The organism is ANME-2 cluster archaeon, from assembly GCA_014237145.1.
Classification (GTDB): domain Archaea; phylum Halobacteriota; class Methanosarcinia; order Methanosarcinales; family Methanocomedenaceae; genus Methanocomedens_A.
The window spans coordinates 1-57,671 of the sequence record JAAXOC010000032.1 but is presented as its reverse complement, the minus strand read 5'-3'; the positions used below and the strand labels follow the sequence as shown (position 1 = coordinate 57,671).

The window sequence follows — 57,671 nt, the reverse complement described above, 5'->3', positions numbered from 1 at the left end:
TGACGTGTACGTTATTACACAGACGTTTCGTGGGATGACCGTTCAGGTATGATTCCGGGATTGAGTCCAGTATCTTCCTGATCATGGTATCCCTCAGGTTTTCCAGGTATTTTGTATCACCCTCCAGCCTCTGTTCTGCCAGTTCGACGGCTTTTGCCATGCCCACAATACCAGGGATGTTCTCAGTACCGGCACGTTTTTTCATTTCGTGGCTGCCGCCTTGTGACAGACCCTGGAGCCGGGTGCCTTTGCGTACATACAATGCGCCTACACCTTTTGGTCCATATATCTTGTGGGCAGATATTGACAGCATATCCACACCCAGGTCATCCACATTGACCGACATCTTGCCAACGGACTGGACTGCATCGGTATGTACCAGTACCCCATGCTCATGGGCAATTGCACTGATCTCCTTAATAGGCTGGATGGTGCCAATTTCGTTGTTGGCATGCATGATCGAAATTAATATTGTATTATCAGTGATAGCATCTTCAACATCGGCAGGGTCTACCAGCCCCTGGTCGTCTACAGGTAAATAGGTTATTCTATAGCCTATATCACCGAGATATTTACAAGTGTTTAGTATAGCAGGATGTTCTATCACCGAGGTTATGATATGTTTTCCCTTATTCTTTTTCAGGTAGGCTATGCCTTTAAGGGCAAGGTTATCTGATTCGGTCCCACCTGATGTGAATATGATCTCTTCAGGTTCGGCCCCGAGAAAATCAGCGACCGTTTTCCTTGAACTGATCAATGCCTGCGCTGCCTCCTGCCCGAAAGTATGAAGACTGGATGCATTCCCAAAGAATTCATTAAAAAAGGGTAGCATTGCATTTACAACTTCAGGATCGGGTCTGGTAGTAGCACCATGATCCATATATATCCATACCACTTTATTGTCACCTCGATTTTAGGGGTACATATTTCCCAATATGCATATAATTTCCTGAATCGGTAAATGTAAAATATAGTAATTAGTACATAAAATATATACTATCCAATACGTCCTATCTATTAATAAAAAGTGAAAATTAAACTTTTATCTGTTCCGGGGAAAAACCCCTTTTTACAAGCACATCTTTCATTCTGTTTTTATGATTTCCCTGCAATTCAATTGCATCGCTCTTCACCGTGCCACCACAGGCGAACTTGGATTTAAGATAAGTTATTAGTTCATGTAGATCAATTTCATATGGATCCAGACCTTCAATAACTGTCACTTCTTTTCCATATCTCCGCCGATTTATCTTCACAATAATTCGCTGTTGTTCCTTTGCGACCTCTTCACAGATACAAAGCTCTCTGGGAAGACCGCAAACGGTACACATCTCTGAACTCATTTCTTGAATTGTTCCTCCATATTAGGATAGATACAGCATTATTATATTTAATGCCTTTGTATTGGTTGATACTGATGGTATTAATATATAATGGTACGCCCATTGCTAGTGAGATTTCATATGCGAAAAATATTTTCAGCCAGATGCTGGGATTAATGCTGCATAAGAGCATACCTGAGGATTTTGCCCTTATTTTTGTCCTTAGAAGAGCTGGTACGGTTTGGGTCCATATGTTGTTCATGGTCTTCCCGATCGATGTAATATTCCTGGATTCTGATAAAAAGATTATCGGGACCGCCACACTAAAACCATGGACCGGTTACAAACGGATGAAAAGGGTCAAATATATTATTGAAATGAACCCGGGAACAGTAGAACGATTCAATTTGATACCAGGTGAACAATTGACTTTTAAGTAGTTGACCTTTTAAACAATTAACCTTCTGGGAATGAGGCAAAAATATCATAACTTTTATGCGATGTACCGGACAATAACTATTTAGGGTAATATTTATGGGCATAACGATACTCTGGCTGAACCGTAAGGATATGGATGGGTTGATAGACATACACAATGTACTTCCGGTTGTGGAAAATGCATTCTGGGAGCATGGTCTGGGCAGGGTCCAGATGCCGCCGAAGATTTACCTGGATTTTAAGGCGCACAACGGCGACCTGCGCACTATGCCAGGTTACCTGGAAGACATGGATATCGCAGGCGTCAAACTGGTGAATGTGCATCCCGACAACCCAAAAATCGGGCTGCCTACGGTCATGGCCTTGATGGTATTGAATTCCACAAAGACAGGCGCACCCCTGGCAGTGATGGATGGAACCAGCCTGACCGACCTGCGTACCGGTGCTGCCGGTGGAGTGGCTGCAAAATATCTTTCAAGGGAAGATTCAAGGGTCGTGGGCATGATAGGACTGGGGAGGCAGGCAAGGACGCAGCTTCGTGCCATTATGGCAGTCAGGGACATTAAGAAGGTAAAGATATTTGACAGGTCTAAAGAGTCTACTGTTGCATTTAAAGTAGAGATGGAGAAGGAAATGAGAGTCGAAATAGAATCAGAACCAGATGTTCATGAAGTATGTGATTGTGATATCCTTGTGACTACAACCCCTGTGAAGAGTCCGGTGGTCAAGGCTGGATGGATCAGGGAGGGTACCCATATCAATGCTATAGGGGCGGATGCAGCAGGTAAAGAAGAACTTGATCCAATGATCCTTAAAAATGCAAAGGTAATAGTAGATGCCATCCAACAGGCATCTCATTCGGGCGAGGTGAATGTGCCCATCTCAACAGGCATATTTTCAGTGAACGAGATATATGCTGAACTGGGCCAGGTGGTCAGTGGTATCAAGCAGGGAAGAGAGGACGAAAGTGATATAACAGTCTTTGACTCCACAGGTCTTGCCATTCAGGATGTGGCAACTGCAGACCTGGCATACCAAAAAGCGCTGGAGAAGAAGGTGGGATTAGAACTGGAGATGTTCTGACTTATTAATCCTCATCCCAGCAAATTAAAATCACATCCTTTTTAAATAAGAAAGTCGAAGGTTTACTTACATGTGACTAGTGACTTTGGTAGAGTCGTCAACTTACACGTGGCTAGTGACTTTGGTAGAGTCGTCAACTTACACGTGACAAGTGACTTTGGTAGAGTCGTTAACTTAGTTTAAATGAGGGAAATAAATGAATTTGAATGCAACTTTCATTTCAGGAAGGACTGTTAACCAGGGTTGTAATCTGGAAAACAAGACTTCACAAGCGTATTTTGATGCTGCAGCGTATTGTGAGATGAACTCAGGAGATGCCAGTTCGTTAGGTGTTGAGCCCGGAAACAATGTCAAGGTAACTACAGATCACGGAAGTGTTGTAGTGCCGATGGCAATTTGTGATGGCAACCCGGATGGTTTGGTGTTCATACCCATGGGACCATGGGCCAATGCGGTTGTAGACCCGGATACAAAAGGATGCGGAATGCCCGGATTCAAGGGTATTTCCGCAGTCGTTGAGCCAACTGATGAAAAAGCACCGACCATGCCTGAACTCATGGCCAGGTTAAAATGAGGGAGGTAGGATATGATAATCAAAGATGTACTCTGTCCATTCTGCGGATGTCTGTGTGATGACCTGACAGTGGAAGTGGAGAACAATAAGGTAGTGGATGTGAAACATGCCTGCAAGATAGGCACAAGCAAGATCATGGGCCATGACAGGATCAAGGCGCCCATGATGCGGGACGACAAGAACGGTGAGTTCAGGGAAGTATCCTATGATGAGGCCATTAATGAGTCTGCAAAGATACTTGCCAATTCCAAGCGCCCACTGTTGTACGGCTGGGCATCAGGCGTATGCGAGATGATGAAGAAAGGTGTCCTGCTCAACGAAGAGGTGGGAGGAATTATAGATAATACAGCCAGTGTGTGTCACGGGCCGTCTGCCCTGGGTGTCCACGAGAAGGGACTACCCACCGGTACCCTGGGCCAGTTCGCCAACAGGACCGATCTGGTAGTATTCTGGGGGTGCAACCCGGTACAGGCCCATCCCAGGCATATGAGCAGGTATTCAGTATTTAACAAAGGATTTTTCACTACCAAGGGACGTAAATCCAGGAAAGTCGTGGTATTTGATGTCAGAAAGACCGATACTGCCGAGATGGCTGACGAGTATGTACAGGTGAATCCGGGAGAGGACTATATGGTTATTTCGGCCCTGCGGGCTGTTGTTGCTGATAAAGCCGACGTGATCCCGGATAGCGTAGGCGGTGTGCCCAAAGAGAAATTAGTTGAACTTGGAGAGGCCATGAAGGGTGCGAAGTACGGCATGGTATACTTTGGTATGGGTCTGACACAGAGCCGTGGTAAGTATAAGAACATCGATAATGCGGTGTCCCTTATCACCGAACTGAATGCCCATGGCAAGCACAGTATCCTACCCATGCGCGGTCATTATAATGTGACCGGATTCGGTCAGGTGTGCGCCTGGGAGACAGGTTTTGCCAATGCAGTGGATATGTCAAGGGGCATTCCATACTATAATCCGGGTGAGACATGTTCCAATGACCTGCTGATGCGGGAAGAGATTGATTCAGCTATGATCATTGCCGGGGATGCAGGAGCACATTTCCCCGCCCAGTCCATTGCCCGGATGAGCAAGGTGCCTGTAATACAGGTTGACCCGTTCCACAACCCGACAACCGAGATGGCAAATATCGTGATACCAACCAAGGTATCTGGCGTGGAACTGGAAGGTACAGCATACAGGATGGATTCTGTGAGTCTGCGGATGCGCAAGCTGGTGGATGTGGACTTCCCATCTGATGAAGAAGTGCTGGATAAGATAATTGCAAAGGTAAGAGAGATAAAGGGGGCTTCATCATGAGTGAAATGCTGATAAAGAACGCAACTGTGTATGACCCTATCAATAATATCAACGGGGATATGATGGATATTGCTGTTAAGGACGGCAAGATAGTGGACAGCGTGGGCGGCAGTGCCCAGACCATAGACGCCGGAGGCCGGCTGGTCTATCCGGGCGGTGTGGATGCACATACTCATATCGCTGGCAGTAAGGTGAATGTGGGACGTATTATGCGTCCTGATGATTCACGCCTGAACAATAAACCCAGGACCAAAGTGACCCGGCCCCGTACCGGATATACTGTGCCAAATGTATATTCTATGGGATACGGGTATGCTGAGATGGGATATACCACGGCTTTCGAGGCTGCTGTTCCTATCCTGAAAGCAAGGCATACCCATGAGGAACTGGAAGAGATACCCATCATTGATAAAGCCGGCCTGACCCTGTTCGGCAGTAACTGGATGGTAATGGACGCAATCCGTGAGGATGATCTGGACAGGCTGGCGGCATATGTGGCATGGGGATTGCTGGCATCACGCGGCTGGGGTATCAAGATCGTGAACCCTGGCGGCGGCGAAGCATGGGGATTCGGTAAAAACGTATCTGGACTGGATGACCCAGTTCCTAACTTTGAGGTTACGCCCAGGCAGATAGTCAAGCAACTGGCAGAAGCGAACGAGAAATTGAACCTTCCCCACAGTATACACCTGCACTGTAATAACCTGGGTAAGCCAGGTAACTACGAGACCACGCTGGCAACTTTTGATGTCTGTAAGGACATTAAATCCAAGCGGGATCGTCAGTCATTGCACGTAACCCATGTGCAGTTCAATGCGTGGGGCGGCAACCACTGGGGAGATTTCGAATCAAAGTCAGAACCAATTGCTGATTACCTGAACAAGAACGACTTTTTAACCATTGATATGGGCCAGCTGGTGTTCGGCAGTGCTACCACAATGACCGCAGACGGTCCGGTGCAGTATGCCAATGCCAGGCTGCTTAAGGCCAGGTGGTCAAACGGTGATGTAGAGCTTGAGGATTCGTCAGGTGTTACACCACTGGAATACCATCCACAGAGCTATATCCACGGCATCATGTGGGCGATCGGACTTGAACTGGCCCTGCTGACCAAGGACCCATGGCAGGTGTTGATGACCACGGACCACCCCAACGGCGGGCCGTATGTAAACTACCCGATGGTCATGACAATGCTAATGAGCCAGAAGAGGCGTGAAAAAGAAATGGCAAAGATAGCTGAGTTGACCTTTGAGCGCACAAGCATTGCCGGCATTGACAGGGAACTGGATTGGTATGATATTGCTATCAAGACCAGGGCCGCACATGCTAAGGTGCAGGGAATAATCGAACTGGGCAAAGGACATCTTGGTGTGGGTGCTGATGCAGACATTGCCATCTATGATATTAAGCCTGATGAGACCGATGCCACTATGGAGTTTGATAAGGTGGAAGCTGCATTCAGGCACGCTGCTTATACTATCAAGGGCGGTGAGATTGTGGTAAAAGACGGTGAGATCACTGCTGTGCCCAAGGGCAGAACCTACTGGGTAAAAGCTACTGCGCCTGCGGATGGACATGAGCGGATGATGGAAGATCTGAAGATGAAGTTCAAGAAATATTATTCCGTGAATATGGCCAACTACATGGTACAGGATGAGTATGTAGAGCATCCGGTCGTGTTTGAGACAGGGTACCAGTAAAGGAGGTGTGAAGGATGCAAACAGTTACTTTAGTACCAAAAGAACAGTTTAAGATATCTGTTGAAGCTGAAACGATAAAACCCGACAATTTTGCAGGCAAGAGCGCTGATGAGATCGGCGCACTTGTGGCATACGAGGGAAATGCGCCCCGACCTTTGTCAGAGTTGTTCGATATCAAGGTTGACGGTAGCGCTGATGCTGCGGATGACGTAAAGATAGAGATAAACGGCAATGTGAACAGGGTGAAGCGTATCGGTGAGGCTATGACTGCCGGGCTCATTATGATAAACGGCGATGTGGATATGAGATGCGGCGCTAAGATGAAGGGCGGCACCATCACCATCAAAGGTAATGCTGATTCCTGGGTCGGCCAGGAGATGACTGGCGGCGAGATCAATGTCCAGGGCGATGCAAACTACTATGTGGGTGCTGGCTATCGCGGCGAGGCCTGCGGCATGCGCGGCGGCAAGATCACGGTGTTCGGAAATGCCAATGATTTTGTTGGCGAGCACATGTGCGGCGGCGAGATCATCATTAAGGGCAATGCCGGTATCATGCCGGGGGTGTCCAACAAGGGCGGTAAGATCGTTATTGAGGGCGATACTGACATGCCTGGCAGTGAGATGACCAAGGGTACCATTATCGTTAAAGGTACGGTCAAGGATCTGATGCCTGTGTACCAGCGTGAGGGCATCGAGGCCATAGACGGCGTGGAGTTCACCAAGTATGTTGGCGACGTAGTCGTTGACGGTGTGGGTGAGCTGTTCGTTAAGTAGGCAAAAATCGATTTTTTTACAGACCCGGGCAGCTCCAGTATTTAGGAGCTGTCTCAGACTTTTTTTAACACATTTTTAATTTCTTAGACTTAAAAACTCTTCAGCTGACAATCCAGTTTGCTTAATAATCGCCTTTAACGTCCCTTTTGGAATGTCTGCCCCAAGATAGTTCGGGACTGCAACTCTTCTGCTGGTAGTTGTATTAAAGAAAATTTAGTTGATTAAACCAATACTACAATCGAGAAACTACAACTCACATTTGAAATAGACATTATGGATGAAATAGTTCCAATAGTGAAAGAAAAAGTGACAAATGAAAAGTATATTATTAAATTATATAGTCGAGGTTTACTTTATGGTGGTATAATTGGTTTTATTGTAGGCCTTCTTGCTGGGATTTTACTTTATTATGCAGGCTTTTCATAAATCTTATGTTCACTTTAGATATCCCAAATAACTCCCTCTACGTAACACTCCAATTTAGACAGTTAAAAGTCCCACCAACGCAACACATCCTTCTACTTTAATTTTCTTACCCGTCCTGCTTTACACCTACCCTATTCAATTCAAGACAATCATTAAATACTGTGAAAACTAAAAATATTGTGTGAATCAATTATGCTTGGTGAAACAAAAGTCTCAAAAGGATACCAGACCGTAGTACCTTCAAAGATACGAAAAGCCCACAATATCATCCCCGGAGACATTCTTGAATGGACTGACACTAACAACGGGATACTGGTACATCCCAGAAAAAAACGGACACTGGAAGACATAACAAGTCTTATAAAATCTGAAGGTGATGCAGTGGAAGCCAAGAAAAAAGTCCAGATGGGGCTTAAATGATATTCGCAGATTCCTCATATTTTATTGCCATCGCAAGAGAGAAAGACAGGTGGCATAAGGATGCACTCAGGGCAGCCAAAATAAATAATGAAGCACTTCTGATATCTGACTTAATAATAAGTGAAAGCGTAACATTGGTGGGTTCGCTAGAAGGGGGGAAGGCAGGTCAAATTCTTTACGAATATTTCGTGGATAACTGTAAAATAGTATTTACTGATATCGATTTACTGGAAAATGCGATGCAGACATTTTTGATGTATGATGGTACATTATCACTTGCTGATGCGACGTCTGTTGAAATAATGCATCAGTCTGGAATTGACAGAATTGTATCTTTTGATGGTGATTTTGATAAAGTTAATGGGATAAAGAGAATCCATTAGTTCTCGAATTTAACAAAATGCTTATACTTCATTAAGTAGTATAATTAAATACAAGTGATAAATTATGAGCAACAAATTACTCCAGATTCGTGTAAATGATTATCTTCTTCAGCTGATCGATGAAAATGTCAACCTCGGGCTGTTTGCCAACCGGACCGATTTCGTGAGAGAGGCAATCCGTGAACTATTGAGGAAATACGAGATGCAAAGAGCAAGTCAAAAGATGGACTCATTCGCTCAACAAACTGCAATAAAATATTCAAGGAACCCATCAGAAGTACTGCAAAAAATCCGTGAGGAAGAGGATGAAAGGTTATAAACCTAAAATTATAGAAATTCTCAATAGATATGGATTACCAAAAGCCATAATACGAATTAAATTACAATATAAGTTATCAAGGTGATACGAATGAAGACATACCTAATTCTCTGGTTCAGTAGCGAAGGTGCCATGCCCTCTGAGGTCAACCGGCGGTTAATGTCCCTGGGATTCAAGCCAATACAGGGAGTCCATGATTATGTTTATGAATGGGACTCAAATACCGATGTTGAAGACATTCTCAGGTTCGGTGACCGAATCCAGGTGACCCTGAAGGGCCTTAATGTAATGTTCAAGATAGAGACCATTGACGGCAAATGAAACTAACTGTACTCACACGGATCAATTATTTTAGCACCGGACAGTGCACCCATTAGCAGTTCTTCCACCTTTATATTGTCTTCTTCACTACACATTTCACCGCATTTTGCAGCAGTGGCAGGTTTTTCAGGCACTGCAGTACAACACGTGGCTGGCCTGATGGATGCATCATAGGTTCCGATCTTCCGGGCGATGTCGATTATCTCGGTCTTATCAAGCCCGATAAGGGGATGGTAGATCGGTACATGTATCCCGCAGGTCTCTGCCATCATATTTTCAGATGTCTGGCTTGCCACCTGGCCAAGTGATGAACCGGTTATAATGCCGAAAGCCCCTTCCTTTTCCATGATACCTGCTGCAATGCGGTACATCATCCTGCGGCAGAATATACAGGCATAACGGCGCTGGCAGTCTGAAAGAAATGCATCCAGGCTTATGCCGTTTGGTACTTCGTAGGCCTTGAAAGGATGGCCTGGTGCCCATGTTTGCAGTACCCTGAGACATTCCAGTGCCCGCTGCCGCATGGTATCATCCGAGAACGGTTCATTGTTGACATATACAGGTATTACCTCACAGCCACGTTTCATCATAAGCCATGCAGCCACAGGAGAATCGATACCACCCGAGACCAGGGCCACCATCTTACCCTGTGTACCCAGGGGCAGGCCGCCTGTACCATTGACAACATCCGTATATACGAATCCTTTGTTCTGCCTGACCTCCACCATGATCTCCCTGTCAGGAGTTGTCAGGTCAACCTTGGAATTGAGCTTTCGCACCCGTTCAAATACAGCATCACCACAGGCCACGCCGATATCACGGCTTGAGAACCCGTGATTGCCAGACCTGCGGGCCCTGATGCCAAAGGATTCATTCTCATTGATAATGGACTCTCCCACATCGGCAGCTACAGACGCTGCAGATTCAAGTGTGGGCTCACACGTAATGGCCGGGCTTACCGAAACTACGCCAAACACTCTTGCTACGGCTCCCACAACTGCAGGGTTAGTGGTATGGATATATATGCGACCCCATTCCCGGGACAGGTCATCATGATCAATACCTGAAGCATCAAGCATGGACCTGATATTAGACATAAGGGTTTTTTCGTACCTGTTCCTTACTTGTCTGCTCTTCAGTGCCAGTTCACCATACCTGACAAGTATAACATCATTAGTAGGTCGGACCATTTATTCCTGTTCTTCCTTCAATACTGCCTTGATTATCCTTGCATAAGCGGGCCTGGCTATCAGCACACCGATCAACACACCTATGATAGTTGTCAGTGCAAAACCCTTTAATGCGCCGAATCCCAACCAGAACAGCCATATCATTGCTATAATGGTTGTGGCTGCCGCCGCAAATATAATGCCGAATGCCCTGGAAATACGTGCAAGGTAAACCTTGGTTGGAGGAAGTTTCCCCTCGTATAATACCTCATCAGTGATTATTACAAGATGATCTATACCTGTTCCAATAACCGCAATAATACCTGCAATGGCAGGCAGGTCAAGCTGCCATTTCACAGCAGATGCAAAGCCCAGTATCATCACAACCTCACTTATGGATGTTATGATCATGGGTAACATGATCTCTTTTTTGCGATACCTGAGATATATCATGAATGAGACCATTATAATGGCAAGCAGTCCTGCTATGGCTGTAAGTTCCTTGAACTGGGCGCCCAGGGATGCGGGCACCTGGCCCGAACCTATTACCTCCACATTAACTGGCAGGGCACCTGCCCTCAAATGAGATTCCAGTTGTTTTGCACTTTCTTTACTCTCAATGTCACTTCCAAAGGAGGCACTCATATCCTGCACAGGCATTATTTTCAAATTGTTGGCTAACCTGTCATTCAAAGGAGCACTGAAAATGACCTCATTATCAAGGTACATTATAACCTCATGATTAAGAGGGGCATTGACCGCATTGGTCTCAATGGCTGCCTCCCTCAGGAGTACAGCACCCTGCTGTGTCAGGGTGAACGGCACACCCCATACCCCGTTATTTGCCTCATGGATCCCGACAGTCTGGATATCCTCCCCGTACACGGCATGTATGGACTCATTGCCTTCTGTCTGGATACGGATCTCGAACTTACCTGGAGTGGCTGCCAGATTCATTGCTGTCTCGATATCGATTCCTGCCAGGTCGATGAGTATGTATTCCCGTCCGACTATGGTTGGCTTGACATCACTGAGCCCGAAGAGGTTTAATTTATCCTCAAGTATCTCCTTGGTTTTGATCAGTGTAGCCTGGGATACGCCATCCCTGTATAAGATCACAGAACCCCCGACATCATCAAGTATATCTTTCAATTCATCAGCAGATGTCTGCTTCCTTATCTCATACCACAATCCATCCCTGTCCTCTGATAGCACAACCTCTGTCTTATAGCTGTTTTCCAGATACCTGGAAATTACATGGTACTTATCCACCTGCAGGTTAACGGCTGAAACTCCGCTTCTTCCACCAGACACTGCAGCCTGGCCGTATCCCAGGGATTCGACCTGCTTTGCAGTGACCAGGGTCCCGACCTCAAAGGAGATAGATGTGTCCGTTGTACCTGTTACTGTTACGGTCGTGTTTAAGAAAGATGAGTATTCGTGTGTTATGATGTCCCCTACATCGGCATCGATTTTGGCCATGGCACCTTCGGGCCTAAGCTGGAGCCATGAACCTCCATCAAGGTCAAGGCCGTACTTGAGTCCGCCAAACCCCAGATCAGGAAAGATGGCAGGTAACAGCAGTAATATCAGTGAAATGATTATGGCCCCACCCATCAGCAATATCCTGGGATTGCTGGCAAGTCCTCTCTCAACTTTTTCGTCCCTCATTTCCTGCCCCCCCTCTTTTTCTTCCCTATAGGGACTTCGCGTCCCATGTACCATTTAAGTATACCTGTGTTCAGCATCCAGGTGTTCATTAGGTCCGTGGCCAGTCCGAGGAGCAGGACCGCGGAGATATCACTGATGATATCGATCCTGGAAAATGATGAGACGTACTGGGCACAAGTGCTGACCAAAAACAGTATAAAAATGGCTGCAAGGGTAGTAGTGGTCATTGTAAGGCCGGTCTTCATCGCCCCCTTTAATTTTTCTTCCAGCTTGCCCCTTCGCTTTAGCAGCCTGGTTGTCAGCAGGATGTCACTGTCAATGGAATAACCTATGAGCATAAGTAGTGCCGCCACAGTTCCCAGTGACAGGGCAATGCTGAACAGGTTCATCAATGTGGCTGCTATGACGATATCGGAAAATGCGGACAGTACGACCGCACCGGAAGGTACCACTGACCTGAATATGATAAAAACCAGCACAGCCATTCCAAGGAATGCATATATGACAGCTTTTATTGCACTAATTTGCAGGTCATGGCCGTATAATGCACTTATCTGCTGCAGTGATATCTCCTTGCCGAAATTGGAGATAAGGTAATCATTTAATTCCATCTGTGCAGTTTCGTCCATGGGAGCGAACTTGAGCATAACCCGTCCGCCGCCTGCATCCCGTGCGCTTATTGGCGGCGTGTCTGGAAATTGTGAAGTGAACTGCTGCTGCACTTCTTCAAAGGATAACGTAGACTCTACAGTAACTGTGGTACCTCCTGTAAATTCGATACCCAGTTCCACCGGACTGCCTGTAGAAATAAATGACCAGCCAAGGATAACAAGGGATAGTAATAAGAGGACAAGCGGGATAATGATCATCTGTGTTGTTGATACTTTCTTAAGATAAGATTCAATATGTTGTTCTATGTTGATATTCTTCATTAACCGCACCTGTGAAATTTAATCGTAATAATCCAATATCCAGCTTAATTAAAGCCCAAGACAGTTCACTATTAATATCTATTTAAATTAAACAAATATTATAATTAATTTTTCTCTCCTTTTTTCATCCAACTTATTTAACATTTAGGTTTGCCAATAAGTGATATACTTCAGATACACATTAATGATATTTAGATATTAAATTGTAGGAAAAATATATGCAAATTTAATTATAGCATCTGTTATGATGAATTACCTTGAAAGCCAGTTATTTTAATAATTTTTCAAACTATTTATTTCTACCTTTTTTTTCCAAAATCAAACATAATTTAAATCAATTCATACAAATATTGTAGAGGGGCAATGACCATTATAAGCGTTACTGTAAATAATCCTTTATAATAAATTTGATCTTAGTCGTTATATCCCGCAGCTCTGCTGCGGTTGGGTGTGCCGGGGCAATGTTTGACTAAAAAAAAGAGTGGGACATGACGAATTTTTAGAGTTAACGAATACTACGAATCCTCCACTCTCCCATCCACCAGCGTGATCACCCGATCTGTCCGCTCCGCCACCCAGGGGTCGTGAGTTACAATGATAACAGTCTACCCACCATCAGACAACCGCCGCAGGATGTCGATAATAAGGTCCCTGGTCTTGGTATCCACCTCACCTGTAGGCTCATCAGCCAGTATGATAGCAGGCCTGTTGACCAGCGCCCTGGCAATAATCACCCGCTGCTGCTCCCCGCCGCTCAGTTTAGAGGGTTGTGGTTCAGGCGGTCGCCCAGCTCCACTCCTTTTCTACCTTACCGTGTGCAAGCGATTGAATAGCGGAACCAGCCCGCACCTATGCGCGCTGTCCACTTATTCCAACCAGCCTAAAAAACAACCAGTAGATACAATCCACAGGAGATGAGTTGAACTTACTAAAATCCCTTATATAGATTTATGTAGATGATATACTGATCATGGTATCGGTTACAGACCAAGGCAGTGGCGAACGACCATTTCAATCCTTTTCAATTTTTCATCAGAAAGTTTACCTGCTGGTTTTTCGGGAAACCGTTTTGGATCCAATGAACGAATTTGAAAGCATAAGAAAACGGTCTCTAATGGTAGACCACTATCTTCTGGAGATACACGAATATTTATTGGGAAATCACGGGAAATGTTTTCACCCTTAGTTCCAACAACAACAGTGACTACAAGAGGTTGTTTATTGATTGCATCTATTGATAAAACTAATACTGGACGCGATCCTGCTTGCTCTCGCCCTTTCACAGGATTAAGATTGACAAAATAAATCTCACCGCGATGGATGGACATTATCAATTCTCCAGTCCATCCGCTTCCGTTACAACAAACTCTTGATCAATCTTTTTTAATTCATTCCGAATCTCAGGATCCGCTGCCATCGCAGCAAGTTCTCTCTCAAAAGTAGCCTGCTCAACGTCATCACTTTTCAATAAATCCTCTCGCAAGTGATGAACAAGTTGCTCGATTAATTGCAACTGCTCATTAGGGGGTAAATGGCTGACTGTTTTTTCAATTTCACTTAAAACTACTGAAGACATTATGTGCCTCTGTTTGTTAAAACGTTGATTGACGCAGATTTAAGTGGCATCTGCGTTTATCTACGATTCTTGCAATTATTGAAATTACTGGATATTTATATCGTACCACTAACTTCATTAAATCACTAAATACCTCTTTTCAGTTTTCTACTATATTAAGTCATCCAACACATTCCATAAAGCAACGTTAATTACTCAATCTGACCTTGTAATACACCTTTAAAAGATATAAGAGCCCCAAATAGCCAAATAGCCAAATAGCCAAAAACCCGCCCAGGCGTTCAACTTACTACCCTCCCATCCACCAGCGTGATCACCCGGTCTGTCCGCTCTGCCACCCAGGGGTCATGGGTCACGATTATCACAGTCTGCCCGCCATCAGACAGCCGCCGCAAGATGCCGATAATAAGGTCCCTGGTCTTAGTATCCACTTCACCTGTGGGCTCATCTGCAAGTATGATAGCAGGCCTGTTGGCCAGCGCCCTGGCAATACTCACCCGTTGCTGCTCCCCGCCGCTCAGTTCAGAGGGTTTGTGGTTCAGGCGGTCACCCAGCCCCATCTCTGTTAGCACCTCACGGGCCCGCTTGATCCGCTCTTTCTTGTGAACCCTGGCAAATCTCATGGCAATCTCCACATTACCCAGTGCAGTAAGGGCTGGCAGCAGGTTGAAATGCTGGAACACAAACCCAATCTTCTCGCGGCGCAGCCTGGGTATCTTATTCGCCTTAACCCCGGTCACCTCGATACCGTCAATGAATACGCTGCCTTCTGTGGGAATTTCCAGCATACCGATGATTGACAGCAGTGTGGATTTTCCCGAACCTGACGGACCCACGATACTTACAAGCTCCCCCCTCCTGACCTCCAGGTCCACACCCTGCAAGGCATGTATGGGTACCTTGCCTTGCATAAAAGTTTCTTTCAGGTTCCGGGTCTGCAAAATAATATCAGGCTCAGCATCATTCATATCTGAGTGCCTCCATGGGACTCATGCCGGTAGCCCGCAGAGCAGGGTAGATACCTGACAAGGTACCCAGCAGTATGGCAAATAACATGGCAATGGCTACCAGCCGGGGCGTGATAAGGAACAACACGATCCCCTTTTCAGCCAGCCATAGGTTTATGCCAAAAACTGCACCCCATCCGCAGGCCAGTCCCAGCAGCCCCCCCAGTAAACCCATGATAGCGGCCTCGCCCACAGTCATCAACAGGATATCCCGCCGCTCTGCCCCCATTGCCTTCAGTATGCCGAACTCCTTTGTGCGCTCCATCACAGACATTAGCATGGTGTTCATAACGCTCAGCCCGCCGATAATAGCTGCCAGGACTGCAGCACTTACAGTTATTACAGAAAATATCATCAGGCCCTGCTTTGCCTCTTCCTCCAGTTCACTGGGAGATAGTGTATCCACTCCGTCCACGCTGAGCTTTATCCGCTTTGCCAGCAGGTCACCATCAACCCCCTCTCCAGGAATAGCAAATATCATAGAGACCATGTTGCCCATATCATAGACATCCTGGGCAATATCAAGGGGGATTGCTGCTGATGCATCAAAAAAACTACCTGTATATTCCAGCTCTCCAACCACTGTGAAGTATTTGTCCTGTATCTCTATGCGGTCCCCTACACCAATATCATACTGGGTTGCAATACTACTACCAATAACGGTTACGTATCTATCCCCCCTCATGAGGTCCCTTCCTTCCTTGACTTGGACTGGTCCCAGTACAGTATGGGATTTCTCTGGTGGTAGCCCTATTACCTGGTTACCGCCAAAACTCATGCCCCCTCCCTCCTCCAGCGGTGCCATCAACAGCCCGTATGCATCATGGACGCCGGGTACTTTCCTGACCTCTGCCGCTTTACTGGTGGTCACGCTCCCGCCGAACACGCCGCTTGAGCCGAATACACGTATCTTATCAGCGGTCAGTGCAAATGAGGTTTCAAATGTCTGGTTGAAATTCTCTGACATGGAACCCATTACGATAACTGCGAATATACCAAGGCCGATGCCAAAAATTGTGAGGGCCGTCCTGATCTTCCGCTGTGAAAGGTTTCGCAGTATAATGTCGAACAATGCCTTCACCCCTATCTCCTGCTACTGATCACAGCTGCATATATAATACACAGGATGGTCAGTAAAATTGTGAATCCCGGTGTCTGGGATTTCGTGGGCTGGCTTACAGGGTAGGCACGTTCTGGGATAAAAAGCATTGTTTCATACCTGTCCAGTATTTCATTTTCAAGTGTTAAAATATGGATGTTGACCTGGTACGTGCCAGGGTCAAGGTCATCATCCCATATGATACCCACGGTATCGTCCCTGTCCAGGGTAAGAGGTTCGGGCTTGCCTGTAAATACAAGTGGATCTGAACCGTCTTTGTGGAGTTTTACTTCTACTATACCGTTAAAAGGTACCTGTGACATGCCGTAAAGTGTTACACTTGCGCCGAAATCGTCTACGTCTACATCCATGTCATCAATCTCTACCTCCTGGTTTGAAGTGAACCCGGTCACGTATGAGGATGTAATAACCGGTGTGTGGGATATGGCCTTTACTCGTACGCTATATTTGGTATTGTCATCCAGGAGGATGGGCCAGTCAATGGAAAGCTGGTTGGACTGCATCACAGGTATGTCCTCTTTGGTCTCGGAATATATTATCTCGCCATCCTGAATCAATTGGAAGGTAAAATCAGCAACGCCGGGACTGGATACGCTTCTGGGCTTTAATACCATGCTTGCGCCGCTGCTGCTGGCGCTGAGATCAACTACCTGAAATCTTGGCAGTACCACAAACCCGTACGAGAATGGATATGATGTTTCATCTACAGATCTGCCATCGACCAGTACGCTGACTGTGGCCACGTAGTTTTTGAATTGGGGTTTTGAATCCCACATGATGACCTTTGTTATTTCCTTGCCTGGTGCTATTGTAAAGTCCAGGCTTGTTTTTTCGATTAATTTATCCCTGTATGTTAATTTGAATATGAGCTGTCCATTATTTACCTGTTCGCTGGATTGTATTGATACGTCCATACTGTTCTCATCTGAGAATGTTGAAGTGATCCATGTAGTCTGGTTTTCACCGACAGAGGCTGGGAAAACAATAAGAGTCAGCAGGATGGCAAGAATATAAATATTTCTGGATTTCATTGCCATATTGTAAGCTGGATTGTGTAAAAAATCTTTCTCTTGACAGTCAAACGTTGCGACGGCACTCTCAACCGCAGAAAAGCTGTGGGGTATAGTAATTAAGATAAATAGCTTGAGGAAGAAGGAATCGAGATTATCCGGTAGTGAACTACTTAACAGTAGATAATATCTGTATCTGGATTTCCAGAGGTGAAATATTTATACTATCTCTATCTATCTGTACTTCCATATGCTTTTGTAAAGAGTCCCGATCTATCCTGTTTTTAGTGAATTTGATCTCAATATTTGGAATGACAGTATCCTGTATTGCAGCTCTGATTGCAATTTTGTCATTAAACATTACATATAGCTCTAAAGGATTTTCGGCATTTAAAACCAATATTTCTTTTGGCGTAATTCTTCATTAAGCTGTTTGAACGTTTGGAAATCCATTTTTTCAATAAATATATCGATATCTTCCGTTCCCCTGGATCGTCCGAAGAGTATAGAAACATAACCACTTACAATAACATAATCTGTATATTTTTCCAGAATTTTGATAAAGTCTATTACAAAAATATCCAGTTTTGAAACCAATTTTTTTCTTAGAATGATATATTAACAGTAAAAATTATGACACAAAAATATTTGTAGCTACATTTCCTCTGACAGTGCAGGCCTATAAATCAATGCGTGGTTCACAGGTCAAAATATGTGGTTTATTGGCGGGTGGAGTTTGAACAAGTTCAATGATTATATTTTGCCTGTATATCTAAATGGTAATCAGGAAAACTAGGTAGATGCCACAGGAAATCTTGTTACTGGCCAGGGTATTTACTTGAGTTAATCATGTTTACTGACTTTCGTGTTATAACTATTTGTCACAAACAGTTTCTGCGCCCATATTCCTTGCCCTGGTAACGAACACCCTGCCCCCTATCGTGGATTCCAGGTATTCGGACACGGCATTTTTCACGTTCACGGGATCCTCTGCCACGGCATATACTGTTGGTCCGAATGAGCTCATACCAGCACCACAGGCACCCTGCTCCTTCATAATCTCCATACACCGCCTTACTTCTTCAGCCTGCAAGCCCACCTCCCGATGCTTGAAACCCACATCCTGGATGCGGTTTACCGCATCCCCGAAAGCATGCATATCCTCTTCCATCAGTGAGGGCAGTATCTCCATCAGTATGATATGTGATACAGCCTGCACCTCCTCCAGCGGCAGGGGGCAGTATTGCTTGAAAATATCCACCTCGCGCTGGGACGAGGCTCCTTTCAGGTCAGGTATGGCAACAACTAGTGGCCATTTAGGGAAATCATGCCGAAACAGCACAGGTCCGGGCGGCACCCGGCTGGCAGCCGAAGGTGAGAATGCACCCTTATCGGCAAACCTGTGACCGCCGTCCACGATAAAGCCGCCGTGCTCAAAGGATTCCACGCCAATGCCTGACGTGCCGCCCCGGCCCACAAGTGCGGCCACCTCACGCACGCTAAGCTCCAGGTCGTACATCACATTGACGGCCCAGCCTGCGGCCAGAGCACCCTGGGTTCCGCTGCCCAGACCCACATGGTCAGGGTATGCTTCCTCAATTGTGATATGTATGCCTTTGTCTTCAGGGATGACAGCCTCGGCTGCGGATCTTATGCGCCCCAGATCACCGCTGCCTGTGACGAACACACCCTCGTTTGTTTCCCTTGCCAAGAGTTTCATTGACGGGTCGTTCAGTGTCAGGCCAACGCCTCCGTCCACCCTACCCAGGGATGCATTCAGGTCTATAAGGGTGATGTGCAGCCGGGAGGGTGTGGTTATCTGTATCATTACAGATAATGACAGTGCTGTTTCATTATAAAACTTAGGAAATGAGTATTACTCAGGACTTTTATATATTAATCCATGAGTGGGTATGAGCACGGCTCAGAACACAGACCTGACATGACAGAAAAGAATCTCAGGTATGCCATCTACGCCACTTCAACCATTTTCATACTTGAGTTGGCAGGATGGATGTATACCAACAGTCTTGCCCTGTTAAGCGATGCGGCTCACATGTTCATGGATGTGTTCGCACTGGTCCTGACCTATGCCGCCATCCAGATAGCAAAGAGGCCGTCCAGCCACAAGGTGACCTATGGTTACCACAGGCTCGAAATATTCTCGGCACTCATCAACGGTATCACTTTAATTATAATCTCGGTATTCATAGCCAGGGAAGCATATTTCCGGCTGATTGAACCGCCCTCGGTCAGGGGTATGGAGATGCTGGTAATAGCAGCAGTGGGTTTGGTAGTTAACCTGTGGGTAACTACACGGTTACACGGCCACCACGACCTGAATGTCAGGGGGGCCTACCTGCATGCGCTGGGCGATACCCTGAGCAGCGTTGCAGTCATTGCAGGCGCCCTGATCATCCTGTTCACTGGCAGCTTACTTGCCGACCCTGTGCTGAGTTTCATGATCGTGGCAGTCATACTACTGGGTTCTGTTAGGCTCATACGCGATTCGCTCCACATCCTGATGGAATCCACACCCAGGCACGTGGACATCAATGAACTGGTTGAGGCAGTGAATTCCATTGAGGGTGTGGAAGGTATTCACGATATCCACCTATGGAGCGTGTGTTCTAATGTACATGCCTTAAGTGCCCATATCCTGGTGGGCGAAATACAGGTATGTGAAACCGTAGCCTTGATCGATGCCATCAACAAGGTAATGGCAGGGAAATTCAATATTACCCAGACCACTTTCCAGTTCGAGAGCGTTGAATGCGGTAGACCCCTTATTCATGGAGTTGAACATTAATATGAGCCCGGAAGTTGGATTATGCCCAAAAAAAAAGACAGACATGTAATGGAAGCCCTTGGTAAGACCAGGGTTGTGGTCGAGAACGGTAAAGTGGTCGAAGTCGGTCAGCCGCAAACTGATTATTGCCCTATTTTTGCCAAGGTAAGGAACATCAGGCAATTCACCCCCGAATCAGTGAAGGGCAACATCGAGTTCAGGATAGAGGATTTCGGGATGTTCACAGATAGGCGGGAGATAGAAATGGAGATTTTCGTGGGTTTTGGTGCCAGTGAGACATTCATGACCGCCCTTTGCAGGGGACTGCTGGATTCCTGTGTCACGGCCTGTGAGGGTGCAGGTACCGTTATTACCAGCAGCCCCACATTGGCGCAGGGGATCGGAAGCAGGATATCCGGTCTGGTCGAAACCACACCCATACCGGAACTCATTCAGCGTATAGAAGAGGCAGGGGGTACGGTACTTGACCCCGGGACGGCAGCACTGGACCAGGTGGCAGGGGTGGAAAAGGCAATTGAGATGGGGTACATGTGCATTGGCGTTTCAGTGGTATGTGCACCAGATGTCAGGAAGATGCGTGAACTTGAAAAGCAGCATGATGTGGAGATTATCACATTTGGAGTACACGTTACCGGTATGGGTGAAGAAGAAGCAAAGGAGTTCATCAGTCTGGTGGATATAACCACAGGATGCACGTCCCACCATATAAGGGAACAAATAAAAGGACATGCACTGGCTCAGTTCGGCACTGCTATTCCTATTTTCGCCATCACTTTACGTGGTAAGGAAATACTGCTTGAGCGGGCAAAAGAGGTCACTGACCCTATACTTATAAACACAATGAAACTGCCGGTATTGCCAGAAGAGAAACAGCCCAGGCCCCTAATATAGGCTAAAAACGTATCTCTTCCAAGTCAAACGTTGAGACGGCACACCCATTCGCAGCAGAGTTGCGGGGTATAGTCATTAAGATTGACCGGAGGTACTTGTGCGGACGTGGTCTAGCGGTATAACAGTGGCTTTCCAAGCCACTGATACGGATTAGATTCTCAGCGGCCGCATATTTTGTTGCTATTTAGTGTTGCAATGAATTACCGGACATTAAAACTGATACAAATATTTTAATGCATGCTTTAATTTGTCTGATTGTCAATATAAGTTTCTTCCAGATGAAAGTTAGATATATTTCTCAGCATATTCGCCAATCACAGGTAGATGGTATTCCTCTCCTGAATATGCTTTATACATCATTAATACCCATGTGATAAATATTACTAACTGTCCAATGACTGGAACATACGAAAGGATAAACCACACAAGACCTAAGATAATCGCCTGCACAGCATGGAACATTACGAACCTGCTTTTGTCAGGTTTATCTTTTTCAATCAAGTAAATAATGATTCCGCTTATAGATCCAAGCAAATAGGCAAGAGCTGCCATTATATTATCATTGTCTTTCGATTCTGTTTTTGCTACAATTTCTGTTTCTACTACAGTTTCGTTTTCATCCATAAAATTATCCTCCATAATGGAATTATAATGATTTATGATATACAATATAGCATTATAATTTAAACTATTAAAAGCCTTTTGCGTTTCAAAAAATTCACAGACTGAGACTGTCGGAAAAGCCTTGTTGTTCAATATTTCAGCTTTACGGTCTAAAGTTGACATGGCGCAGCATAATGATTTAATTAGAATACTAATTTCGAAAGTTTCAATTTAAGCGCTTTTTAGGTACATTTTCGACAATCTCAGACTACTAAGTGTACAATCATACCAGTTATTTCACTTCCATCCAAAATAGAAAAGCAAACCCGAAACTTTTTTAATCCAAATAACCTTTCTATATCGGGATTTAAAATGAACAAGCAACCTGTACTCAATATACTAAAGGATATTTTCCAGGCATATGGATATAATATTGATTCATCATATATTTCGGATCTGGTGGCATCTAAAGGAGTCTCAGACCACATCTACATCAAACTTGATAGTGACGTGGATTATAGCTCAATGCGCAGGTTTGCTGACTCCATAAAGAACACCGAAGGTACCGGATTATATATCCTGAATAACAGAGCACCGGGTGAAGTTGCCGGTTTTGCCTCCCAGCAGGATATTATATTCTGGGATAAGCATGACCTGGAAAGCCAGATTGGTAAGGCTATCCTGGCAAACACGGAAGGTCTTCCAATGAAACTGGATATATCCCCGCACGATAGCCAAAGGATTGTAGAAAGACCTGAACCGACCCCGGTAGTAGGGTCTCGGGACGACAGCATCTTCGGAATGTTCGCCGAATCACCTGCATCAAAACCTGAACCTGAACTTGCTCCAGTTCCAGTTCCAGTTCCTGAACCAGTTCATGAACCTGCTTTTAAATGGCCCGGACTTGATACACCTCCCGGGCAGACCTACCCGGAAAGTATAGGGACCGGGACATTTGGTATGGATCAGGAAGAAGAGATAGTACGAATCCCCCTCCCCTCCATGCCCATAAACATGGCAAAGACCAGTGCCATCAAGATAAGCCAGGCAAAGATAGGGGAGGTCCAGGACTTACTTTTAAAATTCATACCCAATTATATTTATAAATATGAATTTGATACGAAAAGGAAGTTCAGGTCAAAGATAATTGACCTTAATGGCCAGGGTGAGGGCATGGTAAATGCCATTACAGGTGAGCACACCTTCACCCGTTCCCCAGACATACTGGAATATGCTGAGATCATTACAGAGAATTACCAGATAAAAGAACCAACGATAAGTGACGAGGAGGCTAAGGAAAAAGTATTGGATGCAATTATCCGGAAGCATTCTAATAAGATGAAAGTGGACGAGGTCAAAGGTGATACTATAATCTCAGAAAGCAAGACGCTGTCACCTCTGGAAAATGAGATTGATCTTGCAATAAATATAGTCTATGTTCCAGTGTGGGAAATTCAGGGAAAGCAAAATACTATTGACATAAATGCCTATGACGGGCATATTCTTGAGACTCCCGTAGACGATGATGCGGAGTTTGTTTAGGTATTTGACAGGTATATATAAAAACCTGATGATGTCAATATCTCATTATTTGGGGTTATAAGTATACACTCTGTATTGTGTATATTCTCAATCAGTTTTAGACCTTTGTCGGGTCCAAGTACGAAAACGGTGGTGGCCAGTGTGTCCGCTTCCATGGCCGAACCTGCTATTATTGTTGCACTTAAAAGACTTTGTGATGAGTATCCTGTCCTTGGGTCGCTGATGTGGGAGACCCGGGCAGATTCATTAAAATAGCGCTCATAATTTCCGCTGGTGGCCACTGCCTTGTCTGATATCTCCATGACAACAATAGACTCGCTCTTATTCTCAGGATTTCTAAGTCCCACTTTCCAGTCAGAACCGTCCGGCCTGGTACCAAAATACATGCCGTCGCCTCCGGCATTTACAAAACCACTTGCATATCCGTTATTTTTTAACACTCTGACTGCCTGGTCCACAGCATACCCTTTGGCTATGCCATCCACGGTAATGGACATACCTTCTGCATTGAAGTAAATAGTTTTGTTCTCTGCTGAAATATTAGTATAGTTCACAAGGGTCAGGGTTTCATTAATTTCCTGCCCTGTGGGATATTCGCCTGCAATTATTTTTGTTTTCCACAGGTCAAGTATGGGTTTTATTGTGACATCAAAGGCTCCGTCACTTATATTACTGTAGTATATTGACTGTTCGATTACATAAATGAGGTCATAGGATACGTTATCCACCTGCCCCTCAGCGTTCAATATACCTATTTCACTGTTGGAATCAAAAGTGGTCATTAATTTTTCAATTCGGTCAATTTCTTTAAAAGCACTATTTATTGTGGTTTCTGCATTGGTTTTTGTGCTGACTATCTCTATAGTAACAATAGTCCCCATCAATTGCTGGCTTTCTGCAATGACATCATTGTTGCCCACATTACTTTCTGCAATGAGATTATTGCTACCTCCATTATCAGTACCGGCCGGAAAATGGGTATAGATCGTAAACAGGGCTACTGTTATTACTATCAGCGCAAATAAATATATGATTGTCCTATGTTGGTGGTCGTCCATATCTATTCACACATTATTAGATGCTATATCTATGTTTTGCTATTTATGGTGCAGGTAAAAAACAATTCGATAAATTTAAATAAGGCAGTGTAAACCCATATATAGGGTTCGAAATATGGTGAAATTTCAATATATATTAACATTAAATGAACCGGTGTATGCAAAAATAGCAGCAGACAATGCTATAAAGTTAGCTGAGATGTATAATGCTGAAATTTCCATTATAAATGTAGTAGATAACAATTTGTTCAAAGAAGAAGAAATTGGGATCCAAACTGAATTGGGCCAGACACTGGTTGATAAATACAAACAGATCTGTGAAAATAATGGAATAACTATAAAGAATGTTACTGTGGTAACAGGATCGCCACTATTTGAAATTTTTAAGATGCAAGAGGAGATCGATGCCAGTTTAATTATTTTAGGTGCATCTAAAAATAAACTCGGGAAAATAGCTGAGAAGCTCATAAAAGATGTTAAGTGTCATGTGCTGATAGCCCGTGAAAATACTGCTGGTGATGAGCTATTCAGCAACATTCTTGTTCCGGTGGAAAGTACAAAAGATGCCGAGTATGCTGGAAAATTTGCAGTCAGCATTGCACATCGCTCTCATTCGAATCTGACGGCCTGTCACATTTTTCCACATAAGATAAAGGAGGATGAGAGTAATAAAATAACTAAACCGGTATTAGATATTGCAAAATCAAAAGGAATTCAAGTTGAATCTTTAATAGGGGAAGGAAAATCAGCCGATGAGATTCTAAACATAATTTACGATAAATCCTTTAACCTGGTGGTTATGGGATATTCAGGTCGTGGTAAAGTTTCCAGGTTTGTACATGGAAGTATCTCGGAAAAAGTTATTCATTCGGCAACGTGTTCTGTTTTTGTGGTGAAAAGCATAAGGACAGAAAGAGTATATACAGTTCCAAAATAAAAAAGGTGTAAAAAATGACAAGATTCCAATTTCTGGTTCCTGTTGACGGTTCAGAGAATTCAATGAATGCTGGAAAGCATGCTGTAGAATTGGCCGCAAAATACGGTGCGGAAATATCCATAATATTTGTAGTAGATTCTCATAGATATATCCTGCCCGAAATCCTCAAGATCATACATAGTGCAGGTGAAGAATATGTTGGTCAGATACAAAAAATAGCGGGGGATAGTGGAGTAACAGTCAAATCAGCAAAAGTACTTACCGGAATCCCGGTTGAAACGATTGTAAATGAAGCAAAAGCAATAGATGCGAATGTAATAGTACTGGCATCGAAGGGAGGAGTAGAATCAAAAGGACCATCTATCGGTGTTGTTGCAAATCGCGTATTAAGGCAGTCCCATTCTCATGTTTTGATAGTACGCAGTACTGAGAACAAAGAGCATTACAAGAATATATTGATCTCAACAGACGGGTCAAAGGATGCTGAGTATGCTGCTCATTTTGGTATGAGCATTGCAAAAAGATACAATGCGAAAGTATATGCATGTAACATTGTAGATTCCAGGAACAAAATACTTGAAAGGCATATCACGACATTTGGTGAAACCGGAAAAGGAAGGGTATTAGGAGAATCGATAAACTTTTCCGAAGCCATAATCAAGCGGATGCGGGAACACCTGCTTAAAGATGCTGAAAAGATCGCCGATGGTGTAAGAAATATCGCAGATAAGAAGGGTGTAACTGCAAAAACCATTGTAAAAGATGGAAATACCGCATCTGAGATACTAAAAATTGCTAAAACCAAGGATATAGACCTTATCGTATTGGGCAGCCATGGAAAGGGTTCAATCTCAAAGATGCTACTTGGTAGTGTATCAGAAAAGATAGCATCCACAGCCAGGTGCTCAGTACTTGTAGTAAGAGGTTCCAGGATAGAGATAGTGGTGCCTGAATAATTATATTATGATGATACGCATTTTAATTGTACATTGGATATAATTACTTCAGATTATATTATTGTGATATAATTATACAATCAAAATGATGATAAAACCATTTGCAATTGTTCATAATTAATCACAAAATCTCATAGAAAATAGAAAGATATAAGTCACAACAATAACTCATACACACAATTGCAACCGTATCTTTAGTAAAAATATTAATATAAAAAAGGTGGCCGCTGTTATTTTAGAGTGGATAAAATGAAAGATAAAACAAATAATTTCGGAATAATATCACTATTATTAACTTTTATTATAATATCAGGTTTATTACTGTTTTTCAACCTGACATATTATCCTGAAAAACAAATTATAGTTGATTCGCAGGACGTATTATGGATTGATTATTTGATAAAGTTCTATGTTATCTTCAGTGTTGTCGGCCTCACAATCAATCTGATCCTGATGCATATTATATTTACAAGAATGAAAGGTTTTTATAGAGGGTGATTATTTTGGAGATAGAAAGATTTACTTCAAACCAGATTATTGTTCATTTTATTGCAGCTCTTTCTCTGCTGGTATTATATATTACAGGGATTCCACAGCTATATCCTGAACATCTCGGATGGATACTGGATCTTGTCGGACTGTCAAAAGCGATGTTCATTCACAGACTGGCCGGGTTTGGACTGGTGTCGGTAGCTGTGTATTATCTTATATATTCTATTTTTTCAGTAATAATTAATGGTAGAGAATATTATAGCAAGATTCTATTCCCTACGTCTGCTGATATAATTGATTATGTGAATGATAACCTGTCAATACTGGGTATGCAGCAACAAAGAATTGATTACGATAAATATAGCTGGCTTGAAAAAGGCCTGATCTGGAGTGTTATTATAGTAGACTGTATCATCATGGGTATAACAGGCATTATCCTTTTTGCACCATGGTCATTTACATCTATTCTTCCATTGTCGTATTTGATGACCATAAGGTTAGTACATGCCAGTTTCGCTATATTGAGCCTTTGTGTCATTCTGCCACATTTCTATTTAGTCCATTTGAGCCAATTTAAGTTCCCTATGTCAAAAAGTATGTTTACAGGGACAATTTCCGAAGAAGAAGCAAGAGAAGAATATCCGAAATGGTACAGAGAGGTTACAGGTGAGACTCATGATTGAAAAAATTGGTTTTCCACTGGTATTGTTTGCAATGCTGACAATTGTCCTTGTTGAAACAAATATAATGACCTCTGGTACTCTTATTACTGTTGGGCTGAATTTAGCCCTTGCTCTGGTATTGACACAGATCTTAGCACTGTTATATGGTTTTTCCAAATCGCTGAAAATATTGAATAAAACGCGGCGCCATCCGCTTTATTCACCAGCCAGGGAAGCGTCTATACATGCACAAAAGAAATAATGTAAAATTGCTATACGAAAAATAAATGACAATAAATGTGGGATTAAATTGAAAAAAATAATCACAGTACTTCTAATTATCACATTAATAGCTCTTATTACAATCTCTTACGGCAACCTTAATTATAATGGAAACCAGGCTAAAGCTACTCATTATATTAGTACAGGTCCATGGGAAGATAGTAAATGCAAAGGCTGTCATCATGATGCAAATGAAGATTTAGTCAACTCGTATCATGTACAACAAGTCAGCAGGAAGTCTATAGATGAACAATGGGATCTGCTGTTTTTAAATCTTGTTAACAGGGAAGGGACTAATAAATTGGTCAGAGGGTGCGACCAGTGTCATACACAGGGTATTCCCACACACACTTCAAGCATTGCTACTGCTGCCATGCAAGTAGAATGTACTAACTGCCATATAAAAGATGAGTCGGTATATACAATTCATGATGCTGATGGAATTATTGGAAGTAGTATAACAACTGATTGTGCAACATGCCATTTGGATGACACGAACAATGATAGTGAAATACTTTACTGGACCAGTCCTTCTGCTAACACTTGTGCCAATAAGTGCCATTTGTCCGATGTTGCGATCAGTGCCGAGATGTGGGGTAGTGATGATTTTGCATCCTATGACGTTCATGCAAGTGCTGGTGTTGGATGCCTGGATTGTCATGTGACGAATGACCATCAGATCGGCAGGGACAGCATTCCGGTTTTTTCAGAAACGGTTCAGGACAATTTCTATCCCATGAAATCATGTATTGACTGTCATTCAGAAGTCACACATGGAATGGTCGTAGATGCTCATATTAAGACGGTGGGATGTGAAGCATGCCATATACCTGTACTACCAGGTGGAGAGCTACCGGGCGGTATGCCAATATCTTCAATAGATTATTCGAACGGTTATAGAAAGGTCACAAATGAATGGCAGGATTTTAATCCTGTATTGGCCTGGTTCAATGGTTCAGAAGAAGGTATACCTCATTCTTGTGACAAAGATGATCCTGATGCGGTAATTAAACCTTTTAATGTGATAACCATATCCTGGTGGGATGAAGGAAATGATGTGGACATTCGTAACAATCCTAACACAAGTACGCACAGGGGCAGTCCCATTGTCCTGTCACATGTGAGAGCTATCGGTATTTCAACTGATATTGAAGAGAGCACAAATAGAATGCGAACATTTGATTTTAATTATGACAAGATCCCTGATTATCCTAATGCAGTATTGAGGCGAGTGGATGCATATTATCTGGTAAGCCACAACATAGTAGGAGCAAAAAGTGCTATGGAAAAAAGTGCACTATGGTGTGCTGACTGCCATGGCAATACTTCCAGGATAGACTGGACACTATTAGGATATGAAGCAGACCCTGCCCAGACAGATCCGCCAACTGATTTTACCACTTATGAAATCACCGTAGATGTAATTCCGGAAAGACCAAAACCGGTAGAGGTGGTTAAATGACAACAGAAGACGTGAAAAAGGTTAAGGATAAAGAGGTTCGAAAGCAGGTAGTTATTCCATTGTTGCAGCACATCGGTACTGTTTGCGAACCGATAGTGGATAAAAAAACTGACGTGCTCGTCGGCCAAAAGATCGGAGAGGGGAATGATGAGTTCAGTGTCCCGGTCCACTCCAGTACTGCAGGACATGTTGTTGCTATTGAAGAACGGCCCCATCCTGTTTGCGGCAGCGTACCGAGTGTCATTATTGAATCAAACGAAACAAACGATACTATTGAATTTAAAACCAGTAAAAATCCCTCAAAGGAATATATCATCAGTGCACTGAAGGATTCGGGAGTGGTTGAACTTAACGGGTACTCCCTTTATAATATGCTCACATCTGAAAAACTGATCGATACGGTTTTAATAAATCTTTCTTTTTCAGGTGATGTGAGCAGTAATTGTGCACCGGAAAATATAACAAGTATCATCGAAGGGATGAATCTGCTCATCAAAGCTTCTGATGCACAGCAAGGAGCCTTCATTATTCAAAAGGATGATAGACAGCTTATATCAGCTATTGAATCCGGGTTGTTTGAAGAAGCAGATATTGAAATATTCACTGTCGAGCAGAATTATTCACCATCTATGGCAAACCTTCTTACGTATGAAATAACTGGTATGCAAATTCCTAATACCTGCACACCTCTGGATGCAGGTGTGTTACTATCAAGCGCTGGTAGTGCTCTGGCAGTTCGCAAAGCTGTGCTAGAGGGTATACCCCAGATCACGGTCAATGTCACAGTCACAGGAGCAGTACACAACCCTGGAGTAAAAAATGTGAGGATTGGAACCAGTATCAAGGAAGTTATTGATTCCTGTGGTGGTTATTCAGGCGAGCCGGGTAAGATCATAATGAACGGGATATTCAGTGGTACAGCCCTGTCCACAGATGAAGTGCCGGTAATTAAATCTACTTCCCACATCATTGTCCAGTCCAGTGATGAAGTACTACATGAGATACCGGGCCCATGCATTCAATGTGCCAGATGTGTGGATGTATGTCCTGCTAATATCCTGCCAGGCAGGATTGCATCCTTTGCAGATATGGGTATGCATGATGAATGCTTTAAACTACATGTTAACAGCTGTGTTGAATGCGGTCTGTGTGTTTATGTGTGCCCATCCAGCAGACATATATTGCAGTTGATCAAGTATTCCAAGACAGTACTGCAGCAGTTATTGAAATATGAGGATGAACAAAGATCTTCCGGCTGTCTCTCATGCGATGCACCATGTCTTGCAAGTACACCATTCATTTCAAACGGAGGAATATTATGAAACTAACAGTTTCACATCCATCCCACATCAGGGAAGGAGTTACTATCAAGACTATTATGTGGAGCAAGGTAGCAATTCTGGCGTTTATCAGTCTACTGGCTGTAGGTATGTATGCCAGTTCATCAATCACATTAGGTTTATCAGCACTGGCACTGGTACTGGTAAGTGTTCTGGCTGCTGTGCTTACTGAAGCCGGTATTCAGAAATTAACAAACCAGGAGTTAACAATTCGAGACGGAGATGCTGTATTGATCGGATTGATAATGGCACTACTACTACCGCCAGATATTAAATTATGGATACCAGTGTTGGGAGCATTCTTTGCTGTAGCTCTGGTAAAGCACGGGTTCGGCGGTCTTGGGTCCACTCTGTTCAATCCTGCAATAGCTGCATGGGTGTTCATGAACATGTCCTGGGGAGCACTTACAGGGTCAAAATCCATACCACATGTAGGTGAATATACTGATCTTTTAATGGAATTCGGTGCAGGAAGAATGGCGGAAGTGTCCTCTGTGGTGCTGATCATTGGGGGACTGTATCTCATATATAAGAAATATATTGACTGGAGAATCCCTTTACTTTATCTTTCAAGTACGATCATTGTGGCAGTAATACTTGGTGAGGAACTCTCATATGTCCTGACAGGAATGCTATTTTTAGGAGTGTTCATACTGGCTCCGGATCCCACTACTTCCCCGATCACAAAGAACGGCAGGATAATATACGGATTGTTATGTGGTATAATGACAGTGATCTACGGATATCTTACATATAATTATGTCGTAGCTGTACTGTATACAGTATTCTTTGCCAATGCAGTTGCGCCGTTCATTGAAAAAAATACTTACCCCAAACCTGTAAATGAGGTGCCGGCATGAAAAAAGAATATATCATGGTTATGGTGAAAATGGTAGCAATGTCAGTAATTGCTGCTGTAATATTAGGGGGTCTGTATATACCCACACAGGCGCAATTAAAAATATACCAGGAGGAGCAAAGACAGCTTGCCCTGGTAGATGTGCTTCCTGTAGCCGACCATTTTGAAGCTGTTAAATCAGGTGAAGAAACATTATTTTACCAGGCATTCGATGCAAGCAATAATCTTGTCGGATATTGTTTTTTCCATGATCAACCAGGTTCGCAGGGCACGATCACATTAGCGGGTGGAGTTGATACTGAATATACGGTAACCGGAGTAAAGATCATGACACATGCCGAAACTCCGGGTCTGGGTGCAAAGATCACTGAATCGTTCTTTACCGATCAGTTCAAGGGAGTTGCAGTAAGTGACCTGATGCTTTCTAAAAATGACGGTGCAATAGATGCAATCACAGGTGCTACAGTCTCTTCACAGGCAGTGATAGACGGAATACATGTAAAAATTGGTGAGATTAAAGCAAATTAATGATTATTGAGAGGGATATATTATGGCAGATATGACAATTTCAGGTGAGTATTTTAGAGGAATTGTAAAAGATAACCCTATTTTCAGTCTCGTACTTGGACTGTGTCCTGTACTTGCGGTCACCACATCCGTAGAGAATGCTATAGGTATGGCGGGAGCGGCTTTGTTTGTCCTGTTAGGATCAAATGTTATAGTGTCTGCACTGAGAAAACAAATACCACCGATCACCCGTATTCCGATGTTCATTATTATAATTTGTACTTTTGTTACCATGATTGATATGTTAATGGAAGCGTACACACCACCGCTGTATAAGTCTCTGGGAATATTCATCCCGTTGATTGTAGTTAACTGTATTATTATCGGACGGGCCGAAGCCTATGCCAGCAAGAACACTGTTAAATTTTCTATTATTGATGCATTGGGCATTGGTACCGGTTTCCTTCTCGTATTGGTGCTCATCGGAGCTATCAGGGAGCTGTTAGGAACAGGAGCAATTGTACCCTTTGGATTTAAATTGATCAGTATACCCATAACACCTTCTACGTTTATGATACTGCCGGGAGGGGCGTTCATGACTATTGGTGTATTAATGGCAATGGTAAATTATAACCGCATCAGAAAAGCAAGAAAAGGGGGACAGTAAATGGAAGATAGTTTATTTTCAATTGCAATTAACGGGATATTTGTAAAAAACTTCCTGCTTGTCCAGTTCCTAGGGCTGTGTTCATTTGTGGGTGTATCAAAGGAGACTAAGAGTGCTGCAGGCATGTCGGCTGCGGTATTATTTGTCATGATAATGGCATCGGTAGCTTCATTTTTGATATATACTTATCTCCTTTTACCCTTTGGGCTGACCTTCTTAACAACAATCAGTTTTATTATTGTGATAGCTTTTCTTGTGCAGCTTGTTGAGTTCATTATTCGTAAATTCAGTCCTCCTTTGTACCGGTCGCTGGGTATATTCCTACCTTTGATAACCACCAACTGTGCCATTCTTGGTGTTGTGATACTTAATGCAAGGCTTGATTACAACTTTGTCCAGAGTCTTTTCTATGGTATTTCAGCCGGTCTGGGATATTCTATGGTGATGTTGTTTATGTCCGCTATCCGTGAGAAGGCCAATTCGTTGAAGGTTCCGGAAGCTATTGAAGGACTGCCACACGCATTCTTTATTACTACATTGCTTTCAATGGCATTTGTCAGCTACTTCGGAGTGATACCAACATGAATCCGGTAGCTATTATCGCTGGATCTGCAGTTGTAATCGGAGGTATAGGGTTCTTAGTCGGTATTATACTGATATGGGCCTCTGAAAAATTTGCAGTTGAGGTCAATCCTCTTGTGGAAGAAGTCAATGAAGCACTGCCGGGTGCTAACTGTGGAGCATGCGGATATGCAGGGTGTGCTGATTTTGCTGAAAAAGTAGTGGACCAGGTGGCACCGATTGATGGCTGTCCCGTAGGAGGATTTGACGTAGCGAAAGTCATCGGCGGGCTGCTGGGCCAGGAAGTAAAAGAGGCCGAAAGTATCTATCCATTTGTCAGGTGCAATGGAGGTATACACTGCACAGATAAGATCGATTATGATGGTATTGAAGACTGTAAAGCGGTTATGATGCTTTCAGATAGTGAGAAAGGATGCAGTTACGGATGCATAGGCCGGGGAACATGTGTGCGTGCATGTCCGTTTAATGCACTGGAGATGGCGGATGATCGGTTACCGCATGTTATTAAAAATCTGTGTAAGAGTTGCGGGATATGTGTTGAAGCATGTCCGAATGATATACTTGTTATGGCAAACGATACTGAACAAGTGCATGTACTCTGCAGGTCATATGATAAAGGTAAAGTTGTAAAGTCAGTGTGTGAGTTTGGCTGTATAGGATGCAAGATATGCGTAAAGAACTGCCCGGCTGATGCTATTACAGTAACTAATTTCCTGGCTGAGATCGATCAGGAGAAATGTACCAACTGCGGACAGTGTATTGAGAACTGCCCACAAAAGTCGATTCAGATGACGGAATACGTTATAGAAGCGGTAGCAGTATAATAGTCCGGATTGCTACTGGTTTAATACAGATTATTTCACAGTAATATATACATCGCAGTAGTCATCACCATGACCGAGTAGTTTGATTATTTCAACTTCGGCCAGTGTCCCAAATGCATATTCAATTGCTCCTTTGAATATCTCCCTGTGCATATGGCATTTATTGAAATCGTCTGCATAAGAACATTCATGTACTGTGTACTCCATTGAGTTTGTACGTATCTCCCATTGAGACTTTATCTGCGTATCAACCACTTTAAAGGCGTTTGCAAAAGTAGTCAGGTCCCAATGCCTTGATCCGTATTTCTTTTCATGATAGATTATGATCTGTCTTCCTAACCTTCGTCCAAAGACCTGCAGTTGTTCCAGGAAATCAATTTTTTCAAGAGTTTTGACGAAATTCACAAACTCCGATATTATCTTTGGTACTTCATCTATATTTTCGGATAATTTTACGAACAACTCACTGATCTTGTTGTCAATTTCCGGATGATGTGTCAGATATATATATGAACTGGTGATCTCTGAATCATAATTATAACCGCTTTTTTCAAGAATACTGAGGAAAATATCCTTAATATTCCTCACAGCTTTCATATTCCTGAATCCGTGCCTGATTTTAAGATCATTTCCTTCAATATATATCTTATCGACCATTCGTGATGTCTCAGCAACAGTCTTAATTGTATGTAAAAACGCAGCGAATGGCATTTCTTCCAGCGGACGTATATTCTCACTTTCAATTGTCAGTATAGCTTTTGGTATCTTACCGATCAACAGATCTTCATAAAAATTTCGGTGAATAGTAACCAGGTTATAGCTGGAGGCACTGTGCTCATTAATGAGGCAATGCCAGAAATTCGGATGAGCTGTTAGTTCTTTTTCTATATTTACCATGTATCCAAGGTTATCTACAAGATTCTGCAAAGCTTCATCATTAGATTTCTTTTCTTGTAGTTCTATCTCGATCTCATCCAGTTGTGGGTGGACTGAAATAATACCCAGGTTCTTGTATATTGCCAGGTATTTACTCAATATGATCCCTAAAAAATAAATCCTTTCTTTGTAGTTGCTGTTCAATGTAATAGTGGCATATGTAGGATTATCATTATCATCAGAATCGATCATCACATCAACATGCCATCCGAAATCCCTGCACATATTATTTGTATAATCCTGCAGTTCTGGGATAGTAGTAATACTGAAAGGATCGATCATGTAGTCAAGTGTTTGTTTATCAATGATCAAGCCCTTATCTTTTTTCAGCAACCAGTGGAATACAGGGGCCTGGATGATGACCTGATCTTCTCCAATCTCTTTTAAATTGGTTATTAATGATTTTGCATCTTCCATCGTATCATAATATTGAAGTGCAATTGCTGTTAAGTCAACAGCTTCACGAATTGCTGCACTAAGATTGCCATGATGTTTATCGATCAAGGGCTGCAATTTACTTACATGTTCAGGTTCTAATGCAATATGTTTTCTCTGTACCATAACAAACTATTGTGCCTTAACAAACTATAATTAATAATAATATTGTATTTCCATTGTTTCCTTATATATAAATATCTTGTGGGGATTTGTGATTAAAAATATAATGAGTTGAATGAATATTCGATTGAATGAACAATTTCTGCAGATTATGAAGTATTTTATCAAATAATGATGTAACCTTAGATATTTACATATACTATACCAGATTTTAAAATATAATCACAAAAAGCAATCTAGATTGACAATCATATATTTATCTATCCCATTAAATAGGATATATGACATGATAAATAATGTACTTTCAAAGGGGCTATAACAATGGATATAGCAAAACGAATTCAACTGGTGGTTGATAGATCTGCAAACTCTAAAAATGCTGCAGATCAAGCTGTAAAAATGGCAAAAGAACTTAACGCCGAGCTTTCTTCACTATATGTAGTGAATACTCATATGCATAAGACCCCGAATGTTATCAAAGCTATGGTCAGGACAGGTAAGAAACAACTTATAACCATAAAAGAGACAGCTTCAAACATGAAGATCAATTTAATCACATCAACGGTTCTGGTTGGGGGTCCTACAAATGATATCTTAAAAGAAACAAAGTTCAACCAGGCAGACCTTTTAATCATAGGTGCCGGAGAGAACAGTCCTCAAGGTAGTGTGCCTGGGAAATTAATTCGAAAAGCCAAATGCAACCTCTTGCTGGTTAGAAGTGATCCGGCAATTGGAGATTTTACCAAAATACTTGTACTTACCAATGATATAAAACTGGAACGGGCACCATTATTTGCAGCAAACATGGCTAAGCGATATAGCGCAGAACTCACAGCATGCTACGTTGTTGATGTGGAGCAGGCAATGATCAGAGACAGGATTGTATATCTACAGGAGGCTTCGAATTGCAATATTGCCCGCATGCCTCACAGGGCACTTGGTGAAAAAGTTCCAATTTCACCAACGTTGCTTGATAAACTGAACACAGATCAGACAAATGAAGGATATAGAGTTATAGATACTGTGGCAAGGATAGCAAAGGATGCAGGTGTTGATGTAAATTCAGTAATTCTTAAGGGCAAACCTGCTGAAGAGATCATTAAGTATGCAGAAGAAGGGGATTTTGATCTGATAGTCATGGAACACACATCAAGAAGTAAAGTATCGCAACTTTTATTGGGAAGTATCCCTGAAAAAGTTGCCAGAAATGCTTCATGTTCCGTAATGATAGTAAATAGAGCATCATAATTAAGCTCAATTGAGTATGAAAAAGACGATTGATTTATATAGCAAGCAGATAAAACTCAAAGAAGGATGAACTAAAATGGTAAAAAAAATTCAGCTATTGGTTGACAGTTCACCGGATTCAGATGTTACAGCCATGCGAGCTGTTAGTATGGCCAGCCATCTTGATGCGGTGATTGTAGCGACTGAGATAAGAGATACGCGTAGATTTGATTCCTACAGGAAAAGCGAAAAAGCGAAGATGTTATTCGGACGCAAACTTGAAAGGATCAGTGACCTTGCGGCAGACAGGGGCGTCGAAATCTGCGATGAAAAAAGTAGTAAAGCTGTTGTAGATCAGTCAAAGGATATCCTGAAAGTTGCAGGTCACATTCACCCGAACGTGGTTGTATCAAGTGCACTTGATAGTGCAAGAAGAGTAGGGTTAAGTGATCGTGCATCAGAATTGTTCAAATATTCAAAGCACAACCTGCTTTTAGTCAAAGACCCGCAACATGATGCAAACGATTTCCAGAATATCCTTGTTTCTGCAGATAGCCCGTTCGACATCTCTGATTATACTACTGAATTTGCTGAAAGTTATAACGCAAAACTCACAGCTGTTAAGGTAGTAGACCTTGAAGAGGGCTTGGTCAAAGAGCGGCCTGTTTATCTATCTGAAGTGTCTTCTTCACCGACACCGGGAATGCCACGCAGACAACTTGGTGATACTGTAAAGACATCAGAAACACTACTCACTAAAATGAAAGAGAGCGGAATAAGAAGGGGTCAGGCTATGGTAGATGCAGTAGCAGATGTTGCGCATGATAGAGGAGTAGAAGTTGAAACAAAGGTGCTGATTGGTAAAAGGGATGATGAGTTAGCGAAATTTTCCAAACAGCAGCAGATCGACCTTCTGATGTTAGGGTCGAATAGAGAGAACCTGATTAAACGACTTATGCATAAAACCGCACCGGAATCCATCGCCCGGAAGGTTGATAGTTCTGTATTTGCAGTAAGAAAAGTAGCTTGAGTCATAGATATCCAGCCAAGTATACAAAAACAAAATCCTCGCTAGCGCTCGGATTTTCTTGAGTACATCAAGTTATACTTGATATACTATAAAAAAACCACAGAGGTTTACAGAGAATTTAGAACTCTGTTAACCTCGAATTTTTTTTAAAAAGTGCACTTACTTAAAAAAAGCTATTTTTTTACCTGGTTTTGAATATCTACGATAAAAACCTCAAGAAGGTCATCCAGTACCGCACCATTGAGCCCGAGGTTGTCAGCAGCTTCTGCCAGTTCATGATAAGTAACACCTTCGATCTCACAGAACTTGGCTGTATAGATATTTGAGAATGCCAGAGGCATTGCAAGTGTATTCTGGATCCATTTAACCAGAATACGTGACTGTGTACCCTTATCTACTTCACTGAACGAGACATGCGAGTCGAACTCATCAACTATTTCCTGACCGTATTTGCGAAGGAACTTCTGTATCTTTCCATCATAATTTTCCATATTAGCCTGGGCTACCTTGCATATTGCCGATAAGGTCTTATTAATGTCAGCCTCACTAACATCATTTAAATGAAGAATATCAGTGATAGTCATTATGCGCTTATTGTCAGGATCGGCCATACCGTTATCCATTATTTTAACATTTGCCAGGTCCTCGATATCCAGTAGGTTCAATTCTGAAATATTGTCTGACAGAGAACGCGCATCTAAATATGAATGTTGTGTAAGTTCTGCAAATATGCAGTAGACAAGTTCATTCCAGCGGGAGTGCTCATCCTCCCATTTATAATCAGTCGGTAGAAGCTGCCGATACTGCGTATAGATATTTGAGATGCGTACTTCCAAAGCGGCAACCCGCTCAGGTTCTGTCTCTTTTGTTGATGCTTTTTTTAATTTTACCATCATAATACCTTCCTTTGTAATCTTGTATTAATTGCAGTTCCTTTCGTTTATTAGAAGAGGAATATTGCAATATCGTAAGAGTTCAGGGTTATTAAATCTTTGGTTTCAGGGAATTTTTATATTCCTCATGTCTGTTCATATCTGGTCAGTATTTTGAAATCAAATCTGTATAACAGGCTGTCCCAAAACTAAAAGCGTGTGTACAAATCAAATGAAATCTATCTCATCTGGGATAATAACATTGAATTATAATCAATGATTGCCCAATTATGATAAAATATAGCCGAATTGTATAATGTGAATTTGTTTTGGGACAGCTTGATAAGTGTATTTTAATCTTAGAAATGTGTGTAAAAAATCCCATAATGTGAATTGCAACGGTCATATTTTTAGCAAATATAAAAAATAACATAAATATAAGTATAAAAAATAATTGTTAGTATAAATTTTAGTATGAGACTGTCGAAAAAGTACCTAAAAAGCGCTTAAATTGAAACTTTCAAAATTATTATTCCAACTAAATCATCATGCAGCGCCATGTCGAGTTTAGACCGTAAAGCTGAAATATTGAAAAACAAGGCTTTTCCGACAATCTTAGTATAAATTAATTCGACATTGACCTTTTTTTTAATTTTCATCGAAACATATTAACCACATATTTATATAGTCCATATATTTACCAAAATTTATAAATATTATAGGCTGGGAAAGAGGAAGAAAGGTGATTCATCATGAATATTAAAGACATTATTACAACTTTTATTATTTTATTCACTTTCTGGGTCTTACTTTCAGCACATTTTGATCTATTCCACATTGGTTCAGGTATTATTTGTTGTGCCATAATTGCTTTTGCATCACATGACCTCCTTTTTCAGGATACAGGGGATCACCGCTTGACAAAGACCGTACGTTTCACTACTTACCTGCCCTGGCTCATATATCAGATAGTACTTGCAAATATTGATGTAGCAAAACGGGCACTTTCCCCCAGTATGCCGATAGATCCGCAGATCATTTCTTTTAAAACAAAACTTAAAAGCGAGGTCGCTCGTACCGCTCTTGCAAATTCGATAACACTCACACCAGGTACAGTTACCGTTGATATAATTGATGATATTTTCTATGTACATGCCATTGCCAAAGAGCCTGCAGATGATCTTCTAGAGGGGACGATGGAGCGTAAAATTGCTCATATCTTTATGGAGGACTGATCATGACCGGGATAATACAGATGCAGGATATCTTTTTATCAGTGGCTATTATCATAGTTATTGCAAGTTTTGTATCATTATATCGCGGAATAGAAGGTCCGGGTATTTTCAACAGGATCATTGCAGTAAATGTGATCGGTACTAAAACAATCGTATTGTTAGTACTTATAGGGTTTATCTACGAAAGACCGGATTTTTTTGATATTGCACTGGTTTATGCCATCCTTAATTTCATTATGACAATAGCAGCAACGAGGTACTAAAACGAGAGGATGATAAGTATGTTTGACTCGATTATAATCATCATAGTGGTTTTACTTTTATTAATTGGTCTATTCTTTATGCTGGCTGGCACAATTGGATTCGTGCGCTTTCCCGATTTCTATTCCAGGATGCATGCGACAGGCAAGTGTGATACGCTCGGTGAAGGGTTGATGCTGTTCGCATTAATTATTTATGAGACAGGATATGAAGGTTTATTCAAGGGTGATCTTGAACATGCATCATTCGTTAGCATCAAGATCATACTTCTGATACTTTTCATTTTACTGGCAAATCCCACCTCGACCCATGCAATTGCAAAGGCTGCGCATGATGTAGGACTACAACCCTGGAAGAAAACAGATGAGACACAATGGATCTATGATCAGGATTTGGGGACTGATGAAGTTATGAATGGAGGTGAGATAAAATGATATGGGTGCTTGATATTACCCTGCTGCTGTTTCTTGTAGTCTGCGCAATCGCTGCCATATCAATAAAAGACCTGCTTTCAGCAGTGATCATCTTATCAGCATACAGCCTGATCATGGCTATAGTCTGGGTAGAAATGCATTCGGTGGATGTAGGGTTCACTGAAGCCGCAGTAGGAGCCGGTATTACCACAGTGCTTTTTATTGCAACACTTGCCAGAACCGAAGGGAGGAGTGAAGATTGAAATTAGCTGCACTTTTGGTTGTGATATTGGCAGGCGGTATGCTTATTTATGCAGGGCAGGATCTGCCAGCGTTCGGTGATCCGGAGTCGCCAGCGTACAAGCATCCGATTATAGAGCATTACATAACCCATTCCGAGACCGAATCTGGTGTGGGAAATATTGTAACTGCTTTACTGGCAAATTATCGAGGTTATGATACTCTCGGTGAGGTCACTGTGATCTTTACTGCGGGAATGACTGTCATCCTGCTCCTTCGGAGGCGTGAGATATGAGCGGGATACAAGAAAGCGTGATCATACGCACAGTTGTCCGGATCATGGTGCCGTTTATTCAAATATTTGCCCTGTATGTCATCATGCACGGATCAAGCGGACCTGGTGGTGGTTTCCAGGGAGGTGTGATATTTGGTGCCAGCATTATCCTCTATACTATGATCTACGGCCATAAGGAAGGGAAAAAGAGGATGTCTGATAAACTTAGCAGGATACTTTCCAGTTCCGGAGTTGCCATTTTTGCATTTACTGGGATATTATGCCTGGTCTTTGGAGGAATGTTTCTCCAGTATGGCGTGGTCCCGCTGCTACCTGATGACCCGGCCCAGGTTTCCAGACTCCTTATTGATGTGGTAGAGATCGGTATAGGTATAACAGTGCTTGCTGTGATGATATCGCTATTTTTTGATGTCTCACCTCCTGAACCGGAAGAGGAAGAACTTGCAGCTTCAGAGGAGGCAGGACAATGAGCGGAATTATCGAGATAATCAGTGCTGAATTTAATTACTGGATATATGTTACACTGATGATGATCGGGTTCTATGCAATGATCGCAAAAAAGAACCTTGTTAAAAAGGTCATCGGAGCAAATATATTCCAGACAGCAATCTTTTTGTTCTATATATCACTTGCAGAGGTCAAAGGCGGCACAGCCCCTATCCTGCTCCACGGTCACGACGGTGCTGATGTGGCACATGAAGCAGTGAATGAAGTGATATATGTGAACCCACTGCCGCATGTACTGATACTGACTGCAATCGTGGTTGCCGTAAGTACAACAGCAGTAGCGCTAGCTTTGATCATCAAGATCTACCAGGAGTACGGATCTCTCGAGGAAGATGTGATCCTCGCATACAGGCGGCAACTGCAGCCTGAGTTTTCAGAGTATGCAAGGCAAAAACAGGAGGGTGAACAGTGACCGGATTTGATTTGATAACTGACCACCTGCCTGTACTCACTGTTGTAATTCCGCTTATAGCTGGCTTTTTAACACCCATGATCGGGTGGATCGACCGCAAACTTTGCTGGTACTGGGTAATGCTGACCATGTTTGCTGTACTTCTTATGACGTCAAGCAACCTTTATACTGTGATCACCAGCGGTACGATACATTATCACCTCGGCGGCTGGACTCCGCCGATAGGTATAGAATACGTAATCGACCTGCTAAACGGTTTTGTGTGTTTGATCATTGCATTTATCGGATTGATGGTGGGTATATATTCTATCGAAAGTATTAAAAAAGAACTTCCGAATAAGATTATCCCGTTCTATTCCATCTTCCTGTTGCTGATTACCGGACTTATGGGCATGACCATCACAGGTGATATTTTCAACTTTTATGTATTTCTTGAGATCTCATCACTGACAGCTTATGCACTGATAGCAATGGGTGACCGTGGAGACGGAGTAGTAGCAAGTTTCAATTACCTTATCATGGGAACAGTAGCAGCATCGTTTATCCTGCTTGGAATTGGATATCTCTATGCTGTCACTGGTTCGCTAAACATCGCTGACATGCAGGGTCTTCTACCAAGTATCTATGATAATAAGGTGGTACTTGCCGCACTTGCCTTCTTTATGGTAGGGTTCAGCATTAAGGTCGGTCTGTTCCCGCTGCATGCCTGGTTGCCTGATGCTTATACACATGCACCCTCAGCAGCCAGTGCATTGATAGCAGGACTTATGACAAAAGTCGGAGCATATGCAATGATCAGGTTCATGTTCAGTGTCTTCACACCGGAATTTGTGATAGATATAACCAGGATGGCTGAAATCCTCACCTGGGCTGCTGCGCTGGCGATTATTGTAGGATCGGTACTTGCAATAGCTCAAAGCGATATCAAGCGTATGCTTGCATATTCAAGTATCAGCCAGATCGGGTATATCCTGCTGGGTGTAGGGCTTGCGAACGTGATCGGAATGCAGGGTGGACTGCTGCATATATTGAACCATTCACTAATGAAATGCGCTCTCTTTTTAGTAGCAGGTGCCATATTCTACAAGACAGGTATTAGAAACCTGCATCAGTTCCAGGGACTTGGCAAGAAGATGCCGGTAACGACCACAGTGTTCCTGATAGCAGGTCTTTCAATGATTGGCGTACCAGGTACCGTAGGTTTTACGAGTAAATGGTATCTTGCACTCGGGTCGATAAATGCAGGGCAGTGGATCTTTGTGATCGTTATCCTGATCTCAAGCCTGCTCAATATAGTATATTTCTGGCGGGTATTTGATAATATCTGGTTCGGCCACCCGCATGAAGTTGAGCATATCAAACGAGATGAAGCACCGCTTTCTATGCTGATACCGATGGTAATACTTGCCGTACTGTGCATATTCTTCGGACTATTTGCATATTATCCGCTGCACTATGTACTTGAACCGCTGTCAAATGCACTGCTTGGAATAGGAGTACTTCCGTGAGGTGATAAATAATGGCAATAGAAACAGTTCATTCAATAACTCCCGCACTTGCAGTGCTTGTTTCGATGGTAGCATCAGTGCTGATCCTTGCATTTGGCAAATACCCGAATATCAGGGAAGGCTGGACATTTGTGGCAGCTTTTATCAAGTTCTCCTTGGTGATCTCTATGCTGCCTTTAATACTTGATGGTAAAGTAATCACTTATACAGTAATTGAGATGCTACCTAATCTACCTATTGCGTTCAAGGTCGATGCATTTGGAATACTGTTTGCAATAACATCATCATTTTTATGGATTTTCGTGTCATCCTATTCCATAGGATACATGCGCACACTTAAGGAACATGCGCAGACACGATATTACTTCTGTTTTGCGATAGCGCTTTCATCAGCAATAGGGATAGCGTTCTCAGCTAACCTGGTCACGCTCTTTTTATTTTATGAGCTGCTCACGATATCTACATATCCGCTTGTTGCACATACAGAAACTTCTGAGGCTATCAGTTCAGGCAGGAAATACCTGACATACCTGATGATAGGAGGCATATCTCTGCTGTTCTCGATCATAGTGGTTTACCATTATACAGGCACGACAGAATTTTCATTTAGCGGTATTGCCGGGCTGGAAACTCTACCAAGAACAATGCTCTTTATACTGTTTATTACATTCATGGTCGGATGCGCAAAGGCTGCGTTCATGCCGCTGCATGCCTGGCTGCCTGCAGCCATGGTCGCTCCGACTCCTGTAAGTGCTCTACTGCATGCTGTAGCTGTGGTGAAAGCAGGTGTGTTTACTGCTATACGGGTAATACTCTATGTGTTTGGAATTGACCTGATGGAAATAAGTGGTCTGTGGTTGTATATGGCATATTTTGTCTCGATAACTATCATTCTTGCCTCAATATTTGCAATGACGCAGGATAATCTTAAAAAGAGACTTGCGTATTCCACAGTAAGTCAGTTATCATATGTAGTATTGGGAGCAGTGCTGATCACGCAGCACGGCATTACAGGAGGGATGCTCCATATCCCGTACCATGCATTTATGAAGATCACGCTGTTCATGTGTGCCGGGGCCCTGATAGTGACAGCAAAGAAAGAGAATATCAGCGATATGAACGGGATTGCCAGACAGATGCCCATCACCATGCTTGCATTTACTGTTGGAGCGCTCGGAATGATCGGGATGCCGCCTGTCGGCGGGTATATCACTAAATGGTACCTGCTGCTCGGTGCTGCCGAGCTGGATAATATGATCCTGATAGGCGTGCTCCTTATCAGTGCCGTACTGAATGCCGCATACTTCTTCCCTGTCATATATGTTGCATTCTTCAAAAAACCCGATAAAGAGCTGACATATAAAGAAGCACCGCTGACCATGCTTATACCTCTTATATTGACAGCGATCATATCGATAATTATAGGTATCTGGCCTGATGCGCCGGGTATGTTCCTTGATATTGTAAATATTGCAGTTGCGAATGTAACAGGAGCAGTGATCTAACATGTGGTTCTTAGAAAGATGGCTGGAGAATCCAAAAACAGTAAAAAAATTGGTATATTTGCTTTACTTAAGTTTAATTATTGTATGTCTTATGGGAGTTGTTAATCAGTTTGCACCTTCAGCAGAGCATGAAGTAGATGAGGCAAATACAGAACACGAATCTCTTGAAGAACATATGGAACATGAAGCTGTTGAAGAACATACAGAACATGAAGCTGTTGAAGAACATGCAGAACATGAAGCTGTTGAAGAACATGCAGAACATGCTCCGTTCGTATTTGAAACGATACCAATTTTCAATGCGATATTCGGATTAATAATGTGTGTAATACTCGGTCTGGGGGCAAAGGCGTATGGACATAATCTGGTCATGAAGGAGGAGGATTATTATGACAGGTGACTTCATTACTATACCGCCTGCTGCGATATTTATTGTCGGTGCACTCCTTATACCGCTTTTTAAAGGGCGGGTACGTCAGGCATATCTCCTGTTGATACCGATCATTGCTATTATCGATGTCTATTTCATGCAACACGGTACCTACTGGTACCATCCCTTCATGGAATACGAACTGATCTTAGGCAGGGTCGATCTGCTGAGCAAGTGTTTTGGATACGTGTTCGTGATCGTTGCTCTTGCCATGACATTCTATGCACTGCATGTAAAGGAGACTGGTGAACACATTGCTGCGTTTCTGTATATAGGCAGCGCACTGGGTGTGGTATTTGCTGGTGATCTTTTCAGCGTATTTATCTTTTGGGAGGTTATGGCATGGGCATCTGTCTTTTTAGTATGGTACCGGCGCAAAAAGGCGTCGATCGATGCAGGATTCAGGTATCTAATAGTACATGTTGTTGGCGGGGTGTTGCTGCTCGGTGGTATCATTCTATATATGCAGGAAAGCGGCGGATCGATTGCTTTTAATGGTTTCGATTATGTGTCTCCTGCAACAATATTGATCCTTTTGGGTTTTATTATCAATGCTGCAGTCCCGCCACTCCATGCCTGGCTGCCGGATGCATATCCTGAGGCTACGATCACAGGTGCTGTCTTTATGACTGCATTTACCACAAAGACTGCTGTATATGTGCTTGTAAGAAGTTTTTCTGACTTTACTATAGATGGCGTTGCAATCCTTATGTATCTTGGTGCCATCATGGCGCTATATGGTGTTATTTATGCAATACTTGAGAATAATATACGAAGACTTCTTGCCTACCATATAGTAAGTCAGGTAGGTTATATGGTCTGTGGTGTCGGGATTGCCGCAAGTACCATAGGCGTAGTAAGCGAAATGGCTATTGATGGTACGGTTGCGCATGCCTTTTGTCATATCCTTTACAAAGGACTGCTGTTCATGGGTGCCGGTGCTATCATCTATATGACAGGTAAAAGCAAACTTACTGAACTTGGCGGTCTCTATAAGGTCATGCCCCTTACAATGATCTTCTATATGATCGCTGCTTTATCTATCTCTGGTGCGCCGTTATTTAACGGTTTTATAAGTAAATCTATAATTATACATGCAGCTGCGATGGACCATAATATGTTGATCTTCCTTATGCTGGAAGTTGCTGCGGTCGGGACATTTCTATCTGTCGGTCTGAAACTTCCTTACTTTGCATTCTTTGGTAAGGATGCCGGTATAAAGGCAAAGGATCCACCTATGAATATGTTAATTGGTATGGGAATCGCTGCATTTCTGTGTATCTTGCTGGGCGTTTATCCGTCCCTATTATATAATATTTTGCCTTATCCATCGGCTGTTGCTGATTATGCACCATATGCATCAGGACACCTGATTGGAACGCTTCAATTGATGTTGTTTACATATGCAGGTTTTCTGTTGTTGAAAAATAAACTCCATCCGGAAAATACTATCAGTCTTGATACTGATTGGTTCTACCGCAAAGGTAGTGTACTTTTTACATGGTTCATCAACAATCCACTTGCAAGAGGTGCGCAGTGGCCTGCTGATGCAGCGATCGTAGTTAAGAACTTTGCCGCATGGTTCAGCAAGAATCCGGCTGAAGCGCTAAGTATTATCATTGATAGGATATGCCTCTTGATATTGAATATATCACAGGGTACATCTACAGCGGCTCAGACCGCAGAAGATATGATCGATGATCGACGGAAAAATTATCCGGGGGAGCCTGTCCGCAGAGACCCGATAGGAGTTTCGGTACTGCTCGGGACGCTCTTTTTATTCGCATATCTGATATATGTGGTAATTCCTTATCTTTCGGTCTATGCAGTAATCGCTCTTGTGCTGATTGCAGTGTTTATAGGTATTGGTATGAGGATCAGGGAAATTATGCGGACTGCAGGTTTATGAAAAAAAGTAGTTTATGCCATATATTATGCCATATACTATCTTTTTACTGCATGAGAACCAATCAATATGTTGTGTTTATTTATAGGCTGACTACCAATAAAGTAATTCACATTGGTATTTTTAAGGAGATTGCATGGTTAAATGGGTTGTCGTACAGCTAAGTGATAGGGAATATCAGATACTTGAAAAACTAGATGATATTGAAGGAGACCCTTCTCAGAAGTTGAGGACACTTTTAAGAGATTATCTATTTACTATACCCCGACTTCATAAAGATTACCATATAATCCATCTTGAAGAGAAAAAGGATTTACTATTTGAAATATTGGTATCTATATGGAAAGAATATGATTCATCGACCTCACCCTTAGAGAAATGGGATGAGGAAAAGGTGAAGAGTGTACGTGATGAACTCATGGAGATCAATGCTATTCGTCCCGTAGGTCCATTTAGTTTTACTGTTACTGGTCTATTAAAAAAACCATGGTTGGCAGCGTACTATCACGTAAGCAATATATTCGAGGATTTGGATGAATTCAGTCAGGCATGCATAGCCTCAATATATGTACTGGATTTTCTATCAAAAGGTACTTTTAAATTCGAGTTACTGAAAAACAGCACAATACTATTGAATGAATTATTTATGTTTTCATATGCAGTGGCCAGGAAAAAGGCTCACGAAACTCAAGAATCATTTAAACGTAGAAGCAGTTCACCCTGTTCTGACGACCAGCTTACGGCCTGACTGTATGCTTTTAATGTCAGTCCTGCCTGTTACGTTGATATCACCCGTACACTCGGCAGCCCTTGCTGAAACCATGGGTCGTATGATCATATTGCCACCGGCATAAGCTAAACCACCGACCTTTGTCCTGTCCAGGAGGGTAAGATTGCCGACAACCTTGATGTTGCCCTTTATATCGCAATCAGCACCTATTGTTGCCTTCTCAGCAATAACATCACCCTTTACCTTTGAGCCTTTGCCCAGTACAAGGTTACCTTTTACCACAAGGTCTCCCCAGAAGTCGCACCCCATGCCCACCACGGCATTTCCCGGTAGGTTCACTTCATTTTCAAAAAATGAGAATTTTTTAATTATGAATGTTTCAGATTCCGGATGTCTTTTTATGAATTTTGGGTCCATGAAAATCACTATCTAAGAATATTACTTATCACTATCTTTAACTACTTTGAATAAACTTAAACTTTTGGAACTTTCAATCGATTGAAAAATGTAGAGATGGAAAACATGACGCTTCAAATAGGCAGAATCATTCGGGCAAATACTATCAGTGATGCCTGGTACAGAGGGATAAACATGATCTGGAACCAGGGACATGATGTTACGGACGAGCGGGGTAGCAAGATAAAGGAATACCTGAACCTGATGATCGTTGTCAAGGACCCTTATACTGACCGGATACCGGCTGATATATCCTGGAATGAGGAGCGGCTTGAGGAATATGCCAAACAGTTGATTACCGGGGAGAATGTCCAGGATTTCGAGTATACCTATGGGCAGCGCCTGCGTAACTGGAACGGGCAGATTGACCAGATTGCATATGTGATAGACAAACTCAAGCACAATCCGACAACCCGCAGGGCCACCGCAGTTACCTGGGTGCCCACTGTGGATACGGTTGTTGACGAGGTGCCCTGCATGATCATTGACGATTTCAAGATAAGGGGGGGAATGGTCAATTTGACTACACTGTTCAGGAGTCATGATTTTGCCGGGGCTTATCCTGCTAACTTATACGGTTTGTCTAGGCTGCTGGAGTATGTTGCCGACGAGGTGGGTGTTAAGCCTGGCATGATCACTACTATCAGTGCCAGTGCACATATATACGAACATGACTGGGATATGATCGAGGAAATCCTTTGATGCCGGGATTTGAAAAACATTAATAAGGGTTGGATACCCCATGTGTAATTCTACTGAATATAAGTGTAAGTATGATATTAATTCATTTAAGTGATGTTTATGATTAGTGCAAAATCCGGTGAAGTGAAAAAGTACAAAAGAAAGTGCGTTGTACTGAATGTGCTTGAAGCTAAAGCATGGCGGAATGTGAGCGTCCTTGACTCTAAAACAAAAGAGAAATACTTTTTCGGGAAGGTTAAGCAGGCACCGCCAGAGATCAATGTGGGGGATGAACTTTATATCGGGTATGAGGAGTTGCCCTACGACCTACCCGATGGTTCAAGTAAGATAGTGCTTATGAGCCTGGATGGTTTGTTACTGGACTGGGCAATGATCACACCACATTAGGGTTACAGCTCCTGTTACATTAAGGCTACAGCTCCTGTTAAATTAAGGTTACAACGCCTGTTACATTAAGGTTAGGGTACCTGTTATATGAGGTTTTGCTCTTTCAGGCTCAGGTACCTGCCGTTCCCGATTATGATGTGGTCATAGAGCTCGATACCCACGATCTTGCCGGTGTCTATGAGCTTGCGTGTGATATCTATATCGTTCTGGCTGGGTGCAGGGTCGCCGCTGGGGTGGTTATGGGCCACGATGATGGCAGCGGCGCTTTCCTGGATAGCGGTCTTGAACACCTCGCGGGGGTGGACAATATTGGCGTTCAGGCTGCCTATTGATACGGTCTCCTCACAAATGAGCTGGTTTTTAGTATCCAGGTGCAGGGCAATGAATGACTCTTTTTTCTGCTCACGCAGTTTTGGATAGATAAACTGGTAGGCAGCTTCGGGACTGCTTATACGGGGTTTTTCCTCTTCAGTGAAGGTCTCAAGCCTGCGGGCCAGTTCGAACAGTGCGGTTATCTCAGCGGCCTTGGCGGCTCCAACGCCATGTATTTCCTTCAGTATGGTGGGAGATGTGCGGCTGAGTTGCTGAATGTTGTATGTGGCCAGTATGCGGCTGCAAAGGTTCAGGACGTTCTCGCCTTTGGTGCCGGTGCGCAGGATAATGGCTAGCAGTTCTGAGTCTGAGAGTGCGGACGGGCCGTTTTTTAGGAGCCTTTCCCTTGGCCGGTCCTTGGGGTGGATGTCCTGGATCCTGATATGGTATTCAGACATGTGGATTGCTGTAGAAATTTCTGGGTATATAAGGAGTGCGATTTTTACTGCTGACAATGAATTGCACTACCTTGCCGATTCGATAAACGGCTGAGTGACAGAAACCGACCTTCGTCTCAATCTATACGGCCCTACAAAGCAATTTATCTGGGATTCGGACTATGGCGGTGCCACAGTCGGCTGATCGAATGCACCAGAACAAGAACAAATGTGTATTTAATTTAGTAGATACATGCCTATATGTGTATTTAATTTGATAGATACATGCCTATAAGATATAAATAATACATAAAACTTAATCAAACTTATATACTATAGCATCATTTTTTCCATATATGCCCACACCAACCAAATGGGATACACTATTGTATTTACATTTCACAAACAGTGCCACATTTAACGAACTGTCAGCAACATTGAGAGTTAACATATTTTTTGAGAACTTGAACAACAGGATGCTCTACAAACGGCTGGGCGAACTAATTGATGCAGAACTGGTTATCAGGAAAAGGAACACAACTAAAAAACAGACAGTCTACAATATTAACCGCGGGAACCCCAGCCTCAATAATTATATGGCATTTTTACTGTGGTCAATGAAAGAAGGTCTTGACTATAACATTTTACTTTCCAAAAGAGCACAGGACATTGTATTTTCAACAATAGGGCACGGTCCTTCGACTCTTAAAACACTGCATGAATACACAGGCAATTCAAAAAATACCCTCAAAAAATACATCAGGATACTTGAAAGAAATCGGTTTGTCAGGATAATCAAACAAAAACCCCTCTGCATTGACTTTAACCTGAATGATAGGACGCTGTTCTACCTCACCCTGATGCAGCCCCCCTGCTCCCTTGCAGAAAAGACAGGGAAATATAGCAGACTTATCAATGAGATTGATACTATAAAAGAAAGGATTTCAGGTTCGAATGAGCTCATGGAACTAGTTATTAAGATGCATATATATTCAACCACGGTAACTGAGGGAAATACTGCAAATAAAGACGATGTGGAAAGGGTAATGAAAGACCTGCCAACATGGCTTACTCCCAGGGAAATTGTAGAGATAAGGAACACCTTTGAAGCTGTTAAACATCTGAATAATCATATTAAGGGACTTAGTATGGACTTTAGTAAGGACTTTGGGCAGGACATGGACCTTGAACCGAATAGCGAGAACATAAAATTGTATCACCGGATACTGATGGGAGGCCTGATTGAAGAATCTGGGGAATACTATGCCTCTCCCGGAAAAAGGATTCTTGGTTCAAAATTAAAACTTCCGGCCACCATTGAAGAGATCGAATATGAAATTGTAGCAATTGTCAATTTTTACAAGATGTACAAGGAACACTTACATCCCCTGCTACTGGGTGCATTCATACATTTCCTGCTTGTAACAGTTCATCCTTTTAAGGACGGCAACGGCAGGGTCACAAGGATAATACATTCGATGGTACTGCTAAAGGCGGGATACCCGCTATTTGTTTTTGACCCTGATATGAAGAACAGGTACTTTGACATGCTCGAAGTGGGACGGCTGGAGAACCTTGATGGATTCGTGGGTTTTATCCTGGAAGAATACAAGAATGCACTGGAAGAGTTAGCTGACAGTAAGGAGCCTTGACCGATGGCGCAGGGCTGAACGATGGCTATAAGAACACAGCCGTACCACGAATATCTTACCCTGCTTATCAAACAGAACAAACACATACTGTATCAAAAACATAACATATTAATATCAATTAAATAGTTTGTTTGATACTTACCCAAAACTTTCAAATTTACAGGACAGTTGAACTGCACAAAATAACTCCGGAGATATATATTTGTTTGATAAACTGCTGGGAAAAAAGGAACTTGAAGAACACATCCGAACACTGGAAGCTCAGATAGAACAGTTGAGGTCTGAAAATAAATCCACTTCGGCCCGGCTGGTATCCAAAGACGAAACCACGCGTAAAGCTATATCCCAAAAGCAGGTTGTTGAAGAAGAGCTAAACAGTGCAAAGAAGAAAATAGAGACCCTGGAGCATAAAATAACAGCATTTAGCAAAGATACATCCCTGGATATTACCTTTCGAAACGTCAGTAGTATCCCTATTAAATCCATGGCTAAGTATGTATACCAGATAGGGTCCATGCGGGCACTGGATAATGGCCTGGTCACAGCATACCTCCAACCCGGGCAATCAGTATCGGACCTGGAAAACGGACGTGAACTACTGGAATCTCTTGGACATGAAACCGCTGGCCTGGTCGATAAGATCGTTTCTCCTACAGGGGTTGCGGTCTTCTATGATACGCTCGACATGGTAAGGGCAGTTGTGGCACCGTTTTTACCAGTGGACGTATCTTCCTGGCAAATGGATGCCAGGTTTGATGCCGTACCCTTACAGGAACTTATTGATCGAAAGGTAAACCTCTGTGTTCTACTTGCTCATGCAGGAGAGTCATTTATTGGCATTACTGACAACCCTGGATCATTTGCAGACTACCAGATCGTAAGAAGCAGCGTTAAGGGAAAGCATACCAAAGGTGGCTGGAGCCAAAGAAGGTTCGAGCGGCTGCGGGATGAAGATATCCAGCATCATGTAAAAAAGGTGAAAGATGCGCTAAAGAAGATGGTTGACGGATCGGGTACTGAAATTACTTTTATATTAACAGGGGGAGAGTCCAGGCTGGTATCCGGGATATTGGCGGATTTTAATTATCCGGTTGTGGATAGAAGATTTGATGTGGTAGTTGATAAGAAGATGATCGATAGAATATTAAAAGAAGTATGGTCTTCAAAGCGGTATGGGATATGATAAGTCAGGAATAATACTCTATTGACTTATATTTGTTTAATGTTCTCCCCGTTAAGGTGTAACTGTTCCATACGGTTGGTTGCCACCCAGGCTGCACCGATACGGACGGTGGGTCAGTGCAGGTTAATGTATAACTGTTCCTCAAGGCTGGCCTGCCACCCTGACGCCCTGACGCCCTGACGCCCTGACGGGCTGCGGTGGCAGGGAAAAGTGCAAGTATAGTTAAGGCCACAAAAAAGATAAGATAGTTATCCTCTCTCAACCACGACCATTACATCCCCGATCTCCAGCACATCAACCGCATGTCCCTCTGACATGATCTCACGCTCAAATTCCACAGCCGCAGGTTCCAGCGTAATCGTCTCACCCTTAACCTCAAGTTCAACGACCCCGCGTGCTGCCTGTTGTGCGATTGATCCAGGGTCGGCTGATTTCAGCGCACCTATGATGGCCCCGGCCCTGTCCCTGAACTTCGGACCGATAATGCTCATCCTGGGCTTCACGCCGCTGACCCGGTACTCGAACTCGGGCTCCCCCTCCATCACCTCAATATCAGCGCTCACCGTACCCGCAATATCGGTCACATCCTCAATGCGCCCGTATACCCTGAGTCTTCCCAGTGGCGCATTCAATGCCATGCCCCTATCAGATTTGAAGCGCCTGATTGTGGCCGTGATCTCCTTCACCTGTTCGCCTGAAACCTCTGCCTCCGGGTCAATGGCAGCTTCATCCACATCCGGCCAGCTTGACTGGTGCACACTCTGCCGGTGCAAAAGTGAGAACACTTCCTCTGCGAAATAGGGGATGAAAGGTGCAAGCATCCGTGCAAGGGCATCCACTGTAAAATACAGGGTCTGTTGTGCCGCACGCCTGGCATCGACATCTTCACCGTACAACCTGGACTTGATCAGCTCAATATAATTATCTGCCAGGGTCTCCCATGCAAAACCCCTTATATTCTTCATGGTCTCGTCGAACTGGTATGCATCCATGCTGTCAGTGGCTTCCTTGATAAGGGTGTTCAGTTTACTCAGCAGCCAGCGGTCGATCGTCCTGTATTCCACATCACCACCGGGCTGGAAGGCCTCAAGATGTGGCATGCAGAACCTGACAATGCTCCAGAGTTTCTGCTGGAAACGGTTTCCAGCTACTACATCCTTCCAGCTGAACATGATATCTGACCCCGTAGACCCGCCAATGGCAGCCCACTGCCTGAAGGCATCCGAACCATACTGCTTGACCGCTTCTTCAGGCATCACGATATTGCCCAGGCTCTTGCTCATCTTCTGCCCGTCCTCACCCAGCACCATGCCATTTATTACAATATCGTCCCAGGGGGGTAGACCCGTTAGTGCGCTTGCGCGCAGGATGGTATAGAAAGCCCAGGTCCTGATGATATCATGACCCTGTGGCCTCATCTGGGTAGGCAGCCTCACATCGTCACGTGACAGCCAGCCTGATACGTTCAGGGCCGAGATGGACGAGTCCATCCAGGTATCCAGTACGTCCTCCTCGGGTGAGAACGAAGTGGAGCCGCACTTACAGGCTTCAAGCGGCTGGGAGTTGTTAGGGTCCAGGGGCAGCCATTCCTCATTTGCCACCATAACCTCGCCGCACTCATTGCAGTACCACACCGGGATGGGTGTGGCAAAGATACGCTGCCTGGATATGCACCAGTCCCATTCCATTGTACCGGTCCAGTTCTTGAGCCGTATCTCCATATAGGGCGGCACCCAGTTGATCTTAGATGATTTTGATATGATGTCGTCAGCATCTATCTTCACGAACCACTGCCGCTCTGAAAGTATCTCGATGGTCGTTTTGCAGCGCCAGCACAGTCCCACATTCTGGTCCAGGCTCTCCTGCTCATAGATAATGCCTGCATCCTTCATGTCCCTTGTGATGGCCTCCTTACACTCGGTGAGGTTCATCCCCTCGTATTTGCCTGCAATGGAGGTCATGATGCCCTGTTTGTCAATGGCTTTGCGAATCGGCAGCCCCAGTTCGGCCCACCATCTCACATCCTGCTTATCGCCAAATGTACATATCATAACCACGCCTGTACCGAATACGGGGTCAACCTCAGAATCGGACAGCACCTTTACCGTATGGCCGAATATGGGTACCTCAATTTCCTGGCCCACATACTTGTTGTACCTGTTATCGTCAGGGTTCACTGCCACTGCCACACAGGCTGCCAGCAGTTCGGGCCTGGTGGTGGCCACATCGAGTTCATCGAAATGGAAATAGTTCAAAGTGGTCTGCCTGGCATCATATTCCACTTCGGCAAATGCGATGGCTGTCTCGCAGCGGGGGCACCAGTTCACAGGATGGTCTGCCTGGTATATCCGGCCGCTATTGTACATCTGTACAAAGGAGTGCTGGGTCTTGCCGTAGTACTCTGGCTTCATGGTGATGTACTCATTGCTCCAGTCGATGCTGAAGGCCAGCCTGCGCATAGTACCGCGCATCTTCTCTATGTTACCGGCTGTCAGTTCTTCACACAGCCGCCTGAACTCAGCACGCGGCACCTGGTTCTTGGTGATGTTGTGTATCTCCTCCACCTTGACCTCGGTAGGCAGGCCGTGGCAGTCCCAACCCTGTGGGAACATCACATTATATCCGCGCATCCGTTTGTACCTGGCAACGAAATCTATGTAGCACCAGTTCAGGGCATTACCTATGTGGAAATTGCCTGTGGGGTAGGGCGGTGGCGTATCAATAATATACTGCGGTTTCTCAGAATCCCAGTCAAAGTAGTTCATCGAATCTTGCCATTCCCCCATCCACCTGGGTTCGACCTCCTGCGGGTTATATTCTTTTGGCAGTTGTGTTATAGACATATAATGCTCCTTTTGAAGTGTGAAATTTGGTATTTACTATGATGTGAGTATGAACACAAAACACGCACAAGATAAATATTATTATCGGTGTTGCAGCAGGTTGCCGTGAATGTCTATCTCACCACGAAGAACCCTGGTTGAGGATATGGGACGACCGTCACATGCCAGCACGTACTCTACAAGCTCAATGTTAATGGGTTGTTTCCCCTGTTCAGCCCGCCGTGTATTTATCAGGTGTGCCGTTGGTTCGGTCTCAGGTGAGACTATAAGATAATCAAAATCCTCGTATATGGTTGGGCCGAAGGGGTCATCCAGCCTGACTGTGAGCGGGCTGGCTCCTAAAGTATCCTGCATAAAACCCATTACTGCCTGCTTTCTGACCTCCCAGTCTTCTACTTCATGGTATTTTTTCCCAGCCATTTCGTTAGAAGTTATACCGATCAGCAGTTCGCCGCCGCTGCTTAACTGGTGTGCCCTGGCAAGCAGGGCCTTGTGGCCGTCATGTAAGGGATTAAAGGTACCGCCTACTGCAACTCTTGACATAAATGTGTCCTATTGCAATGAGGCACAATAATAGTTGTCGATAAAGTTATCAATAATTCCCTTTATTGCCGCGGGTGAGATACAGTGTGACTAAAGCGGTACACAGCACCAGCACTACCATGTCTGCATAGGTCTGTTCACTCAGCAGGATGTATTACATTTTGCGGCTTATGGGATACAGCAGCATGATGCCGTCGGCAGCCACTCCGGTCACTACTACTTCATTGATCTGGCTGGCCGCTGTATCATTGGTGATTGCAATGTCTATGATCTGCCTGATGTTACCTTTTGACTTGACTTTCAAAGATGTAGTGAAAAACATTATCAAGCAACCCAATCAATGTATGACCTATCAAAACATAAACTCTCTCGCTATCGATTTACCCACATTCACATAAATTTCCCCAAATCCAGCAGAGAGAACAACCTGGCTTGTTTTGCATCCATCTCCTCAACAACCAAATCAACCTTGCCCTTGACACCCGTCTTCCCCTGCACAAAAGCAAGACGAATTCCTCCTAACTCCTCCACAAGCCGTCTAAGGCTCAATCCAAGAAATTTGCACTTCCATGCCAAATATCTGTAGAAAATCATCCCAATAATACACAAGAAAATGTGTGCCCTGATATTGAAATCCTTATGATGATTAATTGGACCAACCGGAACAAGAAGTACATCATTCAACAACTTGAAATCATCCTCGACAAGATACTTCTGGTTGTAGGTCTTTGCTATCTTTTCGGAATGCCAGATATGCATATCAGTAAAGACAATAGTCTTTCCAAAACCTGCGTAGCGTAGCTCTTCCACTTCATCCTCAATCCATATCTCCAAACCCGGTTTTTTCTTACCTTCTGGTATCTCACCAACCTTATGGCCAAATACTGATCTGAAATCCTTGTGAATGATATCATTGAATTCCCACTCCACGCTGCTTTTATCCCTCTCCTTTCCCCTATTGCTCCCCAGCCTCCTCTTCAGGTCTTCAAGCTTATCACATATCTTAGCTTTGCTTGCCTCATAGCTCTTCTTGCTACTTTTTTTGCCTCCTTATGCA

67 protein-coding genes (1 of these 67 running past the window's edge) are annotated in these 57,671 nt (G+C 43.4%); 44 read left to right on the top strand and 23 right to left on the bottom strand.

Annotated features, from left to right (window positions below; genetic code table 11):
• Together nifS and yciH are read right to left on the bottom strand one after the other, a co-directional pair.
• On the bottom strand, positions 1-895 hold the 5' portion of the coding sequence (gene nifS / locus HF974_04320) for a cysteine desulfurase NifS (GenBank protein ID MBC2697565.1). The gene continues 269 nt to the left of window position 1, outside the view; only the first 895 of its 1,164 coding nucleotides appear in the window; the start codon lies at positions 893-895; its stop codon lies beyond the left edge, outside the window.
• Positions 896-1,034: 139 nt separating this feature from the next.
• The gene (yciH, locus tag HF974_04315) at positions 1,035-1,343 is read right to left on the bottom strand and encodes a stress response translation initiation inhibitor YciH (protein MBC2697564.1); all 309 of its coding nucleotides are present in this window, start codon (positions 1,341-1,343) and stop codon (positions 1,035-1,037) included.
• Positions 1,344-1,417: 74 nt separating this feature from the next.
• Here yciH and HF974_04310 point away from each other — a divergent pair, with 74 nt between their 5' ends.
• From HF974_04310 to HF974_04260, 11 genes are all read left to right on the top strand, one after another.
• The gene (locus tag HF974_04310) at positions 1,418-1,762 is read left to right on the top strand and encodes a DUF192 domain-containing protein (protein ID MBC2697563.1); all 345 of its coding nucleotides are present in this window, start codon (positions 1,418-1,420) and stop codon (positions 1,760-1,762) included.
• A gap of 100 nt (positions 1,763-1,862) precedes the next feature.
• Entirely contained in the window at positions 1,863-2,843 is a 981-nt protein-coding gene (locus HF974_04305) for an alanine dehydrogenase (protein ID MBC2697562.1), read from the top strand.
• A 196-nt stretch (positions 2,844-3,039) separates the two neighbouring features.
• Complete coding sequence (locus tag HF974_04300) at positions 3,040-3,417, top strand: tRNA CCA-pyrophosphorylase (GenBank protein ID MBC2697561.1); 378 nt, start codon at positions 3,040-3,042, stop codon at positions 3,415-3,417.
• 12 nt (positions 3,418-3,429) lie between these two features.
• On the top strand, positions 3,430-4,731 hold the full coding sequence (locus HF974_04295; GenBank protein MBC2697560.1) for a formylmethanofuran dehydrogenase subunit B: 1,302 nt from the start codon (positions 3,430-3,432) through the stop codon (positions 4,729-4,731).
• Entirely contained in the window at positions 4,728-6,431 is a 1,704-nt protein-coding gene (locus HF974_04290; GenBank protein MBC2697559.1) for a formylmethanofuran dehydrogenase subunit A, read from the top strand. Before HF974_04295 ends, HF974_04290 begins: the two co-directional genes overlap by 4 nt.
• 14 nt (positions 6,432-6,445) lie before the next feature.
• Positions 6,446-7,207 (top strand): formylmethanofuran dehydrogenase subunit C, encoded by a 762-nt coding sequence (locus HF974_04285; protein MBC2697558.1) that lies wholly within the window; start codon positions 6,446-6,448, stop codon positions 7,205-7,207.
• A gap of 273 nt (positions 7,208-7,480) precedes the next feature.
• The gene (locus tag HF974_04280) at positions 7,481-7,633 is read left to right on the top strand and encodes a hypothetical protein (protein MBC2697557.1); all 153 of its coding nucleotides are present in this window, start codon (positions 7,481-7,483) and stop codon (positions 7,631-7,633) included.
• A 192-nt stretch (positions 7,634-7,825) separates the two neighbouring features.
• The gene (locus HF974_04275; GenBank protein MBC2697556.1) at positions 7,826-8,053 is read left to right on the top strand and encodes an AbrB/MazE/SpoVT family DNA-binding domain-containing protein; all 228 of its coding nucleotides are present in this window, start codon (positions 7,826-7,828) and stop codon (positions 8,051-8,053) included.
• Positions 8,050-8,436 (top strand): type II toxin-antitoxin system VapC family toxin, encoded by a 387-nt coding sequence (locus tag HF974_04270; GenBank protein MBC2697555.1) that lies wholly within the window; start codon positions 8,050-8,052, stop codon positions 8,434-8,436. Before HF974_04275 ends, HF974_04270 begins: the two co-directional genes overlap by 4 nt.
• A 64-nt stretch (positions 8,437-8,500) precedes the next feature.
• Complete coding sequence (locus HF974_04265; GenBank protein ID MBC2697554.1) at positions 8,501-8,755, top strand: hypothetical protein; 255 nt, start codon at positions 8,501-8,503, stop codon at positions 8,753-8,755.
• A gap of 90 nt (positions 8,756-8,845) precedes the next feature.
• The gene (locus tag HF974_04260; protein MBC2697553.1) at positions 8,846-9,076 is read left to right on the top strand and encodes a hypothetical protein; all 231 of its coding nucleotides are present in this window, start codon (positions 8,846-8,848) and stop codon (positions 9,074-9,076) included.
• A gap of 2 nt (positions 9,077-9,078) precedes the next feature.
• Here the strand turns inward: HF974_04260 and thiI are convergent, their stop codons facing one another.
• From thiI to HF974_04205, 11 genes are all read right to left on the bottom strand, one after another.
• Positions 9,079-10,266 (bottom strand): tRNA 4-thiouridine(8) synthase ThiI, encoded by a 1,188-nt coding sequence (gene thiI, locus HF974_04255; GenBank protein ID MBC2697552.1) that lies wholly within the window; start codon positions 10,264-10,266, stop codon positions 9,079-9,081.
• On the bottom strand, positions 10,267-11,916 hold the full coding sequence (locus HF974_04250; GenBank protein ID MBC2697551.1) for a preprotein translocase subunit SecD: 1,650 nt from the start codon (positions 11,914-11,916) through the stop codon (positions 10,267-10,269).
• Positions 11,913-12,848 (bottom strand): protein translocase subunit SecF, encoded by a 936-nt coding sequence (locus HF974_04245; GenBank protein ID MBC2697550.1) that lies wholly within the window; start codon positions 12,846-12,848, stop codon positions 11,913-11,915. Before HF974_04245 ends, HF974_04250 begins: the two co-directional genes overlap by 4 nt.
• 605 nt (positions 12,849-13,453) lie before the next feature.
• Positions 13,454-13,606, bottom strand: a complete 153-nt coding sequence (locus tag HF974_04240) for an ATP-binding cassette domain-containing protein (protein ID MBC2697549.1) — start codon at positions 13,604-13,606, stop codon at positions 13,454-13,456.
• A gap of 222 nt (positions 13,607-13,828) precedes the next feature.
• Complete coding sequence (locus HF974_04235) at positions 13,829-14,176, bottom strand: type II toxin-antitoxin system PemK/MazF family toxin (protein MBC2697548.1); 348 nt, start codon at positions 14,174-14,176, stop codon at positions 13,829-13,831.
• A 2-nt stretch (positions 14,177-14,178) separates the two neighbouring features.
• On the bottom strand, positions 14,179-14,424 hold the full coding sequence (locus HF974_04230; protein MBC2697547.1) for a hypothetical protein: 246 nt from the start codon (positions 14,422-14,424) through the stop codon (positions 14,179-14,181).
• A gap of 281 nt (positions 14,425-14,705) precedes the next feature.
• Complete coding sequence (locus HF974_04225) at positions 14,706-15,392, bottom strand: ABC transporter ATP-binding protein (protein MBC2697546.1); 687 nt, start codon at positions 15,390-15,392, stop codon at positions 14,706-14,708.
• Positions 15,385-16,503: an ABC transporter permease gene (locus HF974_04220; GenBank protein ID MBC2697545.1), complete on the bottom strand. Its 1,119-nt coding sequence runs from the start codon at positions 16,501-16,503 to the stop codon at positions 15,385-15,387. Before HF974_04220 ends, HF974_04225 begins: the two co-directional genes overlap by 8 nt.
• A gap of 11 nt (positions 16,504-16,514) precedes the next feature.
• A complete protein-coding gene (locus HF974_04215; GenBank protein MBC2697544.1) occupies positions 16,515-17,582 on the bottom strand; it encodes a hypothetical protein in 1,068 nt (355 codons plus the stop codon).
• Positions 17,583-17,730: 148 nt separating this feature from the next.
• The gene (locus HF974_04210; GenBank protein ID MBC2697543.1) at positions 17,731-17,922 is read right to left on the bottom strand and encodes a hypothetical protein; all 192 of its coding nucleotides are present in this window, start codon (positions 17,920-17,922) and stop codon (positions 17,731-17,733) included.
• A gap of 513 nt (positions 17,923-18,435) precedes the next feature.
• On the bottom strand, positions 18,436-19,389 hold the full coding sequence (locus HF974_04205) for a beta-ribofuranosylaminobenzene 5'-phosphate synthase (GenBank protein MBC2697542.1): 954 nt from the start codon (positions 19,387-19,389) through the stop codon (positions 18,436-18,438).
• Between the two features lie 75 nt (positions 19,390-19,464).
• On the opposite strand from HF974_04205, the gene HF974_04200 reads away from it, so the two are divergent.
• Together HF974_04200 and HF974_04195 are read left to right on the top strand one after the other, a co-directional pair.
• A complete protein-coding gene (locus tag HF974_04200) occupies positions 19,465-20,370 on the top strand; it encodes a cation transporter (GenBank protein MBC2697541.1) in 906 nt (301 codons plus the stop codon).
• A 21-nt stretch (positions 20,371-20,391) separates the two neighbouring features.
• On the top strand, positions 20,392-21,261 hold the full coding sequence (locus HF974_04195) for a DUF2099 family protein (protein MBC2697540.1): 870 nt from the start codon (positions 20,392-20,394) through the stop codon (positions 21,259-21,261).
• 285 nt (positions 21,262-21,546) lie between these two features.
• Here HF974_04195 and HF974_04190 read toward each other — a convergent pair whose 3' ends face one another.
• Positions 21,547-21,813 (bottom strand): hypothetical protein, encoded by a 267-nt coding sequence (locus HF974_04190; protein MBC2697539.1) that lies wholly within the window; start codon positions 21,811-21,813, stop codon positions 21,547-21,549.
• 423 nt (positions 21,814-22,236) lie between these two features.
• On the opposite strand from HF974_04190, the gene HF974_04185 reads away from it, so the two are divergent.
• On the top strand, positions 22,237-23,406 hold the full coding sequence (locus HF974_04185) for a hypothetical protein (protein ID MBC2697538.1): 1,170 nt from the start codon (positions 22,237-22,239) through the stop codon (positions 23,404-23,406).
• Here the strand turns inward: HF974_04185 and HF974_04180 are convergent.
• Positions 23,403-24,464 carry an FAD:protein FMN transferase gene (locus tag HF974_04180; GenBank protein ID MBC2697537.1) on the bottom strand — a complete coding sequence of 354 codons (1,062 nt, stop codon included), beginning with the start codon at positions 24,462-24,464 and terminating at the stop codon, positions 23,403-23,405. The two genes, HF974_04185 and HF974_04180, sit on opposite strands and share 4 nt — an antisense overlap.
• A 115-nt stretch (positions 24,465-24,579) precedes the next feature.
• Between HF974_04180 and HF974_04175 the strand changes: the two genes are divergently transcribed.
• From HF974_04175 to HF974_04120, 12 genes are all read left to right on the top strand, one after another.
• A complete protein-coding gene (locus tag HF974_04175) occupies positions 24,580-25,401 on the top strand; it encodes a universal stress protein (GenBank protein MBC2697536.1) in 822 nt (273 codons plus the stop codon).
• 14 nt (positions 25,402-25,415) lie between these two features.
• The gene (locus tag HF974_04170; protein ID MBC2697535.1) at positions 25,416-26,357 is read left to right on the top strand and encodes a universal stress protein; all 942 of its coding nucleotides are present in this window, start codon (positions 25,416-25,418) and stop codon (positions 26,355-26,357) included.
• Positions 26,358-26,606: 249 nt separating this feature from the next.
• Positions 26,607-26,855: a hypothetical protein gene (locus HF974_04165; GenBank protein ID MBC2697534.1), complete on the top strand. Its 249-nt coding sequence runs from the start codon at positions 26,607-26,609 to the stop codon at positions 26,853-26,855.
• Between the two features lie 5 nt (positions 26,856-26,860).
• Positions 26,861-27,532, top strand: a complete 672-nt coding sequence (locus HF974_04160) for a hypothetical protein (GenBank protein MBC2697533.1) — start codon at positions 26,861-26,863, stop codon at positions 27,530-27,532.
• Entirely contained in the window at positions 27,525-27,773 is a 249-nt protein-coding gene (locus HF974_04155) for a hypothetical protein (protein ID MBC2697532.1), read from the top strand. The genes HF974_04160 and HF974_04155 overlap by 8 nt, the downstream gene beginning before the upstream one ends.
• 48 nt (positions 27,774-27,821) lie before the next feature.
• A complete protein-coding gene (locus tag HF974_04150) occupies positions 27,822-29,255 on the top strand; it encodes a methanogenesis multiheme c-type cytochrome (GenBank protein MBC2697531.1) in 1,434 nt (477 codons plus the stop codon).
• Positions 29,252-30,577 carry an RnfABCDGE type electron transport complex subunit C gene (locus HF974_04145; protein ID MBC2697530.1) on the top strand — a complete coding sequence of 442 codons (1,326 nt, stop codon included), beginning with the start codon at positions 29,252-29,254 and terminating at the stop codon, positions 30,575-30,577. Before HF974_04150 ends, HF974_04145 begins: the two co-directional genes overlap by 4 nt.
• On the top strand, positions 30,574-31,455 hold the full coding sequence (locus tag HF974_04140) for an RnfABCDGE type electron transport complex subunit D (protein ID MBC2697529.1): 882 nt from the start codon (positions 30,574-30,576) through the stop codon (positions 31,453-31,455). The genes HF974_04145 and HF974_04140 overlap by 4 nt, the downstream gene beginning before the upstream one ends.
• Positions 31,452-31,982: an RnfABCDGE type electron transport complex subunit G gene (locus tag HF974_04135; protein ID MBC2697528.1), complete on the top strand. Its 531-nt coding sequence runs from the start codon at positions 31,452-31,454 to the stop codon at positions 31,980-31,982. The genes HF974_04140 and HF974_04135 overlap by 4 nt, the downstream gene beginning before the upstream one ends.
• 31 nt (positions 31,983-32,013) lie before the next feature.
• Positions 32,014-32,628, top strand: a complete 615-nt coding sequence (locus HF974_04130) for an electron transport complex subunit E (GenBank protein MBC2697527.1) — start codon at positions 32,014-32,016, stop codon at positions 32,626-32,628.
• Positions 32,629-33,213 (top strand): RnfABCDGE type electron transport complex subunit A, encoded by a 585-nt coding sequence (locus tag HF974_04125; GenBank protein MBC2697526.1) that lies wholly within the window; start codon positions 32,629-32,631, stop codon positions 33,211-33,213.
• Positions 33,210-34,034 (top strand): Fe-S cluster domain-containing protein, encoded by an 825-nt coding sequence (locus HF974_04120; protein MBC2697525.1) that lies wholly within the window; start codon positions 33,210-33,212, stop codon positions 34,032-34,034. Before HF974_04125 ends, HF974_04120 begins: the two co-directional genes overlap by 4 nt.
• Before the next feature lie 30 nt (positions 34,035-34,064).
• Here HF974_04120 and HF974_04115 read toward each other — a convergent pair whose 3' ends face one another.
• A complete protein-coding gene (locus tag HF974_04115) occupies positions 34,065-35,531 on the bottom strand; it encodes a hypothetical protein (GenBank protein ID MBC2697524.1) in 1,467 nt (488 codons plus the stop codon).
• Positions 35,532-35,849: 318 nt separating this feature from the next.
• Between HF974_04115 and HF974_04110 the strand changes: the two genes are divergently transcribed.
• Positions 35,850-36,776, top strand: coding sequence for a universal stress protein (locus HF974_04110; protein ID MBC2697523.1), 927 nt, complete (start codon positions 35,850-35,852; stop codon positions 36,774-36,776).
• A 76-nt stretch (positions 36,777-36,852) separates the two neighbouring features.
• Complete coding sequence (locus tag HF974_04105; GenBank protein MBC2697522.1) at positions 36,853-37,785, top strand: universal stress protein; 933 nt, start codon at positions 36,853-36,855, stop codon at positions 37,783-37,785.
• A 173-nt stretch (positions 37,786-37,958) separates the two neighbouring features.
• Here HF974_04105 and HF974_04100 read toward each other — a convergent pair whose 3' ends face one another.
• Complete coding sequence (locus HF974_04100; protein MBC2697521.1) at positions 37,959-38,681, bottom strand: hypothetical protein; 723 nt, start codon at positions 38,679-38,681, stop codon at positions 37,959-37,961.
• Positions 38,682-39,409: 728 nt separating this feature from the next.
• Here HF974_04100 and HF974_04095 point away from each other — a divergent pair.
• The 12 genes from HF974_04095 (at position 39,410) to HF974_04040 (ending at position 48,117) form a co-directional block, all read left to right on the top strand.
• Positions 39,410-39,892, top strand: a complete 483-nt coding sequence (locus HF974_04095; GenBank protein ID MBC2697520.1) for a Na+/H+ antiporter subunit E — start codon at positions 39,410-39,412, stop codon at positions 39,890-39,892.
• Between the two features lie 20 nt (positions 39,893-39,912).
• On the top strand, positions 39,913-40,155 hold the full coding sequence (locus HF974_04090) for a cation:proton antiporter (protein ID MBC2697519.1): 243 nt from the start codon (positions 39,913-39,915) through the stop codon (positions 40,153-40,155).
• An 18-nt stretch (positions 40,156-40,173) separates the two neighbouring features.
• On the top strand, positions 40,174-40,587 hold the full coding sequence (locus tag HF974_04085) for a cation:proton antiporter (protein ID MBC2697518.1): 414 nt from the start codon (positions 40,174-40,176) through the stop codon (positions 40,585-40,587).
• Positions 40,584-40,829, top strand: coding sequence for a DUF4040 domain-containing protein (locus tag HF974_04080; protein MBC2697517.1), 246 nt, complete (start codon positions 40,584-40,586; stop codon positions 40,827-40,829). The genes HF974_04085 and HF974_04080 overlap by 4 nt, the downstream gene beginning before the upstream one ends.
• Complete coding sequence (locus HF974_04075; protein MBC2697516.1) at positions 40,826-41,101, top strand: hypothetical protein; 276 nt, start codon at positions 40,826-40,828, stop codon at positions 41,099-41,101. The genes HF974_04080 and HF974_04075 overlap by 4 nt, the downstream gene beginning before the upstream one ends.
• Positions 41,098-41,571, top strand: coding sequence for a Na(+)/H(+) antiporter subunit B (locus tag HF974_04070; GenBank protein ID MBC2697515.1), 474 nt, complete (start codon positions 41,098-41,100; stop codon positions 41,569-41,571). Before HF974_04075 ends, HF974_04070 begins: the two co-directional genes overlap by 4 nt.
• Positions 41,568-42,020, top strand: a complete 453-nt coding sequence (locus HF974_04065) for a cation:proton antiporter subunit C (GenBank protein MBC2697514.1) — start codon at positions 41,568-41,570, stop codon at positions 42,018-42,020. Before HF974_04070 ends, HF974_04065 begins: the two co-directional genes overlap by 4 nt.
• Entirely contained in the window at positions 42,017-43,528 is a 1,512-nt protein-coding gene (locus tag HF974_04060) for a monovalent cation/H+ antiporter subunit D family protein (GenBank protein MBC2697513.1), read from the top strand. Before HF974_04065 ends, HF974_04060 begins: the two co-directional genes overlap by 4 nt.
• Before the next feature lie 11 nt (positions 43,529-43,539).
• Positions 43,540-45,033, top strand: a complete 1,494-nt coding sequence (locus HF974_04055) for a monovalent cation/H+ antiporter subunit D family protein (GenBank protein MBC2697512.1) — start codon at positions 43,540-43,542, stop codon at positions 45,031-45,033.
• Position 45,034: 1 nt separating this feature from the next.
• Positions 45,035-45,433, top strand: a complete 399-nt coding sequence (locus HF974_04050; GenBank protein ID MBC2697511.1) for a hypothetical protein — start codon at positions 45,035-45,037, stop codon at positions 45,431-45,433.
• Positions 45,423-47,372, top strand: a complete 1,950-nt coding sequence (locus HF974_04045) for a Na(+)/H(+) antiporter subunit D (GenBank protein ID MBC2697510.1) — start codon at positions 45,423-45,425, stop codon at positions 47,370-47,372. The genes HF974_04050 and HF974_04045 overlap by 11 nt, the downstream gene beginning before the upstream one ends.
• Before the next feature lie 133 nt (positions 47,373-47,505).
• Positions 47,506-48,117: a hypothetical protein gene (locus HF974_04040; protein MBC2697509.1), complete on the top strand. Its 612-nt coding sequence runs from the start codon at positions 47,506-47,508 to the stop codon at positions 48,115-48,117.
• Here the strand turns inward: HF974_04040 and HF974_04035 are convergent.
• Complete coding sequence (locus HF974_04035) at positions 48,085-48,516, bottom strand: polymer-forming cytoskeletal protein (protein ID MBC2697508.1); 432 nt, start codon at positions 48,514-48,516, stop codon at positions 48,085-48,087. The two genes, HF974_04040 and HF974_04035, sit on opposite strands and share 33 nt — an antisense overlap.
• Positions 48,517-48,612: 96 nt before the next feature.
• Here HF974_04035 and HF974_04030 point away from each other — a divergent pair, with 96 nt between their 5' ends.
• Together HF974_04030 and HF974_04025 are read left to right on the top strand one after the other, a co-directional pair.
• Complete coding sequence (locus tag HF974_04030) at positions 48,613-49,257, top strand: thymidylate synthase (GenBank protein MBC2697507.1); 645 nt, start codon at positions 48,613-48,615, stop codon at positions 49,255-49,257.
• 99 nt (positions 49,258-49,356) lie between these two features.
• Complete coding sequence (locus tag HF974_04025; GenBank protein ID MBC2697506.1) at positions 49,357-49,644, top strand: hypothetical protein; 288 nt, start codon at positions 49,357-49,359, stop codon at positions 49,642-49,644.
• Positions 49,645-49,727: 83 nt separating this feature from the next.
• On the opposite strand, the gene radC is transcribed toward HF974_04025, so the two are convergent.
• Complete coding sequence (gene radC, locus HF974_04020; protein MBC2697505.1) at positions 49,728-50,414, bottom strand: DNA repair protein RadC; 687 nt, start codon at positions 50,412-50,414, stop codon at positions 49,728-49,730.
• Between the two features lie 335 nt (positions 50,415-50,749).
• Here radC and HF974_04015 point away from each other — a divergent pair, with 335 nt between their 5' ends.
• Together HF974_04015 and HF974_04010 are read left to right on the top strand one after the other, a co-directional pair.
• The gene (locus tag HF974_04015) at positions 50,750-52,045 is read left to right on the top strand and encodes a Fic family protein (protein MBC2697504.1); all 1,296 of its coding nucleotides are present in this window, start codon (positions 50,750-50,752) and stop codon (positions 52,043-52,045) included.
• A gap of 202 nt (positions 52,046-52,247) precedes the next feature.
• Entirely contained in the window at positions 52,248-53,228 is a 981-nt protein-coding gene (locus HF974_04010; GenBank protein ID MBC2697503.1) for a hypothetical protein, read from the top strand.
• A 248-nt stretch (positions 53,229-53,476) separates the two neighbouring features.
• On the opposite strand, the gene HF974_04005 is transcribed toward HF974_04010, so the two are convergent.
• From HF974_04005 to HF974_03990, 4 genes are all read right to left on the bottom strand, one after another.
• Positions 53,477-56,071 carry a valine--tRNA ligase gene (locus HF974_04005; protein MBC2697502.1) on the bottom strand — a complete coding sequence of 865 codons (2,595 nt, stop codon included), beginning with the start codon at positions 56,069-56,071 and terminating at the stop codon, positions 53,477-53,479.
• Positions 56,072-56,152: 81 nt separating this feature from the next.
• The gene (locus HF974_04000; GenBank protein MBC2697501.1) at positions 56,153-56,614 is read right to left on the bottom strand and encodes a phosphopantetheine adenylyltransferase; all 462 of its coding nucleotides are present in this window, start codon (positions 56,612-56,614) and stop codon (positions 56,153-56,155) included.
• 154 nt (positions 56,615-56,768) lie between these two features.
• A complete protein-coding gene (locus HF974_03995) occupies positions 56,769-56,936 on the bottom strand; it encodes a hypothetical protein (protein MBC2697500.1) in 168 nt (55 codons plus the stop codon).
• A gap of 68 nt (positions 56,937-57,004) precedes the next feature.
• Positions 57,005-57,544, bottom strand: a complete 540-nt coding sequence (locus HF974_03990) for a hypothetical protein (protein MBC2697499.1) — start codon at positions 57,542-57,544, stop codon at positions 57,005-57,007.
• Between the last annotated feature and the right edge of the window lie 127 nt (positions 57,545-57,671).

Excerpts from the sequence above, each read along its gene's own strand:
- HF974_04000 (MBC2697501.1), bottom strand. The coding sequence starts at position 56,614 with ATGTCAAGAGTTGCAGTAGGCGGTACCTTTAATCCCTTACATGACGGC.
- HF974_04050 (MBC2697511.1), top strand. The coding sequence starts at position 45,035 with ATGTGGTTCTTAGAAAGATGGCTGGAGAATCCAAAAACAGTAAAAAAA.
- HF974_04230 (MBC2697547.1), bottom strand. The coding sequence starts at position 14,424 with ATGTCTTCAGTAGTTTTAAGTGAAATTGAAAAAACAGTCAGCCATTTA.
- HF974_04170 (MBC2697535.1), top strand. The coding sequence starts at position 25,416 with ATGACAAGATTCCAATTTCTGGTTCCTGTTGACGGTTCAGAGAATTCA.
- HF974_04280 (MBC2697557.1), top strand. The coding sequence starts at position 7,481 with ATGGATGAAATAGTTCCAATAGTGAAAGAAAAAGTGACAAATGAAAAG.
- HF974_04270 (MBC2697555.1), top strand. The coding sequence starts at position 8,050 with ATGATATTCGCAGATTCCTCATATTTTATTGCCATCGCAAGAGAGAAA.
- thiI (MBC2697552.1), bottom strand. The coding sequence starts at position 10,266 with ATGGTCCGACCTACTAATGATGTTATACTTGTCAGGTATGGTGAACTG.
- radC (MBC2697505.1), bottom strand. The coding sequence starts at position 50,414 with ATGTCTGAATACCATATCAGGATCCAGGACATCCACCCCAAGGACCGG.
- HF974_04235 (MBC2697548.1), bottom strand. The coding sequence starts at position 14,176 with ATGTCCATCCATCGCGGTGAGATTTATTTTGTCAATCTTAATCCTGTG.
- HF974_04215 (MBC2697544.1), bottom strand. The coding sequence starts at position 17,582 with ATGAAATCCAGAAATATTTATATTCTTGCCATCCTGCTGACTCTTATT.
- HF974_04165 (MBC2697534.1), top strand. The coding sequence starts at position 26,607 with ATGAAAGATAAAACAAATAATTTCGGAATAATATCACTATTATTAACT.
- HF974_04210 (MBC2697543.1), bottom strand. The coding sequence starts at position 17,922 with ATGTTTAATGACAAAATTGCAATCAGAGCTGCAATACAGGATACTGTC.
- HF974_04100 (MBC2697521.1), bottom strand. The coding sequence starts at position 38,681 with ATGATGGTAAAATTAAAAAAAGCATCAACAAAAGAGACAGAACCTGAG.
- HF974_04095 (MBC2697520.1), top strand. The coding sequence starts at position 39,410 with ATGAATATTAAAGACATTATTACAACTTTTATTATTTTATTCACTTTC.
- HF974_04080 (MBC2697517.1), top strand. The coding sequence starts at position 40,584 with ATGATATGGGTGCTTGATATTACCCTGCTGCTGTTTCTTGTAGTCTGC.
- yciH (MBC2697564.1), bottom strand. The coding sequence starts at position 1,343 with ATGAGTTCAGAGATGTGTACCGTTTGCGGTCTTCCCAGAGAGCTTTGT.
- HF974_04260 (MBC2697553.1), top strand. The coding sequence starts at position 8,846 with ATGAAGACATACCTAATTCTCTGGTTCAGTAGCGAAGGTGCCATGCCC.
- HF974_04025 (MBC2697506.1), top strand. The coding sequence starts at position 49,357 with ATGATTAGTGCAAAATCCGGTGAAGTGAAAAAGTACAAAAGAAAGTGC.
- HF974_04065 (MBC2697514.1), top strand. The coding sequence starts at position 41,568 with ATGAGCGGAATTATCGAGATAATCAGTGCTGAATTTAATTACTGGATA.
- HF974_04185 (MBC2697538.1), top strand. The coding sequence starts at position 22,237 with ATGAACAAGCAACCTGTACTCAATATACTAAAGGATATTTTCCAGGCA.
- HF974_04115 (MBC2697524.1), bottom strand. The coding sequence starts at position 35,531 with ATGGTACAGAGAAAACATATTGCATTAGAACCTGAACATGTAAGTAAA.
- HF974_04155 (MBC2697532.1), top strand. The coding sequence starts at position 27,525 with ATGATTGAAAAAATTGGTTTTCCACTGGTATTGTTTGCAATGCTGACA.
- HF974_04120 (MBC2697525.1), top strand. The coding sequence starts at position 33,210 with ATGAATCCGGTAGCTATTATCGCTGGATCTGCAGTTGTAATCGGAGGT.
- HF974_04110 (MBC2697523.1), top strand. The coding sequence starts at position 35,850 with ATGGATATAGCAAAACGAATTCAACTGGTGGTTGATAGATCTGCAAAC.
- HF974_04195 (MBC2697540.1), top strand. The coding sequence starts at position 20,392 with ATGCCCAAAAAAAAAGACAGACATGTAATGGAAGCCCTTGGTAAGACC.
- HF974_04055 (MBC2697512.1), top strand. The coding sequence starts at position 43,540 with ATGGCAATAGAAACAGTTCATTCAATAACTCCCGCACTTGCAGTGCTT.
- HF974_04145 (MBC2697530.1), top strand. The coding sequence starts at position 29,252 with ATGACAACAGAAGACGTGAAAAAGGTTAAGGATAAAGAGGTTCGAAAG.
- HF974_04225 (MBC2697546.1), bottom strand. The coding sequence starts at position 15,392 with ATGAATGATGCTGAGCCTGATATTATTTTGCAGACCCGGAACCTGAAA.
- HF974_04135 (MBC2697528.1), top strand. The coding sequence starts at position 31,452 with ATGAAAAAAGAATATATCATGGTTATGGTGAAAATGGTAGCAATGTCA.
- HF974_04245 (MBC2697550.1), bottom strand. The coding sequence starts at position 12,848 with ATGAAGAATATCAACATAGAACAACATATTGAATCTTATCTTAAGAAA.
- HF974_04085 (MBC2697518.1), top strand. The coding sequence starts at position 40,174 with ATGTTTGACTCGATTATAATCATCATAGTGGTTTTACTTTTATTAATT.
- HF974_04200 (MBC2697541.1), top strand. The coding sequence starts at position 19,465 with ATGAGTGGGTATGAGCACGGCTCAGAACACAGACCTGACATGACAGAA.
- HF974_04130 (MBC2697527.1), top strand. The coding sequence starts at position 32,014 with ATGACAATTTCAGGTGAGTATTTTAGAGGAATTGTAAAAGATAACCCT.
- HF974_04140 (MBC2697529.1), top strand. The coding sequence starts at position 30,574 with ATGAAACTAACAGTTTCACATCCATCCCACATCAGGGAAGGAGTTACT.
- HF974_04300 (MBC2697561.1), top strand. The coding sequence starts at position 3,040 with ATGAATTTGAATGCAACTTTCATTTCAGGAAGGACTGTTAACCAGGGT.
- HF974_04125 (MBC2697526.1), top strand. The coding sequence starts at position 32,629 with ATGGAAGATAGTTTATTTTCAATTGCAATTAACGGGATATTTGTAAAA.
- HF974_04030 (MBC2697507.1), top strand. The coding sequence starts at position 48,613 with ATGGAAAACATGACGCTTCAAATAGGCAGAATCATTCGGGCAAATACT.
- HF974_04310 (MBC2697563.1), top strand. The coding sequence starts at position 1,418 with ATGGTATTAATATATAATGGTACGCCCATTGCTAGTGAGATTTCATAT.
- HF974_04090 (MBC2697519.1), top strand. The coding sequence starts at position 39,913 with ATGCAGGATATCTTTTTATCAGTGGCTATTATCATAGTTATTGCAAGT.
- HF974_04040 (MBC2697509.1), top strand. The coding sequence starts at position 47,506 with ATGGTTAAATGGGTTGTCGTACAGCTAAGTGATAGGGAATATCAGATA.
- HF974_04175 (MBC2697536.1), top strand. The coding sequence starts at position 24,580 with ATGGTGAAATTTCAATATATATTAACATTAAATGAACCGGTGTATGCA.
- HF974_04035 (MBC2697508.1), bottom strand. The coding sequence starts at position 48,516 with ATGGACCCAAAATTCATAAAAAGACATCCGGAATCTGAAACATTCATA.
- HF974_04275 (MBC2697556.1), top strand. The coding sequence starts at position 7,826 with ATGCTTGGTGAAACAAAAGTCTCAAAAGGATACCAGACCGTAGTACCT.
- HF974_04015 (MBC2697504.1), top strand. The coding sequence starts at position 50,750 with ATGCCCACACCAACCAAATGGGATACACTATTGTATTTACATTTCACA.
- HF974_04205 (MBC2697542.1), bottom strand. The coding sequence starts at position 19,389 with ATGATACAGATAACCACACCCTCCCGGCTGCACATCACCCTTATAGAC.
- HF974_04105 (MBC2697522.1), top strand. The coding sequence starts at position 36,853 with ATGGTAAAAAAAATTCAGCTATTGGTTGACAGTTCACCGGATTCAGAT.
- HF974_04265 (MBC2697554.1), top strand. The coding sequence starts at position 8,501 with ATGAGCAACAAATTACTCCAGATTCGTGTAAATGATTATCTTCTTCAG.
- HF974_03995 (MBC2697500.1), bottom strand. The coding sequence starts at position 56,936 with ATGTTTTTCACTACATCTTTGAAAGTCAAGTCAAAAGGTAACATCAGG.
- HF974_04180 (MBC2697537.1), bottom strand. The coding sequence starts at position 24,464 with ATGGACGACCACCAACATAGGACAATCATATATTTATTTGCGCTGATA.
- HF974_04285 (MBC2697558.1), top strand. The coding sequence starts at position 6,446 with ATGCAAACAGTTACTTTAGTACCAAAAGAACAGTTTAAGATATCTGTT.
- HF974_04295 (MBC2697560.1), top strand. The coding sequence starts at position 3,430 with ATGATAATCAAAGATGTACTCTGTCCATTCTGCGGATGTCTGTGTGAT.
- HF974_04045 (MBC2697510.1), top strand. The coding sequence starts at position 45,423 with ATGACAGGTGACTTCATTACTATACCGCCTGCTGCGATATTTATTGTC.
- HF974_04190 (MBC2697539.1), bottom strand. The coding sequence starts at position 21,813 with ATGGCAGCTCTTGCCTATTTGCTTGGATCTATAAGCGGAATCATTATT.
- HF974_04005 (MBC2697502.1), bottom strand. The coding sequence starts at position 56,071 with ATGTCTATAACACAACTGCCAAAAGAATATAACCCGCAGGAGGTCGAA.
- HF974_04070 (MBC2697515.1), top strand. The coding sequence starts at position 41,098 with ATGAGCGGGATACAAGAAAGCGTGATCATACGCACAGTTGTCCGGATC.
- HF974_04290 (MBC2697559.1), top strand. The coding sequence starts at position 4,728 with ATGAGTGAAATGCTGATAAAGAACGCAACTGTGTATGACCCTATCAAT.
- HF974_04250 (MBC2697551.1), bottom strand. The coding sequence starts at position 11,916 with ATGAGGGACGAAAAAGTTGAGAGAGGACTTGCCAGCAATCCCAGGATA.